Here is a 57,671-nt window from a genome sequence, read left to right as displayed (position 1 = left end):
CATCAGCAAATGGGCGGCTTGCGCTCAGCCATGGGCTTAACGGGCTGCGCAACGATTGAAGAGCTCAATACCAAGGCACAATTTGTGCGCGTAACTTCAGCCGGAATGGGCGAGAGCCACGTTCACGATGTAAGCATTACCAAAGAAGCGCCAAACTACCGTTTAGGTTAAGGCGACCGACGACTGCGAGGCTGGTACTACACCAGCCTTTGTTCTTTTATTTAACGGGTAAAAATAAAACATGACCACAAATATCCACGACCAACGCATACTTATTTTGGATTTTGGCTCGCAATACACGCAGTTGATAGCACGTCGTGTTCGCGAAATAGGCGTTTACTGTGAGCTTTGGGCTTGGGATGTGACCAAAGAGCAAATCCGCGAATTTAATCCTCAAGGGATTATTCTGTCAGGTGGCCCAGAGTCAGTAACCGAAGAAGGTTCACCACGCGCGCCCGAGTACGTATTTGAAGCCGGCGTGCCAGTGCTAGGCGTGTGCTATGGCATGCAAACCATGGCACAACAGCTAGGTGGTGGCGTACTGGGTTCAGACAAGCGTGAATTTGGTTATGCGCAAGTAGAAGTGATTAAGCCAAGCCCGCTGCTGGATAAAATTGAAGATGCGATAGGCGATAACGGCGCGGCGCTGCTTGATGTATGGATGAGCCACGGCGATAAAGTGGCAGCTATTCCCGAAGGTTTTGAAACTATCGCGCAAACCGCTTCATGCCCACATGCTGCAATGTATAACGCAGAGAAGCAATTCTATGGCGTGCAGTTCCACCCTGAAGTGACTCACACTCGCCAAGGCATGCGTCTATTAACTCACTTTGTGATGGACATCTGTAAGTGTGAAAAGCTCTGGACAGCTGGCGCAATTATTGACGATGCCATTGAGCGTATAAAAGAAAAGGTGGGCAATGAAGAAGTTATTCTTGGCCTTTCAGGCGGTGTAGATTCTTCAGTAACAGCCATGCTGCTTCACCGCGCGATAGGTGACAAACTTACTTGTGTGTTTGTAGATAATGGCCTGCTTCGCTTAAATGAAGCTGATCAGGTAATGGAAATGTTTGGTGACCATTTCGGCCTTAACATTATCCGTGTAGACGCTGAAGAGCGTTTCCTTGAACGCCTAAAAGGCATTGAAGATCCTGAGCTGAAACGTAAAGCTATTGGTAATGAGTTCGTTCGTGTATTTGACGAAGAAGCGGGCAAGCGTGAAAACGCGAAGTGGTTAGCGCAAGGTACCATTTACCCAGACGTTATCGAATCAGCGGGTTCTGCAACGGGTAAAGCGCACGTAATTAAATCGCACCACAATGTGGGTGGTCTTCCAGAAGATATGGAGCTAGGTCTTGTTGAGCCACTGCGTGAACTCTTTAAAGACGAAGTACGCAAAATTGGCCTTGAGCTAGGTTTACCGTACGACATGCTTTACCGTCACCCGTTCCCTGGTCCAGGTCTAGGTGTTCGTGTACTTGGTGAAATTAAGAAAGAATATTGTGACTTACTACGTCGTGCTGACGCTATCTTCATTGAAGAGCTATATGCAGCTGACCTATACCAAAAAGTAAGCCAAGCGTTTACCGTATTCCTTCCAGTGCGCTCAGTTGGCGTAATGGGTGATGCGCGTAAATACGACTGGGTAGTAAGCCTTCGTGCAGTAGAAACCATCGATTTCATGACAGCTCACTGGGCACATTTACCCTACGACTTCCTAGGTAAAGTGTCGAATCGTATTATCAATGAAATTGACGGCATTAGCCGCGTAGTATACGACATTTCTGGTAAGCCTCCTGCTACAATTGAGTGGGAATAAACGGGTGTAAATTTACCGAAATGAAAAGAGAGCCTTCGGGCTCTTTTTTTGTATCTACTTAAAAAAGAGCAAGTTAATAAGCCTGTTACTATAAGGGTGTATATTTTCGCATATATTGGTATGTTGATTCATACCAAATTTGTAACCATACCGTCATAAAAATATCATTTAATGGCGACGTCCTTCTTTAAATTTATACTAAAGGTTAAGCCGTGTTCAATTACACAAGCATCAGCCGTTTGGTGATGACGCCTGTTCTCGCCAGCTTTTTAATTCTTGTACTATTAAACGGTGCCTCAATTCTAAAGTCTTTCTCGTTACTTAATTCATTCGATGAGTTAGAAAACACCCTTGTTCAGTCAGAACGAGACGTCAATACCACGCTAAGTACTTTCAAAACTCAAGTGCAAGAGTGGAAGAACGTATTGTTGCGTGGCCACAAAAAAGACGACCGAGAAAAATACTGGGAGCGATTCAAGCAGAGAGAGGCCGACATCACTCGCCAGTTTGACCTGATGCTATCAAGTAGTGTGATAAGTGAAAGCGTGAAGTCAGATATCAGGCAATTTCAAAAAGCCCATGCAGTCATGGCCGAGAAATACCGTGAAGGATACGACGCATTTATTAACTCAGGGTTTGATCCAAAGGTTGGAGATAGCTTTGTTCGAGGTATTGATAGAGAGCCTGCTAAGCTCCTCTCAGGTATCGCGGCGGAAATTGCAGCCGATTCAGCGAATGCGATTGCTGAACTTAAAGCCAATACGCGCACTATGCTCTGGATAATTCTACTGGCAGCAATTGCGCTCTCTGTGCTTTCTGTTGCTTATGTGATTGCTCGTTTGCGCTCTCAGGTTATTAAACCAACGAAGCAGGTTGCGGCGTGTATATCCAACTTGGCTCATAGCCGTTACGACTACGCGTTAACGTATTCCAGCGACCATGAATTGGGCATGCTGGCAGAATCTGCCAGGGCATTACAAAACAAATTAAAAGATTCGGTTGCGCAGCTTCAACAGGCGGAGACAGAAATGGAGAAGGCGTTTGGCACCCTCGGTAACGTCAGTCAATCCATTATGGAAGGCGCCAATGGACAACGGGATGCGTCGCGCTCGCTTGATAGCAGTACGGATAAACTTAAAGAGATTGTGCAAAATTTAGTGGCAATCACCGACCAAGTTGCTGTGGCGACAAATAACTCAGAAAAGAACGTGGCAAGTTGTTATGCCACGTTTGAAAGCGCCAATGCAGGCTTTAAGCAACTAGCAAAAACGGTAACCGAATCAAGTAATATCGTGTCAGAACTGCAAAGCCGCAGTACCAATATTCTAAAAGTGGTAAATGTTATTAATGAAATTGCCGATCAGACTAACCTGCTGGCTCTAAACGCAGCAATTGAAGCTGCTAGGGCAGGTGAGCATGGCCGTGGTTTTGCTGTGGTAGCCGACGAGGTTCGAGCACTTGCAGCTAAAACACAGCAGTCGACCAAGGAAATTAACGACATTTTAAGTAGTTTTGAAGCTGAAGCAAAAGGCGCCGTTGCGGCGATGTCGTCAGGCAAGCAGCTGTCAGACACAAACGCAGCAGAAGCAGCGACAGCGCTTGAAACACTCAATAACGTGGTGAGAGATATTCAAGAAACGGCCAGCGTAGTTGTGGCGCTTAACGAAGCCGCAGATGAGCAAGAGGCTGTACTTCAGCAGGTGGAAACAATTATCAGTAATGTGGTCACATCATCTGAAAAATATCATCAACTTGCTCAGCGTGATGACATGTCACGCTCAATGAAAAGTATGTCAGAAAATGTTGAAAAGGTGGTGAACAGTTTGACCCGCTAACTGTGCTTTGTCAGTATAAACACGTTAAAAGGGAGTGTTTGAACAATGTTCACGCTCCTTTTCTTTTATCTGTTATAGATGCGCACGTCCTAAACCAGTATTGATAATAATGACAACACCACTCGTATTTCATCCTATTTATAGCCAGTTAGATCTTCCTGAGCGACACCGATTTCCCATCGAGAAGTACGTAGGTATTCGCGATGAATTGTTAAATCGTGGTGTGGAAGCATCGCGTTTTGTTACTCCATCACCGGTTGATCTTTCTTTTCTCACAGCCTATTACGATCCGGACTATGTTGATGCACTAAGTACTGGCGCATTAGATAGGAAAGCCATGCGCCGCATAGGCTTTCCCTGGTCGCAGCAGCTGATTGAGCGTACCCGTACTGCCGTCGCTGGGACCTGTTTAACAGCCAAGCTAGCTCTAGAGCATGGAAAAGCATTGAATTTAACGGGCGGGTATCATCACGCGTTTGCTGATTTTGGTTCAGGTTTTTGCTTGTTCAACGATTTATATTTGGCAGCGAAAACTATGCAGCAAACCCCGTCCGTTGAAAATGTGCTTATTGTCGATTTAGATGTGCATCAAGGCGATGGCACAGCAAAACTTGCCGAAAACGACCGTGATATTTTTACCTTATCTATTCATGGTGAAAAGAACTTCCCTCACAGAAAGCAGCGTTCCGATATTGATATAGGGCTCGATAAGGGCACCGAAGACGATGAGTATCTAACTACGCTAGAACAAGCGCTAACGATGGTAATGAGACAATTCCAGCCCGATGCCATCATCTATGACGCAGGCGTTGATGTGCATGTAAACGACGACCTTGGTCATTTGCATATTTCTACGCAAGGCGTGTACGAAAGAGATACGCAAGTTTTTGCGTTAGCCGAGCGTTTAGGCGTTCCGATTGCTGCGGTAATTGGTGGAGGCTACCAAAGAGATATTGCAGCACTGGTAGAGGTGCATATTCAGCTTTATCGCGCGGCAGGCGTGATTGATTAGCATACAGTGATGTCGAAATGAGAAGAGCACGCCATGCAAAAGCGGTTTGGCGTGCCCATCCTGTGTCTACGTGGTTATTTATTACAAAAAGTGCAGCTGAAAACCGATACCAATACGTTCTTGTGAGCGGTTATAGTCGATAAGCGAATCGCCATAGCCATTGAAGTATTGAAGCAAGACTTCATAGCGGTCAGAGATAGGGTAGGTGAAGTCTAGCTGGATGCTGCCTCGGTTCTCATCTACGTCGAGGTTATTTCGTAAAAGCGCCAGTACTTTAAACGCGCCAATTTTCCTTCCATAACCAAGTTCCATTCTACCGTAATAGTCTTGTATATCAGGGTTATCGTCGCCGGTAGGATCAAGCGGGTCTGTTTTCTCGTCTTCAGGAATACGGTACCACGTCTTTAGGTAGTAGATATCGTCATCGTCGCTAAAGACAATAGAGGCAAATATACGGTTCCAGCTTCGAGAGCGCAGCCCGCTTTGACCATTAGACATATGATTGAAACCAACTTGAAAGGTATTAAATTTGTAGCCAAGTACGGAATAATCGGCTGTTTCTTGCCAAAAGACTTCTGGTTCGTAATTGGTCTCGCGAAACGGCTTCGACGCTTCACTGTTATAAAGCTGCCAGAAAGAGGTAAGCGTAAAGCCAAAGTAAACACCGTCGAATCCTGTATCTTCCAAATAAAGCGGCAGCTTTGCGCTTACCTGAAATTTGGCTTCTTTATTGTCTATGTTCTCGTTTGTTAGTTCTTCACTGGCCACAGAGCTTGGGTTGGAAACGTAAGTGATTGGAAGTAGATAGTTTTGTCTATGCTGAGTGATAGCAAACACATTATCCAGTGCTTCTTTATCGCCTTCTAATCGGTTATCCAGTGCACTTTCCGTGATGGTGTCACGTTTGATGATATCGATAACTTCAATACCGCCTTCTTCCTGAGACGATTGATTTTCTTCATTTTCAACAGTGCGCTCTTGTTCACTATTTTCTAAAGATGACGCTTGTTCGCTTACCACTTCTTGTGATTGTTGAGCGCACACAGGCGTACAAGCAGCAAATGCTGCTAAAAATACAAAAGGCTTTAACACAGACACCTTTAATTCTCCGTAACGTGGGGTTGTTGTTATGCTTAACTGAAGTCCAGTGCTTGGCCTTCTGAAGATGCAAATACTTGTAGATTAGACTCTGCCACTGTGACGTATACATTACAATGGTTTACAACATCATCTATATCGTCATCAGTCCGTTCTGGATCATGACTATATAAAGCTAATTTTTTTGCGTTACATGCCATTGCTAGTTTCACCGCTTCTTCCGCGACCGAATGACCCCATCCGTTCTTAGCTGGCATGTCAGACAACATGTACTGTGCATCGTGTATTAGCAGATCGGCATTTTGTGCAAATTTTGCGAAATCGATAAAGTCTGTTTCTTTTTTGTAGGGGGGGTAAAGCTCATTATCTGTTATGTAAGCCACCTTTGCGTCATCGGCTTCAATACAATAAGCACTGCCACGACCGGGGTGGTTCATGGCTAAGCGAGTTATGGTTGCGCTTCCTACTGAAAATCGGCTTGTAGACTTGGGAATATCGACAATAGAAATGTTAGCTTTCAGCGCACTTCGGGGGACTGGAAATAACGACCCTTCCATTTGCTTTAAAATTTGATCAGGTTCATCAAGGAGGGTTTGACCCGGGTATATGTTGATTTCGCGTGAAGCCTGATAGATAGGCGCAAAAAAAGGGAAGCCTTGAATATGATCCCAATGGTTGTGGCTCAACAGCAGATTAATGGGTGTATCTTTTTGAATAAGGCGCTCGCCAAGCACGCGAATCCCTGTGCCAGAGTCGAGGATGATATCGGTACCATCCTCAAGCTCAATGTGAACGCATGCAGTATTACCACCATAGCGGACGTAAGCTGCTCCCGGGGTAGGGATTGACCCTCTTACGCCATAAAATGTTAACCGCATACGCCCTCTTTTCTAATCTAATCGGCGAGATCAGGCGCTAGAGTGCGGCTACAAAGTCCTTTGCTGCGCTAATATCTAACAACTGCTTTTCACCAGTACGTCTATTCTTATACTCAACCTGTTGATTATCTAGGTTTCTTTCACCAATAACAATGCTGTGAGGTATGCCAATTAATTCCATATCATTGAACATGACACCCGGACGCTCTTTTCTGTCGTCAAACAACACTTCTACGCCAAGGGCAACAAGCTCTTCATAAAGCGCTTCCGCTGCTTCTTTAATACGATGAGACTTGTGCATATTCATTGGTATTAATGCAATTTTAAACGGTGCAATAGGATCTGGCCACTTTATGCCAAATTTATCGTGGTTTTGCTCGATAGCTGCCGCAACAATTCGAGATACGCCTATACCGTAACAACCCATAGTTAAGGTTTGGTGCTTACCTGATTCGCTTAGTACGCCGCAGTTCATGGCCTCTGAATACTTGCTGCCAAGCTGGAAGATATGGCCCACTTCGATGCCGCGTTTAATATCTAGCGTGCCTTTCCCGTCAGGAGATGCATCGCCTGCTACAACGTTGCGAATATCAACGCCAGTAATATCTTCAGACCAGTTTACGTTAATATTTATCTTACCGCCTGCGCCTGCGCCTGTAGTGAAGTCAGCAAGGGCAGCTGCACTGGCGTCAATAAAAGCGGGTACAGGCAGGTTGGTTGCATCAGCAAACAATGGTGAAACGCCAAGAATATCTTTTGCTTGTTCAAATGATGCTTCAACAAGCGGGCTTGCAACGCCGTCTAACTTCTCTGCTTTTACATCATTAAGCTCATGATCAGCACGAAGTACAAGGGCTACCCATTTGTCAGAAACTACTTCTTCGCCTTTACTGTCTACTTCATTAGCGGCTTTCACTACTACGACTTTGACCGCGTTTGTCACTTCGGCTTCTACGCTTTTTAAGATGGCATAGAAATCTTTGCCTTTGGCATCTTTAGTCTCAACTGCAGCGCCCGATGCGACAGCTTTTTCAGGCGCAACAGCTTCAGCCATTTCAACATTGGCTGCGTAATCACTGTCGCTTGAGAAAGCGATATCGTCTTCACCTGATGCGGCAAGTACGTGGAATTCGTGAGAGTGATTACCACCAATAGAGCCAGAGTCGGCAATGACTGCTCTAAAGTCTAAGCCCATACGCGAGAATATATTGCAGTAAGCGTCGTACATTTTTTGATACGTTTCTTCTAAACAGCTGTCTTCTAAGTGGAAGCTGTACGCATCTTTCATGGTAAATTCACGACCACGCATAATGCCGAAACGGGGGCGCACTTCGTCGCGGAATTTAGTCTGAATCTGGTATAGATTGAGCGGAAGCTGCTTATAGCTGCTAATTTCATTACGCACAAGCGCGGTAATAACTTCTTCGTGCGTTGGACCTAATACGAAATCTCGCTGGTGGCGGTCTTTAATACGAAGTAACTCTGGGCCGTACTCTTCCCATCGTCCAGATTCTTCCCACAAATCTGCGGGCTGAACAACGGGCATTAGCACTTCAATCGCGCCTGCTTTGTTCATTTCTTCACGAACAATATTGGCTACTTTATTAAGTACACGAAGACCAGATGGCAACCATGTGTATAGACCCGAGGCAAGCTTTCTGATCATACCAGCTCTTAGCATAAGCTGGTGGCTGATAACCTCTGCATCTGCAGGTGTTTCTTTCTGCGTGGCAAGCAAATATTGACTAGTGCGCATGTAAAGCAGGTATCCTGTTATAAATGTATTTATGACGGTTAGTGTGACGCTCTTTCGCAAACGGCAATTCGCAAAACAAAACATTGCGAAATGCTTGAACCGAGATAAGGTTTCACACGTTTGGGCGTATTCTAATTAACTGTGAGCTATTTCGCCACAGACTGTTAACACTAATAGTGTAATTATCCTAAATGAACCAGTTCGGTCACCTTAACGGCGGCATCTCTTATTTCAAACTCTACATCAATATCGTATAGCGTCACGCGGTAGGTTTTCTCATCATTTTCAATATGCTGTTTATAGGCTGGGCGAGGGTCTTGGGACAGTACCGCAGTCACCAAGGCAGAAAAGCCACGGTGCTTTTTCTCTATTTCAGCAAGCGTGGGCTGGATTGTATCGGCGAATGATACGTCGCGATTGGGTATGGGGTTAATGTCATCAAGATTATCGCTGGCGCTAGGAACACTATCAGCGTACGCGATATAGGGCTTGATATCGACAAGTGGTGTGCCGTCGACTAAATCTACCCCTTCAACCACTAACTGTGTCTGTCCATTACTGCTAACCACACCTTTGTTTTTCACCACAGACATGCCAATCCCATTAGGTCGGTGGGTACTGCGACTTGCCAATACGCCCATAGTTGCATTACCACCTAGACGAGGGGCTTTTACCGTATTTTTCCAACCGCGTTCAATGTTTTGGTGAAAGATAAAAAGCAGCCACAGGTGACTGTAATTCTCTATCCCTTTAAGCATGTTGATATCGTTAAAGCCATCTTCAAAGGTGATAACACCTTTGGCGTTAGCCAAGTTGGGCTGCCTTGGAATAGCAAACTTTTGCTTGAAAGGCGTAGCGACGGTCGCTATCGCCTCGAGAGAAAATGAATTGTGGGTATTCACGTTTTAGCCCTAACGAAGTCAAAATGTGTAACGTTGTCATATTACTCACATAATTTGCAGGTAAAGTGACGTTTCAAGTGAAAGCTTGAGCCAAATAAACATCCTGCTTGTTATAAGGAGCTGCTTATTTGGGTTCCCTGGAGTAATCCAATACTTTAGGCCTGCTCGCATCACGAGCTTATTCTCTTTTTAGTGCGTGTTTTTTACATTGTACAAAAAAGGTAAGCTTCCCGTGTTTTATCGAGCGGGCTTATCTTTTTTCAGCGTGTCTAACACGCCCTCAAAATAAGGGCACCCAAGCGTCCGTGCTTTTTCAATGTTATGGCTGAATATCTTTTCGGCATCTTCTTCTTTCTTCATGTAGCGTGTGATATCAGCTTCACGAATCAAATGCAAAAGCGGGTAGGGTGAACGATTGGTATAGTTTTCAGCATCGTCTACGTCGCTACCGTCGAATACATAATTGGGGTGGAAGCTGGCAAGTTGGTAAGTGCCGCTGTATCCCCAGTCGTGCAGCATATTATCGCTAATAGCCAATACATCGAGATATTCGTTGAAATCAGCAAGGGTTGAATGCGTGAGTGCAATTAGTGTTGTAGCGGTGGTGTCATTCTCTTCTAAATGCCGCAACTCATTGTATAGCGATTGAACGACATTTCCCGCATCGCCCTCAATTACCACACACCGAATTTGGTGAGGTGTTCTTACATAGCGCGCAAAGGGACAAAAGTTGTGCATTATCACAATGTCGTCAACCCATTTAAGCGTTGCATCAATTACGTGCTGTTCCCATAAAGGAGATGTTGGTTCTGCCATAAAAGGTGTAGGTCAGTTTGAGTCTGTGTTCAACGTGAGGGGAGTATAAAACAAAAAGGCAGAAATTTGATTTCTGCCTAACATTTTGATTGAACTATTTGTGCTTTAAGAATGATATTTTACGTAAGCTTCCAGCGTATTCTCTATCAAACTGGCTACTGTCATCGGCCCAACTCCGCCTGGAACGGGGGTTATCCAGCCTGCGCGCTCTTTCGCTTTTTCGAAATCAACATCGCCAACAAGTGAACCATCATTAACGCGATTAATACCTACATCAATGACAATCGCGCCCTGTTTTACCCAGTCACCAGGAATAAAGTTCGGTTTACCTACCGCGACTACCAGTAGGTCTGCACGTTGAACGTGACTTTTAAGGTCTTGAGTAAACTTATGACAGGTAGTAACGGTGCAGCCTGCTAAAAGCAGTTCCAGGCTCATAGGGCGCCCCACAATGTTCGACGCACCCACAATGACCGCGTCTAAGCCTTTTACAGGGCGCTTGGTTGACTCTATCATGGTCATGATGCCTTTTGGCGTGCAGGGACGTAGTGCAGGAATACGCTGTGCAAGGCGGCCAATGTTGTATGGATGAAATCCGTCGACATCTTTATGAGGGTGAATACGTTCAAGTACCTTTTCTGCATTTAACCCTGCAGGTAAAGGAAGCTGTACCAGAATTCCGTCTATCTCTTTATCTTCGTTTAGCTCGTCCACTAAATTTAGCAAGGTCTCTTCTGTAGTATCAGAAGGAAGGTCGAAAGAGCGAGAAACGAACCCCACTTCTTCGCACGCTTTACGTTTATTGGAAACATAAACTTGAGAAGCTGCATCACTGCCAACAAGGACAACGGCTAGGCCTGGTTGTCTTTTACCTGCTTGCGTAAGCGATTCAACATAGGAGGTTACGTGTTGGCGAACTTGTTTGGCAATTAGTTTGCCGTCAATAAGATGGGCGGTCATAGTCTTGTACGATTCTTATATGGTTGGGTGGTCAACAAGTGCCCTATATTGTTTCATAAAATAGGACTAATACTCTAGTAGTTATTATTCTGCAATTATTCACCACAAATGTTCAACGTAAACAACCGTTAATGGAAAGCCTGATGCTTACCCTTAAAAGAAGCGCAAACCTAGGCTAAAAACAGGTAAATACAAGGGTAATTGTTCAAAAAAACGTGAGAATGGATGCTTTGTGAGCGGTTGATGATTTTATTTAAAAAAGTGTTTGACGAGGTGGGGGGATGTCAGTAATATTCGCACCCCGTAACGGCACAGAGGCTAACGCTTTAAGGTCGGTACGACAGTCGGTGAGTGGCGCAGCTTGGTAGCGCACTTGTTTTGGGTACAAGGGGTCGCAGGTTCAAATCCTGTCTCACCGACCACTTTTTGCAGCGAAGATTCGCCAAGCGCCCGTAGCTCAGCTGGATAGAGCAACGGCCTTCTAAGCCGTGGGTCGCAGGTTCGAATCCTGCCGGGCGCGCCATGCGAGTCAGGTAGGTCCTGATAGCAAGGCTGAATTTTCGTATTTACACTGCTAAAATAAAGCGTGTAAATTGCAAACACACCCTATGGTGGGCGTAGCTCAGTTGGTAGAGCCCCGGATTGTGATTCCGGTTGTCGTGGGTTCAAGTCCCATCGTCCACCCCACTTTTTTGCGGAAGTGGTGGAATTGGTAGACACGCTGGATTTAGGTTCCAGTGCTTCACGGCGTGAGAGTTCAAGTCTCTCCTTCCGCACCATATTTTCAAGCTTTATCAAAAGCTTAATGTAAGCATTCCAGTCGGTGAGTGGCGCAGCTTGGTAGCGCACTTGTTTTGGGTACAAGGGGTCGCAGGTTCAAATCCTGTCTCACCGACCATTTATGCTTTCTTCGGTTCAGTAAATACTTCTAGCCAAGAGTGATAAATCATCTATGTGCTAGGGTATGAGTCGACTTTAACTACCGAGTAGCTATGTAAGATCCTGACAGCTCGGTAGGCGCTTATGTGTTTATCAATTCACACATAAGACTGAACAGGATTACTGTGGTGGGCGTAGCTCAGTTGGTAGAGCCCCGGATTGTGATTCCGGTTGTCGTGGGTTCAAGTCCCATCGTCCACCCCACTTTTTCGCGGAAGTGGTGGAATTGGTAGACACGCTGGATTTAGGTTCCAGTGCTTCACGGCGTGAGAGTTCAAGTCTCTCCTTCCGCACCATATTTAAAGCTCTCGCAGGGCTTTTCAAAAAGATATATCTGTCGGTGAGTGGCGCAGCTTGGTAGCGCACTTGTTTTGGGTACAAGGGGTCGCAGGTTCAAATCCTGTCTCACCGACCATTATCTTTCTCTCCTCTTTAATCATTGCTCAATAAATTCGCATAAATTCCGTCTTTTTCGCTATTTAGGCTATTAGTTTCGCTATTTGGTCAAAATGCGTTCAAATGGTTGTTACAAACTTGTGTTTGCCTCTCGACTCTTGTGGTATGCGGCTGTATACTACCGCGTCTTTTTTTAACCAGTACGTTTGTTTCAGGTTGGCTTTTTGACACAATTTCGTGTCCTAACTTTGATTTTATAAACGTCGAATAACGACCTCTACCCCGGAGTGATATGCAACTCTTGCATGACGGGAGAGGGGATTGAGAACAAAACGCCTGTAAAGGCGTATAGTTGAGGTAACATAATGCAAGTTTCAGTCGAGACGACCCAGGGTTTAGAACGCCGTCTTACTATCACCGTTCCAGCTGACACGGTTGATTCAGCAGTTAAGTCACGTCTACAGCAATTGGCGAAAACACAACGCATCAACGGCTTCCGTCCAGGTAAAGTTCCTGTAAACGTAATCAAAAAGCGTTTCGGCCAAGCTGTTCGCCAAGAAGTTGCTGGCGATGTTATGCAGCAAAACTTCTACCAAGCAGTGATTCAAGAAAAAATTCAGCCTGCTGGTATGCCGAAGTTTGAACTGACTAAAGACGAAGACGGTCAAGACCTAGAATTCACAGCATCTTTCGAAGTTTACCCAGAAGTAGAAGTGAAAGGTGTTAGCGATATCGAAATCGAAAAGCCAGTAGTAGAAATTACTGACGAAGATCTAGATAACATGATGGAAACACTTCAGAAGCAGCACGCAACTTGGAAAGAAGTTAAGCGTAAAGCGAAGAAAGACGACAAAGTTATCATCGACTTCGTTGGTTCTATCGACGGTGAAGAGTTTGAAGGTGGTAAAGCAGAAGACTTCGCTCTTGAGCTAGGTAAAGATCGCATGATCCCTGGTTTCGAAAAGCCACTTGTTGGCGCGAAAGCGGGTGAAGAAGTGACTATCGAAGTAACTTTCCCTGAAGACTACCACGCAGAAAACCTAAAAGGTAAAGATGCAGTTTTCCAAACTACCGTTAAGAAAGTAGAAGGCCTAAACCTTCCAAAAGTTGACGAAGAGTTTGCTAAACTATTCGGTGTTGAAGAAGGCGGAGTAGACGCGCTTAAAGCAGAAGTTCGTAAGAACATGCAGCGTGAACTAAATCAAACGCTAAAAGCGCAAGTTAAAGAAGACGTTATTGCTAAGCTAGTTGAAGCTAACGAGATTGATATTCCTCAAGCGCTTATCGATCAAGAAGTGAATGCACTTCGCGAGCAAGCTAAGCAACGTTTCAGCCAGCAAGGCGGTGGTCAGAACCTTCCAGACCTACCAGCTGAATTGTTTACTGACAACGCTAAACGTCGCGTATCTATTGGTCTTCTTCTAGGTGAAGTGATCAAGCAGAACGAACTTAAAGCAGACGAAGCTAAAGTTAACGAGATGATCGAAACTGCTGCTTCAGCGTATGAAGATCCGCAAGAAGTTGTTGATTACTACAACAACAACCAAGAGCTTATGCAACAAATGCAGAACGTTGCACTAGAAGAACAAGCTATTGAGTGGGTTCTTGAGCAAGCAAAAGTTACCGAAGTAACTAAAGCTTTTGACGAGGTTATGAACAAACAGGCGTAATTTTTTACTGTCTGATTGACATTACTTGTCAGCAACTGCTTAAATGCTCGGAGCCTTCCGAGCATTTTTGTTTTTAACGCTAGATAATCAAGGTAGCTATGACTAATACCCCGTTTGACCCAATGAATGCACTTGTTCCTATGGTTGTTGAGCAAACCTCTAAAGGTGAGCGCTCATACGACATTTATTCTCGCCTATTGAAAGAAAACGTAATTTTCTTGGTAGGACAAGTTGAAGATCACATGGCCAACCTCATCGTTGCTCAAATGTTGTTCTTAGAAGCTGAAAACCCAGAGAAAGATATTTTCTTATACATTAACTCACCAGGCGGTTCGGTAACTGCTGGCATGGCAATTTACGATACGATGAAGTTTATCAAGCCAGACGTGAGTACAGTATGTATGGGCCAAGCTGCAAGCATGGGCGCATTTCTACTATCTGCAGGAGCAAAAGGTAAGCGCTACTGTCTACCTAACTCGCGCGTAATGATTCACCAACCGCTTGGTGGCTTCCAAGGTCAGGCATCTGATTTTGAAATACACGCGAAAGAAATTCTGTCTATTAAAGAGAAATTGAATCGCCTTATGGCGGACCATACTGGTCAAGACTATGAAAAAGTCGCGCGTGACACAGACCGTGATAACTTCTTGAGTGCAACTGAGGCAAAAGAATATGGCCTTGTTGACCAAGTTTTAGCAAATCGATCTGACGTAGCCGCAACTAAGTAGTATAGTTATAGTAGACCTGAGCCAGTGCATAGCACGTTTCGGTTTTCGGCTCAGGCAAGGCAGAGGCAAAAGTAATGAGTGATAAGCAAAGCGGTGACGGTGATAATAAGCTACTGTACTGTTCGTTTTGTGGCAAAAGCCAACACGAAGTAAGAAAGTTAATAGCAGGCCCGTCGGTATTCATTTGCGACGAGTGTGTTGAGTTATGTAACGATATCATTCGCGAAGAAATTAAGGAAATCGCGCCTAAGCAAAAGCAGGACGCTTTACCTAAACCAAGTGAAATTCATGCTCACCTAGACGATTACGTTATCGGGCAAGAACATGCAAAGAAGGTATTATCAGTAGCGGTTTATAACCACTACAAGCGCTTGCGCAATGGCGACGTTCACGAAGGCGTAGAACTTGGCAAAAGTAATATTTTGCTAATAGGACCTACCGGTAGTGGTAAAACGCTGCTAGCGGAAACCCTAGCGCGCCTGCTTGATGTTCCATTCACCATGGCTGACGCAACCACGCTAACAGAAGCGGGTTATGTAGGTGAAGATGTTGAAAACATCATTCAAAAACTACTGCAGAAGTGTGATTATGACGTTGAGAAAGCGCAGCGCGGTATCGTTTACATAGACGAAATCGATAAGATTTCTCGCAAATCAGACAACCCATCAATCACTCGTGATGTATCGGGTGAAGGTGTTCAGCAAGCACTGCTTAAGTTGATTGAAGGTACCGTTGCTTCTGTTCCTCCGCAAGGTGGGCGTAAGCACCCACAGCAGGAATTCCTGCAGGTTGACACGTCCAAGATATTGTTCATTTGTGGTGGTGCGTTCGCTGGTCTTGATAAAGTTATTGAGCAACGCGCACAAAAAGACACGGGTATTGGATTTGGTGCTACGGTTAAGTCGAAAGACAACAGCAAACAAATTAGTGAACTGTTTAAGCAAGTTGAGCCTGAAGACTTAGTGAAATATGGTCTGATTCCAGAGTTCATTGGACGTCTACCGGTAGTAACAAGCCTTGAAGAGTTGAATGAAGAAGCACTTATTCAAATTCTACGCGAGCCTAAGAATGCAATCACCAAGCAATATGGTGCATTGTTCTCGATGGAAGATGTAGAGCTAGAGTTCCGTGACGATGCACTTAACGCGATTGCTAAAAAGGCAATGGATCGCAAAACAGGCGCACGTGGTCTTCGCTCAATTGTTGAAGCTGTTCTGCTTGATACTATGTACGACCTTCCTTCAATGGAAGACGTGAGCAAAGTTGTTATTGATGAAACCGTTATTCGCGGTGAATCAAAACCTATCTTGATTTACGACAGCAACGAAAAGAAAGCCGCCTCTGAATAGATGCTGGTTTTGTGAAAAAAGGCCCTTCAGGGCCTTTTTTTGTTTTTAACAGCCAAAGTTTCAGACTTCGTTGTCTAATCTGATCTACGTTTAACCAAAGGGTATACCTTGAAAGTGGGTAATTTTTGAGCGGTTAAAGCAAATCTCGCTATCCTTTCTACTAGATTTTTGCGTTTAGTATTGCCAATCGAGGCAAAATCGATAATGGTTATACTAAGGTCAACAGGCCCTAGAGCAGGGAAGGTAAGGTTAAGGAATTAACGCACTTTAATAAGTTTCGATTGAACTTTGCTCTTGCATCCCCATATAAAAATGACATTTCAAACTAATTGAGAACAAGTATGACAGTTGAGCGTGAAAATCGCATTGAAATTCCTGTGCTTGCCTTGCGGGACGTGGTTGTTTACCCGCATATGGTCATACCCCTATTTGTTGGGCGTGAGAAATCAATTCGTTGTCTAGAAGCGGCAATGGATAATGACAAACAAATTTTTCTAGTAGCACAAAAAGACGCTGGCGTAGATGAGCCTGAAGCGGACGACATCTATACCGTCGGTACTATTGCTACTATCCTACAACTTCTAAAGCTACCCGACGGTACGGTTAAAGTGCTGGTAGAAGGTAGTGTACGCGGTGAAATTGAAAGCTATAAGCAATCAGAGCCGTTCTTTGTTGCTAATGTAGACAAACTAACTGATGAAGAGATTGATGAGAGCGAACAAGAAGTGCTTATTCGCTCTGCGGTTTCTCAGTTTGAAGGCTATGTAAAGCTAAACAAAAAAATTCCACCAGAAGTACTGACATCACTAAATGGCATTGAAGATGCGCCTCGTTTAGCCGACACCATGGCTGCACATATGCCTCTTAAGCTTACTGAAAAGCAAAAAGTGTTAGAGATGCAGGGCGTCAATGAGCGTCTTGAATATCTGATGGCGCTGATGGAAGGCGAAATTGATTTGCTGCAGGTCGAAAAGAAAATTCGTACCCGCGTTAAAAAGCAAATGGAAAAGAGCCAGCGCGAGTACTACTTGAATGAGCAGATGAAGGCTATTCAGAAAGAGTTGGGTGAACTGGATGACGCACCTGACGAATTTGAAGCGTTATCTAAAAAGATAGCCGACGCTAAAATGCCTAAAGAAGCGGAAGATAAAGCGAAAGCTGAACTTCAAAAGCTTAAGATGATGTCACCAATGTCTGCAGAAGCTACCGTGCTTCGAAGCTACATTGAATGGTTGACTAACGTGCCGTGGAACAAGCGCTCGCCGGTTAAGAAAGATCTTTCCCGCGCAGAAGGTGTGCTTAACGAAGACCACTACGGCCTTGAGAAAGTGAAAGAGCGCATTCTTGAGTATTTAGCCGTTCAGCAGCGTGTTAAGAAGCTAAAAGGCCCAATTCTGTGTCTTGTTGGTCCTCCAGGTGTAGGTAAAACTTCATTAGGCCAGTCGATAGCTAAAGCGACAGGTCGCAAATATGTGCGTATGGCACTAGGTGGCGTACGTGACGAAGCTGAAATCCGTGGTCACCGTCGTACTTACATTGGTTCATTGCCAGGTAAGCTAGTTCAAAAAATGGCGAAAGTAGGGGTTAAAAACCCGCTCTTCTTACTTGATGAAATCGATAAGATGTCATCAGATATGCGAGGCGACCCTGCGTCAGCGCTGCTTGAAGTACTAGATCCAGAGCAAAACAATAGCTTTAGTGATCATTATCTGGAAGTCGACTACGACCTGTCAGACGTTATGTTCGTAGCCACCTCTAACAGCATGAATATTCCAGGCCCATTACTTGACCGTATGGAAGTGATTCGTCTATCTGGCTACACAGAAGATGAAAAACTCAACATTGCAAAGAACCATTTAATTGGTAAGCAAATGGAACGCAATGGGCTTAAAGCGAAGGAGTTGGAAATTACCGATTCTGCCGTTATCGGTATGATTCGATACTATACCCGTGAAGCCGGGGTCCGTAGCTTAGAGCGCGAAGTGTCGAAAGTATGCCGTAAAGCCGTGAAAGATATTTTGCTTAAGAAAAGCAAAGACAAAGTAGTCGTAACACAGGATAACCTTAAGGACTATCTTGGCGTTCAACGCTTTGACTACGGTAAAGCGGACAAAGACAATCAAATTGGCCAAGTTACAGGACTTGCTTGGACGCAGGTAGGTGGTGACTTACTGACCATTGAAACAACGTCGGTTCCGGGCAAAGGCAAAATGACATCAACGGGTTCTTTAGGTGATGTCATGCAAGAGTCTATTAAGGCTGCTATGACGGTGGTAAGAAGTCGTGCAGAAAAGCTTCGCATAAACGATGACTTCTACGAGAAACGTGATATTCACGTGCACGTACCTGAAGGTGCTACGCCGAAAGATGGCCCTAGCGCAGGTATTGCTATGTGCACTGCACTTGTCTCGTCACTTACGGGTAACCCTGTGAAGTGCGATGTAGCCATGACCGGTGAAATCACCCTACGTGGTGAGGTGCTTGCTATTGGTGGACTTAAAGAAAAACTATTAGCTGCGCATCGAGGCGGTATTAAAACTGTCGTTATTCCAAAAGATAACGAGCGTGATTTGGAAGAAATTCCAGACAACGTGAAGAAAGATTTATCAATCCATCCGGTTAAGTGGATTGATGAAGTTCTTGATATTGCACTGCAGGAACCTGTAGAAAGCGTCAAGGTGGTTAAAAAATAACTTAATCGACGGGCTACAATCCTTTGTTTTTAAAGGCGTGTAGCCGTTTTTTTGCTATAAAATTGCAATAATTGAACAAAAAATGCGCATTGAGCGAAAGAAAACCTGATTTTTTTAAAATTAGGGCTTTCAAGTCGCAAAAGTTGTGTTACCTTTAAGTGGTATTCGCTTGAAGCCTTGCCACAAAAGGGATTGCAGCGATTCATTAATAAAGTTAATTATTTGTGACTGAAGCTTGATGTTAACAATCAAGCTTGCTATAACGTTCAAGCAAAATCGTTTTGGACAAACAGTATAATAACAATCGAAGGGGATCATAATTGTGAACAAGTCTCAACTTATCGACCAAATCGCTGCTGGTGCAGACATTTCTAAAGCAGCTGCTGGCCGCGCTCTTGACGCATTCACTGACTCAGTAACTGCGGCGCTTAAAGACGGCGACCAAGTTGCACTAGTAGGCTTTGGTACTTTCTCAGTTCGCGAACGTTCAGCTCGCAGTGGCCGCAACCCACAAACTGGTGAGACTATTCAGATTTCAGCAGCGAAAGTTCCATCTTTCAAAGCTGGTAAAGCACTGAAAGACGCTTGTAACTAAGCACAAAAATTATAGAAAAAGGCGATGGCTAGTCCATCGCCTTTTTTATTTCTAAAACAAAGAATTCAATATTGGGGTCAGAGTAATGACTCTGACCCCAATATTTTAAGAGTAGAAATAACCCTTCGAGGCTTGATGAGTTTTATACATGTCCTCGCAACGTTCGAACTTAACGAAAGACAGTACAAATAGTGTGTTTTGGTCGTTTATATTCGGCAGCATTGGGTTATAATCAGCGCTTATTTTATCTCGCACTCACGGATTTGTGATGGTTTGAGGTAACTGTAGTAAGCAACGGAGTTGAAGAACAATCATGCTAGAAAGAATCAGAGAAGGTTCTCAAGGCCCATGGGCGATGGCGATTATCGCGCTTATCGTTTTAAGTTTCGTATTCGCAGGTGTAGGTAGCTACCTAACATCATCAGGTACTACTGCAGTAGCTACTGTTAATGGCGAAGAAATTTCGGCACAAGAACTAGAGCGTGCATATCAGAATCAGCGTGCACAAATGGAGTCACAATACGGCGAAAGCATCGCACAGCTTTTCTCTAGTGAGCAATACCTCGCAGATTTCAGAAGAAATGTACTGGACAGACTTATTGCTGAAAAATTAATTCAGCAACAAGCGACGGACATGGGATTGCGCGTAAGTGATAAACAAATTCGCGAAACCATAACACAAATGCCTGAATTCCAGTTTGGAGGTCAGTTCGATAACGAACGTTTCCAAGCCATTCTTCGTCAAAACGGTTTTCAAGTAGCCGATTTCCGCGATTATCTGCGCGTTCAAATGACACAAAACCAGTTGGCTGCAGCGCTAACGAATTCTTCATTTGCGTTGGACGGTGAAGTACAGCAAGCGAATGCGCTACAGCGCCAAACTCGTGATGCGAAATACGTGCTAGTGAGCTCTGATGAGTTTGCCGGCTCAATCGAAGTGACAGATGCGGATGTTGAAGCTTTTTATAATAACAACATCGCCTCTTTCGATACTGACGAGCAGGTTAAACTTGCTTACGTTAAGTTAAGTGTTGATGACTTGAAAGATCGCGTTTCGGTTGATGAAGAAGCGGTTCGCACGTACTACGAAAATAACCTGGGAAGCTACGGCAAAGAAGAAGAGCGCCGTGTTTCTCATATTCTTATCGAAGCGGGCGATGATGCCGATGCAGCGAAAGCAAAAGCAGAATCATTAAAAGCAGAACTCGACAACGGTGCAGACTTTGCGGCTCTTGCAGAAGCAAACTCTGATGACACATTCTCTGCCGAAAACGGTGGTGACCTAGACTTCATTACGCCAGAAATGATGGACCCAGCGTTTGATGAAGCAGCTTTTGCTTTACAAAATGTTGGCGATGTATCCGACGTAGTTGAAACCGAGTTTGGTTTTCACATCATCAAGTTAACAGACTTAAAAGAAGCACAAGTTAAATCTTTCGATGAAGTAGCGGGTGAGATTCGCGATACGCTTCTTTATGACGCGGCTATGGAAAAGTACTTTGAGCTTCAAAATACGTTAGCTGAAATTGCGTTTGAAGTACCTGATACGCTAGAAGATGCAGCGAACGCGGTTGATTTGCCTGTGCAAGAGTCAGTGGTATTTAGTCGCAACACCGCACCTGCTGATCTAAGCTTCCCTGGTTTACTAGACGTTGCTTTCTCTTCTGAACTTATTGATGAAGGGCTTAATAGCGATATTATAGAACTAGACGACGAAACCGTTGTTGTTGCGCGTGTTATTGAGCATCAGCCTCAGCGTACTCAATCTCTTGAAGAAGTACGCGAAGGCATCGAAGCCTCTGTTAAGGCTGAAAAGTCAAAAGAAGCTGCAGAAGCTTGGGCGTTTGATATCGCACAAAAAGTGCGTGCTGGAGAAAGCGTTGAAAGCGAGCTAGCTGAAAAGTCTGTGTCTTGGGAGACAGCAGCTGCTGTTCCGAGAGCGGGCGGTACACTTGCACGTGCACTCGTTGACACGCTTTTCTCTCTTGCCCTTGAAGGCGAAGATAAAGTTGATGTTGCAACAACGGTAAACGGTGACGTTGCTGTTGTTATGCTTGAAAACGTTAACGCAGCACCAGAGCTTGAGAATGAGTTGGGTGAAAGCCTGAAGCAGCGCCTTGCTCAGGTACAAGGCCAGCGCGTTTATCAACAATATATTGATGCGCTTCGCGCAAATGCAGAAGTGACTATCTCACAGACGCTATAAGCACTGCTGCGTAAAAGCTGTCGCTGCGACTAACAGTGACACCGGTAAATACTAAAAAGCCAGCCTCTTTCATAGATGCTGGCTTTTTTTTACAACACAGTGATTGGCTATTTATTTGAAGTGCGTTAGTTCGTTAAGAACAGCATCAGTGTATAAAATGCCGCAATAACACCAGATAACACGAATATGTACAGAAACCCTTGCTTGCCTTGCTCCAGAGTGTATTTGTTGGCTTGTAAATAGCCAAACCAGAGTAGTGACAAAATAAGGGGTATTAAAACAATGATTTTTAACACAGTAATGCCTTTCTTTAAGTTATGTTCTAGTTATAACAACGCGCGTTGATTTAGACAAATCTTAACGAGCCAGTCCTAGTCGCCAACTCACCCATTGTCGCCTTCCTTGTTATCACCCTTTATTATTTTTAGCTTCAGGTTACTTTGTCCGCTGTCATGGCATTGTCGTAAATCTGTTATTGCCGTGTCACTTTACATTTGTGTAATAGACTCACGTTTCATAAAGGTTTCTTATGCATGTCAATTCAGCCTTTACCTTCCATAGCGCCAGCTCGCAGTATTTATTTTGCCGAAGTGCTTATGGCAAGAGCGTCGATTACCCCGCAGGACGCTGGTTGCCAAAGTTACCTGATATACAAGCTCGAAAAACTCGGTTTCTTTTGTGAGAAATACACAATTAATGGAGTGAGCAACCTCATCGCGAGGTGGGGGCAGGGCCCGAATCACTTTGCATTTAGCGGCCATACTGATGTTGTGCCCCCAGGTCCTCTTGATAAGTGGAAGTCACCGCCTTTTAGTCCCGTAATTAGCAAAAATAAATTATATGGACGTGGTGCTGCCGATATGAAAACAGGCATCGCAGCCATGCTAGCGGCAACAGAGCGAACCATTGCCTCGTTAGATAAGGAAAAGGTCTCTTTCTGGTGGCTAATCACCAGTGATGAAGAAGGGGAGGCGGAGTGGGGCTCTAAATGGATAGCTGAGTATTTGGCATCTAAAAATGTCCAGCTTGATATGTGCCTAGTAGGTGAACCTTCTGCATCTGCATCAACCGGCGATACGATTAAGATTGGACGCAGAGGCTCACTTTCCGGCACTATCCATATTGCAGGAAAGCAAGGTCACGTGGCTTATCCAAAGACAGCGGTAAATGCTATCCACAAAGCGAGTAACGTGATTAATGCGCTAACACAGTACCCATTTGACGAGGGGAGTGATGATTTCCCTGGTACTTCGCTTCAAATAACACATATGGACACGGGAAGCTTCACTGATAACATAGTGCCTAGTGCTGTTCGTATAGAGTTTAATGTCAGATATTCGTGGCAGTTTAATCAAAACAGTTTATCGGTATTGCTGCGCAGTATTATCAATAGCATTGATACAGAAGCTGAAGTTAGCTTTTCAAGACCCTGTGAAGCTTACTTGAGTAAGCCCAAAAGTAATGCGGAACACTGCTTAATTGCCTGCGTAGAAAAAGCGATAAAGAGCGCTACAGGGCGCTACCCTGTCATCAGTACATCTGGTGGTACCTCTGACGGGCGTTTCTTTGCTAGTGAGCACACACAAGTAGTTGAAGTGGGTGTGCCAAACACCACCATTCATCAAATAAACGAACACATTCATGTGTCTGATTTGCTCACTCTTGAAGATATTTATACCGACATTCTTAAGTATGTTGGCGAGCGATAACGACTTCTGAAATTTTCAGTAAAGCGGAAGGCCGTAGAATGAGAAAGGGAGCGTTTGTCAGGCGCTCCCTCTTGCTTAGGCTGTGGCTTTAAGCTGAATGTCGGTTAGATAGCGTTTGCGCTTTTTCTCAGTAAGTGTTTGCATGTCAACTACCACCAGTCCGTCGATACAGTCGTTAAAATCTGGGTCAACATTAAAGCCTAAAAATGCCACCCCGCCGTCTTTAGCCACTTCAGAATACTGCTTATACAGTGTTGGTACGTTTACGCCCATGTTAGCCAGTAAGTGTTTTAGCTGGGTAAATTCAGCCTTGTAGTCGTTACCGGTGAATTGGTGTAGCGCGTCGTTCGCCATTTGATAAGGTCGCTTGCAGGTCGCTTCGCCAAACTTGGCAGGGAAGTACGTGGAATAGAATTGTACCAATAAATCTTTAGCGGGTTCAGGGTAGGCATTACTGAGTGACACCGCACCAAACAGATAGCGATACTTTGGGTAGCGGCTTAAAAATGCCCCGATACCAAACCACAAATAATCTAAACTACGCTTTCCCCAATAGCGAGGCTGGACAAAGCTTCGCCCTAGCTCTAAGCCTTCTTTGAAGAGTTTATCGTTGTCCTTACCGTAATTAAATAAGGTGGCAGAGTAGAGTCCGGTAGGGTGGTCTGGAGCTGTCAAAAGCTCAGCATCGCCAAAGCGGTAGGCCCCCACAATTTCTAAATCATTGTCATCCCAAAGTACAAGGTGATAATAGTGGGAGTCGTACTGATCGATGTCTCTACGCTTGTTGGTACCTTCGCCCACGGCTCGAAACGCCACTTCGCGCAGGCGGCCAATCTCTCGCATAATCGGTGAACAGCTTTTGTGTTGGTATAGGTAAATAGATTTTCCGTCGCCAGTTTCACCTAAATGTTCGCAGTCTCGCATAGCGCGGGCAAGTTCTTTTCTGTCTTCTGGCATGGCAATAGAAGCCTGGGTTTCAAATACGCCTTTCTTGTTACTGCCAATGCGATACAAGTGGCGCTTAAACAGCTTTACCTGCTCTTTTAGCGGTATATTGGTTTGCTGGTACGCTTCAAATGGAATAAGTTCGCCAATGCGCATAGGTAAATGCTTCTTACGCTGTTTGAACATCTCTTTAACGAGCAGCGCGGTGGCTAATGGCTTGTATACCATGGAAACGCCGTAAAAAAGCGGGCTATTTTTCGCGTCTATATAAACCGGCAATATTGGTGCTTTTGCTTGCTTTGCAATGCGTAAAAAACCTGTGTGCCATCTGGTGTCGCGAACACCTTGCGGGCGTAATCGAGACACTTCACCAGCAGGAAAAATCAATATGGCGCCGTCGCTGTTAAGGTGTTTTTGAATTGCCGATAAATGCTGTTTTGGTGTGCCTCCCTGCATATTGTTTACAGGTAACAGCATATCGTGAAGCGGTTCAATGGCCATAAGCATTTCATTGGCGACCACTTTCAAGTCGTGACGTACTTCACTAACCAGCTTTATAAGCGCAAGTGCGTCGAGTGAGCCAATCGGATGGTTAGCAATAATCACCACTCTACCTTCACTTGGAATGCGTTCTTTTTCTACATCGCGGGTGGAGTAGCTGATATTAAAATATTCAAGCACTTGCTCTACGAAATCGATATCTTCGTAATGCGGATAGGTTTCACCAAATTCGGTAATTTCACGTTCGTGAAGAAGGTGCCTTAATACGAAAGACAGCGACTTAAATAGAATGGGGTTATTTGCTACTTGAGGGTAATGCTTGTTCAGTACGTCGTTTACAGTAAACATAGAACCTGTTTCTCTTCCGGTTTTGGCGAACAATAGCAGGGCAATGTGACGCTTTTCACACAGTTTCATGGCAGTTATTTGACAGTGTTAAAAAGTTGTAACTATGACCTGTTAACCTATGATATGAGGCACAGGTCAGCAGGCCCTAACCTTGATGGGTGGGGTTGGAATTCACCTGTTGCTTGGTGAATTGCAAGAGTCAGGGGCCGTTACAGCCCCATTTGTGTAATGCCAGCTATGCCGCTTCTGAGCGAGAGGTTTTGGTTGTAATTGGTGTTACGGTGGCTGACTCTAGTGAATCAAGGTAATGAATAAGAGATAAGTTACCGTTCACGTCTTCTGACAGTGCACTGCAGTTTTCTATCCAGTCCCCATCATTAATGTAGTGAATGCCGTTTTCAAAGCTGCTTTCAGGGTGATGAATATGGCCACACACAACACCGTCGAGCCCCATTTCATCGGCGCGCCTGCAGCATGCTTCTCGATAACGGGCGATGGCTTCATTCGCTCCCTTAATGTGTTTTTTAATATAGCCCGCAAGTGACCAATATTCTCGCTTGCGCCACGCGCGTAGGCGATTAAACTCTCTATTTAGAAAAAGCAAAAGGTCGTAACCTTTATCGCCAATCCACGCATGGAATTTGCCCATAGTTACATCGCCATCGAACTGATCGCCATGTAAGACTAAATAACGCTTCCCTTGTGCTGTGTTGTGAACCAACTCTCGCTCTATTTCTATATCACCGAAGGTCATACCCGAATAAGACTGAATTGGCTCATCGTGGTTTCCGGGCAGGTACACCACACGGGTGCCTTCCTGACTCATTTGCATGAATTTGTGCATGACTTGATTGTGCGCCTGTGGCCAGCGAAATTGCTTGGTCATTTGCCACATGTCAACGATATCTCCCACCAAATAGAGGGTGTCTACAGTGATGCTATTAAGAAAGGAAAGTAAGTATTCAGCTTTGCAGTCGCGATTTCCTAAATGGATATCAGAAAGCCAAATTGTTCGATAGTGTGTCTTTTTCATAGCGGTTTCCCAAAGCGATGCCTTGGATCGTCACTATAGGTTTGCAAATTGACACTACCGTGACGCTTGCTTGACCATTGTGTTACAGCAACACAAATACGCGCTATAACCCCAACTTACTCGCCACGTCTAAAAGCCTATCTCGCATCCATACATTCACTAAGTCTTCATCGGCGTGTTTGTGCCAGTACATGTGTACGGGGAGTGGGGGGACGTCAAATGGAAGGGGCAGAATTTCGATATCGAATTTATTACTGAATTGTTGGGCGAATCGCGTTGGCATGGTCAGCAAAAGATCGCATTGCCTAACTACGTTAACGGCGGCAAAGTAGTGTTCACACTGCAATGCGATGTTGCGATGTAAATTGTGCTGAGCAAGGGCTAGATCTACCGTATCTAATTTAGAGTCTTTTAAAGATACAAGCGCATGCTGTGCAACTGAGTAGCTCTTGATACTCGGATTATCTACGTAGCTATTGCTAGGCGCGCATACCACGACAAACGTTTCTTCGCAGATAAACTGTGAACGAATGTCACGGCTGGTGGGAACTAATGCGTCAATTACGATATCAAGATCTTTAGCGGCTAACGCGGGAGCAAGCTCGGGCCAGGTAACCTGTCTACTATTCACCGTGATATTGGGAGTATGTTTAACAAGCTGAGGAATAAGCACGGGAAAAAATATAGATTCTAAAATATCTCTCAAGCCAAGGTTCACCTGACGGGGTTTATCACTTATATCAAAGCCCACTTTACCTTTTAACGTACTTTCAAGGGTTTCTATTGATTTCACAACCGATGCAATAATGCCTTGGCAAAATGGGGTAGGCACGACTTGTCGTCCATGACGAATAAACAGCGGATCATCAAATTTCTCTCGCAGACGACCTAAGGCGTGACTCACCGCAGGCTGAGTGATATGCAGTGCGTTGGCGGCTTTCGTAATGCTGCCCTGATCGTAGACCGCGCGCAGCACAACAAACAAATTTAGGTCTAATTTTCCATGCATATCATTTATGGGTTTCCATAATAAGGCATCATTTTTATTTATTATTAAACAGAGTACACTGCCTTAAATGTTAATAAAAGGTTTCTTTTATAGAGGCTTCTTTTGTAAGGGGCGTGTGCATGCAGGCATCTGTACTTACCGAGGTGTTGTTACCTCTAGCGTTGGCATTTGTTATGTTTGGTATGGGGCTAACGCTAACCCTTGCAGACTTTGCCCGACTACTTAAAGCACCTAAAGCAGTAATAACGGGTTTTATAGGGCAAATTATATTGCTGCCTATGTTGGCGCTAGGACTGTGCTTTGTTTTTGGTCTACCCGATTATATTGCGGTTGGTGTCATGGTTTTAGCGGCATGCCCAGGCGGAACGACCAGTAATTTAATCAGCCACATTGCAAAAGCAAATCTGGCCCTTTCAGTAAGCTTAACCGCTATTTCTACCATCGCTTGCGTTTTCTCAACGCCCTTTATCATTCAATTTGCTCTTGATTACTTTGTAAAAGAAAACGCGCCAGACTTTTCTATTATTCAAACAGTGATCGGGCTGGTTGGTATATCAATTGTACCGGTCATTTTAGGCATGACCATTCGTCGCTTTAACAGCAGGTTTGCCACTAAAACTGAAAGCTTCTTCCGGCAGTTTTCTATGTACTTCATGTTGCTTATGATTGTGGGCGTGCTGGTTTCAGAAAGAAACAATTTAGCCGCGTCCTTTGAAAGCGCGTTTTTGGTTTGCTTAACGTTAAATTTATCATCGGTATTGTTAGGACTCGGGCTTGCTAAACTTTCAAACCTAGCATTTAAAGACTCGCTCACGCTGGCCATTGAAATAGGCGTGCAAAACGCGGCGCTTGCAATGCTGATATGTATTACCTTTTTAGATGCGCCTGATTACGCGATTGCACCTGGTGTATATGGCGTAGCAATGTACATCGGGCCCGCACTATTGGCCCTGTGGGCAAAACGAAAAATGCGTAACGAACAGCCATCAGTGTCACTGCAAAAGACGGAATCAGTTTGATTGGATTGATAAGGCGGTCAATTCGAGAGAATAGTGAAGTACTGATTAGCGCTTAACACAATAAAGCGCAACTAAACATAAACGCCGATACAAGAATAATGAAACAAGAACAGTTAGGAAACACATCATGCGCGTATTGATTACCGGTGGCGCTACCGGCTTAGGTCAGGCCATTGCCCTTAAGTGGGCGGAAAAGTGGGCAGGCAAAGACGAGGGGTTAGATATTTGCATTGCCGATATTAACCAAGAAAGAGGCGATGAAACAGTAAATACGCTATCCGCCCAAGGTGCCAATGCGTTTTACATCCATTGCGATATAACCTCTGAAAATGATGTTCAAACGTTAGCGAACACCTTGGAAACTCGCTGGGGCGGTGTTGACACTGTGTTTAACAATGCGGGTGTTGCTTCTGGTGGCAGCCTTTTAGATGAGAGCATTGAGCAGTGGCAGTGGGTGTTTGATATTAATGTGTTAGGCATGGTGAGAGTCAGTCGTGCACTCTTACCGTTAATGCGAGAGCAAGGCGGTGGCTATTTCATTAATATTGCATCGCAAGCGGGGCTAACGCCTATTCCTTATATGGGAAGTTATAACGCGGTTAAAGCTGCAGTCGTGTCGTTTTCTGAAACCATGAAGTTGGAATTAGCACCTGACAATATTGACGTTAGTGTAGTTTGTCCAAGCTTCTTCAAAACGAATTTAGATGAGTCGATGCGAAGCAGCAACCCAGCGTCGCACAAAATGCTCAATAAGTTCTTTGCCAAAGCAGACATGACGAAAGAAGGCGTGGCTGAGTCCATATTTCAGCAAGTCGGTAAAAAGCAGTTTCTTATTCTTACCCATAAACTGGGTAAACGCGCTTTCCTGCTAAAGAAGCTGCTGCCAACCCAGCGTTATATCAAAACTATGCTCAATCAAACGAAGATGATGAAGCGTGCAATGGAAAAGCAAATTTAAAGCAAATTTAAAGCAAAATTAGGTAAAACGGAAACGCGCTCACCTGTGTTTGTCGCCAAGCTATCTGAAGATAATTGTCGAGCTGCTCTTGTACAGGCACAAACAGAAGTATCTTCTAGCCAAAGATTGTGAGTTAGCACTTTGAATAGACCCTTTGAAACAGAATTACAAGAAGATTGAGATATGCAACAACAGGTCGTAGATAAAGCTGACAGCGTACGTGCAGGCGAAGAGCTAGACGTGAGCGCTGTACACAATTGGCTTAAGGAAAATATTAGTGCCTCCAGTCCATCATTGAAGGCCACGATACAAAGTAGCGATAGCTTGCCTCAAGTCACCCAGTATTCTGGGGGCGCTTCTAATTGGACGTACTGCTTGGACTATCAAGGCAGTAAACAAAACCAGAGCGAACAAACGTCGTTAATTTTGCGTCGGGCACCGGCAGGTACTAAAGCCAAAGGGGCTCACGATATGGGGCGGGAGTTTCGATTACAGCATGCGTTAAAGCCTGTTTACCGCTATGTTCCAGAAATGCTTGGACTTTGTGAAGACGAGAGCGTTATAGGCACAGAGTTTTACGTAATGGAGAAGTTTACCGGCGTGATACCACGTAAGAACTTACCCAAAGGCTTAAACACGTCTGAGCAGCAAACCAAACAGCTCTGCACTAATGTACTTGATAGCTTAATCGAGCTTCATAAAGTGGATTATAAGAAAGCGGGGCTTGAGCACTTAGGTAAAGGTGCTGGCTACATAGAACGCCAAATAAGCGGGTGGAGTGAACGCTATAGTAAAGCAAAAACCTGGAATGTCCCCTCGGGTAAAAAAATAATGCGCTGGCTAGAAAACCACATGCCCGCTAATGAACGCATTTGTATTACCCACAATGACTTCCGATTCGACAACGTGGTGTTAAAGCCAGATAACTATACACAAATTATCGGTGTGTTGGACTGGGAACTGGCGACCTTAGGCGACCCGCTTATGGACTTGGGTAATACCTTGGCGTATTGGGTACAACCGGATGATGACTTTTTGGCCCAATCAACGCGCCGCCAGCCTACTCACTTACCTGGTATGCTAACTCGAAAGCAGGTGGTTGCGTACTACTGCAAAGAGATGGAAATAGATGTAGATGATTTTACCTTTTACGAGGTATACGGGCTTTTCCGTTTAGCCGGTATTGCCCAGCAAATTTACTATCGATACCACCACAAGCAAACCAATAATCCAGCGTTTAAAAACTTTTGGATCTTCATTCATTACTTAATGTGGCGTTGTAATAAGGCCATAAAATCATCAGGAAAACGATAATGACAACAAGACGCAATATTCTGATCACAGGCGCGAGTTCAGGCCTAGGCAAGGGAATGGCGATTGAGTTTGCCAAACAGGGTTGTAACCTAGCCCTATGCGCAAGACGCTTTGAGAATTTAGAAAAATTGAAAGACGAATTGCATTCAATTAACCCAAACATTGACGTGTATATTCGCTCGCTGGATGTCAATGATCACGATGCGGTGTTTGAAGTGTTCGACGCATTCAAAGCCGACATGGGAACCCTTGATAGAGTCATTGTGAACGCAGGCATGGGCAAGGGCGCATCTATTGGCACTGGGTATTTCCACGCTAACAAGCAAACGGCGGTGACTAACTTTGTGTCGGCGCTAGCACAATGTGAAGCGGCAATGGCTATCTTTAGGGCGCAAAATAGTGGTCATCTTGTAACGATTTCATCTATAAGCGCGGTGCGCGGGTTTAGACGCGCCATGACAGTATACGCGGCAACGAAAGCGGGCCTTACATCTATGACTGAAGGCATTCGAATGGATGTAATGAATACGCCAATTAACGTCACCTGTATTCACCCCGGTTTTATTCGCAGCGAAATAAACGAAAAGGTGGAAAAAGTACCGTTTATTGTTGATACAGATGTGGGCTGTCGCGCGATGGTCAATGCAATCAACAAGGAAAAAGCGAATGCGTTTGTACCAAGCTGGCCGTGGGCCATCCTTCACTGGATCATGCGTATTGCACCGGCAAGCTCAATAAGGAAGATGAGCTGATAAGCGGATAGCTGGGATATGAACACACCGCAAAGACTGTAGCAGAGCTTGCCTAGTGGTGGGCTTTATGCCTTTAAGTCTAAATTTAAAATCAGTAACCCATGCTAATTAGCGTCGATTACAGATACAAAAAAAGCGCCGAAGGGCGCTTTTTTAACTACTAATCGTAAAGATTAACCTAGTGCTTTGATTTGTGCAGCTAGACGGCTCTTATGACGAGCAGCTTTGTTCTTGTGAATCAAGCCTTTAGTAGCCATTCTGTCAAGTACTGGAGTAGCAGCAGTAAGTGCAGCTTGTGCCGCTTCTTTGTCACCGCTTGCAATTGCAGCGATAACTTTCTTGATGCTTGTACGAGTCATTGAACGACGGCTAGCGTTGTGCTGACGACGCTTTTCGGCTTGGATTGCACGCTTCTTAGCAGACTTAATGTTAGCCAAGGTGTAACTCCCAAAATAAATTCATGTCAAAAACGAGGGTGCGGATTGTGCCTACCAAACGCCCAAATGTCAAACGATTTAAAACTTAAATCGTTCCGCGTTAAAACGCGCAAGCTATTGAACACAAAGTATGCTCAACACGTTGCACATTCTTTGCGACATTTCTCTGCGACATTTTTTGAAAGAGATTCGTAGTGATATTCTTTCAAGACATTTTAGCGATAGACATGCATAAACGACAGCACCCCATACCGGGCGCGGATTATAACAAGAAAGTTGTTAAAGATGCACAACTATTTTGAAGAAATCGTTTCGCCTGCGATAGCCTTTAGTTATTATGGCTCGCTTGCAACCAAGCGTTGCCGCTTTGCGGTTAGCAGATGCCTTTGACTATCTTTCAAATGGCTGATGCTATTCAGCCTATTCTTTACCTCTTATTGGAAGTGTGACGTGTCACGGAAGTTAATAAAATCTGGTCTTATCGTCAGTATTATGACCTTGGTCTCGCGAGTATTAGGCTTGGTACGTGATGTTGTTGTTGCCAAGCTTATGGGCGATGGAGCAGCCGCTGATGTATTTTTCTTTGCTAACAAAATTCCTAATTTTCTTCGTCGTCTATTCGCTGAAGGTGCATTTGCACAAGCGTTTATTCCGGTATTAACCGAAGTCCACGAGAACGACGATAAAAAGCAGCTTAGAGAGTTCGTTGCAAAAGTCAGCGGTACATTAGGCGCTATTGTTTTTGTAGTTTCTATTATAGGGGTAATAGCATCTCCTGTTTTGGCGGCTTTATTTGGTACAGGCTGGTTTGTGGCGTGGCTCGAAGGGGACGAGGCCGGAGATAAGTTTGTGCTCGCGTCGACCATGTTAAAAATTACCTTTCCTTATTTGGCGTTTATCTCTCTGACTGGGTTGGCAGGGGCGATACTCAATACGCTCAATAAGTTTGCGGTTGCTGCCTTCACCCCCGTTTTACTTAACGTATGCATTATTGCATGCGCAATATACTTAGCACCTACGCTTAATCAACCCGCATACGCGCTAGCGTGGGGTGTGTTTATCGGCGGTATTGTACAGTTCTTGTTTCAACTACCGTTTTTGTTCAGGGCAGGGCTCTTGGTAAAGCCAAAGTGGGGCTGGCATGACGAAAACGTGGTAAAAGTACGCACTCTGATGATCCCAGCCTTATTCGGTGTGTCAGTAGGGCAAATCAATTTGTTGTTTGATACCTTCATCGCCAGCTTTTTAGTTACCGGTTCTATTAGCTGGTTATACTATTCAGACAGGCTGCTTGAATTTCCCCTAGGGTTGTTTGGTATTGCCATCGCAACAGTCATTTTACCTACGCTATCCCGAAACCACGTTAGTAATAACCCCAAAGCGTTTGCTGCGAATATCGATTGGGCGTTTCGCATGGTGTGTTTATTAGGCATACCTGCTGCAGTGGGGCTTGGCGTGATGGCAAGGCCTATTTTGACCGTTATTTTTCAGCGGGGCGCGTTTACTGCAGAAACCGCCATTATGGCGTCTTACTCGCTTACCGCGTACTCGTTTGGCTTGCTCAGCTTTATGCTGGTAAAAATTCTTGCACCAGGGTTTTATTCCCGCCAAGACACCAAGACGCCAGTGAAATTTGGTATTTGGTGTATGGTCGCAAACATGGTGTTTAACCTTATTTTAGCGATTCCGTTTGGTTATGTAGGGCTTGCTGTCGCTACCAGTATGTCAGCTACGCTTAACGCCGCTTTGCTTTATATTACGCTGCATAAACAAGGTGTATTTGCGTTAAGCCGCACATCGGTTTTGTTTATTGCCCGTGTGGTTATTGCAAGTGCTGCCATGGGCGGGCTTATTTATTATCGCGATCAAGGCTTAGCTTTCTTTGAATTGTCTCTTTCCGCCCAAATGTTAGAGGTAGGAATAACCATTTCGCTGTCGGTTATATTGTTTGTGACCACCATGGTGGTGCTGGGCATGCGACCCAGGCATTTCAGAAGCGGCGGCGATTAGTATTCAATAGATGCGAAATAGCGCATGGAGCCAGAATGGCCCGTGTGCTTGGTATTGTGCTCGCGGTCGGCTATAATCGCGAGCTTTGATTTTCTAGCAGTTAAAAGGTAGTGGCTAACAGTGGAATTTATCCGCGGGCTAAACAATGTAAAACCGCACCATAAAGGGTGTGTGCTCACTATTGGCAAGTTCGACGGCGTACACCGTGGTCATCAAGCTGTGTTGGCTAACGTGCTTGAAAAAGCGAAATCGCTATCACTTCCTGCCACCGTAATGGTGTTCGAACCTCAGCCTGAAGAAGTCTTTATGCCTGATAAAGCACCAGCGCGTATAAGCCCTCTTCGCGAAAAGTACGAGTTGCTGCGCCAACAAGGTGTCGACAGACTGCTTGCTGTGCGATTTAACGCGGAGTTTGCTAAGCAAAGTGCCGATACCTTCGTTCACGATTTATTGGTGGACAAACTGGGTGTTAAATTTCTTGTTGTTGGCGACGATTTCCGTTTTGGCAATGGCCGCAAAGGGGATTTCGAAATGCTTGAGGCGGCAGGTCGCCAATACGGTTTCGAAGTAGTAAGCACCCACAGTTTTACCATGCATGCCCATCGAATAAGCTCTACCGCGGTGCGAGAAGCGTTGGCTGACAGCGACTTTGGTCTGTCTACCGAAATGCTAGGGCGCCCGTTTGCTATTCACGGTAGGGTGGTTCACGGCGAGAAAAAAGGTCGCACCATTGGTTTTCCCACCGCGAATGTCATGCTAAAACGCCAAAAAACGCCAATTCACGGCGTGTTCGCAGTTCGTGTCGACGTAGATGGTAAACACTATAACGGCGTTGCGAACATTGGTACCCGTCCTACTGTTAACGGGGTAAGAAACCAGTTAGAAGTCCATATTTTTGATTTGTCATCTGACCTTTACGGCAAGCCCATTACGGTGTTTCCGATGGCAAAAATAAGAGATGAAATTAAATTTGATTCTTTTGAGGCGTTGAAAGATCAAATTCAAGCAGATGCAGCACAAGCGCGTCTGTTATTAGCATAGTTAAACGTGATAAAGTCACGAAAAGTTTTTGCGCGTATCAGTTTTATTGAGCTCGATTTTTTTAAACGTGGATCCTTGTTCGCGAAACGCGTAAGTAAGTCACTGTGCTAGAACATATAATGTCAGCCTTGCGCTAGCAAGAACGACACACAGTTTTACGTTGAACCTTTTACATTCAGCGTTTTAATTTGAACATCGCAAAATGAATATCGCCTTCACAATGTGTTAGTGCATTGGGTGAAAATTAAGGTAACCGGATAATACAATTTTATGAGTGATTACAAAGCCACACTGAACCTTCCAGAAACTGCGTTTCCTATGCGCGGTAACCTTGCTCAGCGCGAGCCGAAAATGCTTAAAGACTGGCAGGAAAAAGGGGTATACAGCAAAATTCGTGAAGCGAAAAAAGGCAAAAAGCCATTTATTCTTCACGATGGCCCTCCTTATGCAAATGGCGATATTCACATTGGTCACGCGGTTAACAAAATTCTCAAAGACATTATTGTAAAGTCGAAAAACCTTTCTGACTTCGATTCTCCGTACGTTCCTGGATGGGACTGTCACGGTTTGCCAATTGAATTGATGGTAGAAAAGAAAGTTGGTAAGCCAGGTAAGAAAGTTACTGCGGCTGAATTTCGCCAGAAGTGTCGCGAATACGCACAAAAGCAAATTGACGGCCAAATGGCTGACTTTAAACGCTTAGGTGTGTTTGGTGAATGGGATAACCCATACAAAACCATGGACTTCAAATCTGAAGCCGACATCATTCGTGCATTAAGTAAAATTGTAGACTCTGGTCACTTAGAAAAGGGCTTCAAACCTGTTCATTGGTGTACAGATTGTGGTTCAGCACTTGCTGAAGCAGAAGTTGAATACAAAGACAAAGTATCACCTGCTATCGACGTTAAGTTCCCAGTAGCTGATGTGGCTGCAATTGCAGAAGCGTTTGGTGTGTCTGAAGGTGATTTAACCACACACAAAGCAGGTGTAGTTATTTGGACTACCACACCGTGGACACTGCCAGCCAACCGTGCAATCAGCTTACACCCAGAGCTTACTTATGCGATTGTTGAAGTTCAGCCTTCAAATGAATGGCTAGTGGTAGCGCAGGACCTGCTTGAAAGCTGCATGAACCGTTACGGCGTTGAAGATTTCCGCGAAGTGGCAACCTGTACTGGTGCCGCGCTTGATAAGCTTAACGTTAATCACCCATTCTTAGACCTTGAAGTACCGTTAATTCTAGGCGACCACGTTACGACTGAGTCTGGTACAGGTTGTGTACACACAGCGCCAGCCCATGGTGTTGACGACTTTAACGTGGGCAAGCAATACGATATCGAAGTGTACAATCCGGTAGGCAACAATGGCGTGTACCTTGAAAACACACCGCTGTTTGCAGGTCAGTTTGTATTTAAGGCCAACGATGAAATTATAGAAACGGTTAAAGAGAAGGGTAACCTTGTCCTAAACGTAAAATACGAGCACAGCTACCCGCATTGCTGGCGCCACAAAACGCCAATCATCTTCCGCGCTACGCCTCAGTGGTTTGTAAGCATGGATAAAAAAGGCCTTCGCGCTGAATCACTTGAACAAATTAAGCAAACCAAATGGATCCCAGACTGGGGCCAAAACCGCATTGAGAAAATGGTTGAAGGTCGTCCAGATTGGTGTATCTCTCGTCAACGTACGTGGGGCGTGCCTATTCCTTTGTATGTGCACAAACTTACCGGTGAAATCCACCCAGATTCTGCGGCGTTAATGGAAAAGGTGGCACTGGAAGTTGAAGCGAAAGGCATTCAAGCGTGGTGGGATCTCGACGATGCAGCCCTGCTTGGTAGCGAATTAGACAACTATGAAAAAGTGACCGATACCCTAGACGTTTGGTTTGACTCAGGCGTGACGCATTACTTTGTTGTAGACCGTCGCGATGACATTCCGGCCTCTGCCGATTTATATCTTGAAGGTTCTGACCAACACCGCGGTTGGTTTATGTCTTCGCTTATGTCATCAACTGCCATGCACGGTCACGCGCCTTATAAAGAAGTGCTAACACACGGCTTTACGGTAGATGCCCACGGCAGAAAAATGTCGAAGTCGGTAGGTAACGTTGTGGCACCTCAGGAAGTGACTAACAAATTAGGCGCAGACATCCTTCGTCTATGGGTAGCGTCTACTGATTATCGCGGCGAGATTGCGGTATCGGATGAAATTTTAAAGCGTGCAGCAGATGGCTATCGCCGCGTACGTAACACTGCACGCTTCTTGCTAGCGAACCTGAACGGTTTCTCGGTTGAAGATGCGGTTGCAGAAGAAGATATGGTCGCGCTTGACCGCTGGATTGTTGCTCGTGCTAAGTCACTTCAAGAAGAGCTTATCGAAGCGTATGACAACTACGACTTGCTGGTAGTGTCACAGAAGCTTACGCACTTCTGCTCAATTGAGCTGGGCTCATTCTATTTAGACGTGATTAAAGACCGCCAGTACACAGCTAAAGCAGATGGGCTAGCCCGTCGTTCATGCCAAACGGCCATGTATCATATCATTGAAGCATTGGTTCGCTGGATGGCGCCGATTACCAGCTTTACTGCACAAGAAATCTGGGAAACGTTACCAGGTGAGCGCAGCGAGTTTGTATTTACTGAAACCTGGTACGAAGGGTTTAACAACTTCACGCAAAGCGATACGTTTAACGATGCCCTATGGCATCAAGTGTTAAGCGTAAAAGATGCCGCAAACCAGGCGATGGAACAGGCGCGTAAAGATGGCGAGCTAGGTGGCTCACTAGAAGCGAGTATTTCGCTTTATGCTACCGAGTCGTTGTACAACGTACTCGCAAAACTTGAAGACGAGCTACGCTTCGTACTTATTACTTCGGGCGTTACGCTAACTAAAGTTGACGGTGCACCGTCTGATGCGAAAGCCACAGACGTAGAAGGTTTATGGTTGAGCGTTAATAAAGCAAGCGGTGAAAAGTGTGTTCGCTGCTGGCATCACCGTGAAGATGTGGGCTCACATGAAGGTCACGAAGAGCTTTGTGGTCGCTGTGTGACAAACATTGACGGTGATGGAGAAGAACGCCACTATGCTTAAGCTTTTTCGCGAAACAGGCTTGCGTTTTTTGTGGATAAGCGCAATTGCGTTTATCCTCGACCAATGGAGTAAGTACACGGTTATCGACAGTATGTCGTTGTATCAGTCGATACAGGTATTGCCGTTTTTTAACTTTACTTACGTACATAATTACGGCGCCGCATTTAGTTTTTTAGAGAATGCAGGTGGTTGGCAGCGCTGGTTCTTCACTGCCATTGCTGTCGTGGTAAGTGTAGTGATTTTGTGGTGGCTGAAGCAGTCACCCCGTTCGCAAAAAATGCTGCCCGTTGCGTTTGCCTTTATTCTAGGTGGTGCACTAGGTAACGTTTACGACCGTTTAGTCCATGGTTATGTCATCGACTTCTTAGATTTTTACGTAAACAATTACCACTGGCCAGCGTTTAACATTGCTGACAGCGCAATATTTATAGGCGCAGCTTTACTTATTATCGACATGTTTAAAAATGGCGACAAAAAAAGTGAAGGGAACGGTGCAGACGCGCGAGCCAGTGCCGCGGACAATAGCGAAACCATTAAGTAGTATTCGGAAAGGTTATGACAGACTCATTGATAATTGGTGCTGATAACGAAGTTATTCTTCACTTTGATTTAAAGCTAGAAGATGGCTCTGCCGCTGACAGTACTCGTGTAAACAACAAACCTGCCAAAATGGTGATGGGTGACGGTAGCCTTACGCCGAATTTTGAAGCGTGTTTACTTGGGCTTAAAAAAGGTGACAAAAAGTCATTTAAATTAGGCCCTGAAGATGCATTCGGCCAGTCTGATCCGAATAATATTCACTATATGGATAGAAGCCGCTTTGGTGCAGATTTGCAAGTTGAGGAAGGCATGATTTTAGCGTTTGCTCAGCCTGACGGTTCAGAGATTCCGGGGATTATTCGAAGTGCTGCTGGAGACTCTGTTACGGTAGACTTCAATCACCCGCTAGCAGGGCAAACGGTTATCTTTGACGTTGAAATTATTGATGTTAAACCTGGCGTGTCAGCACAAGGTGGAAACTAGTTATGCAAATTCATTTAGCTAACCCTCGTGGTTTCTGCGCGGGCGTTGATAGAGCTATCACCATCGTTGAACGCGCGCTTGAAATGTTCGAGCCGCCCATCTATGTACGCCACGAAGTGGTACACAATAAATTTGTGGTAGATGGGCTACGTGAGCGTGGTGCGCTATTTGTTGATGAGCTTCACGAAGTACCAGACGACAGCATAGTAATATTTTCTGCCCATGGCGTATCGCAAGCGGTAAGAAAAGAAGCGGAAAATCGCGGTTTAAAGGTCTTTGATGCCACGTGCCCCTTAGTGACGAAAGTACATATGGAAGTTACCCGCGCTAGCAAAACGGGTACTGAATGTATCTTGATTGGTCATGCTGGTCACCCTGAAGTAGAGGGCACCATGGGTCAGTACAGCAACGAAGATGGCGGTATTTATTTAGTTGAATCTGAAGCTGATGTGGCAACGCTTGAAGTTAAAGATCCGACCAATCTTTATTATTGCAGCCAAACTACGCTGTCTGTTGATGATACAGCCGATGTTATTGACGCACTTCGCGCTAAGTTCCCCAAAATCAATGGTCCGAGAAAAGACGACATTTGCTATGCCACGCAGAATCGCCAAGACGCGGTGCGTGACCTAGCCCAAGATTGTCAGGTTTTACTGGTTGTTGGGGCACAGAATAGCTCAAACTCGAACCGTCTTCGCGAGTTGGCTGAAAAAATTGGCGCAAAAGCGTATTTGATTGCTGATGCTAATTGCATTCAAGAGGAATGGCTAGAAGGTGTAGAGCATATTGGCGTTACTGCAGGCGCGTCTGCACCGGAAGTGTTAGTGCAAGGTGTGGTAAACAAGCTCAAAGCGTGGGGTGCTGTTTCAGCTTCTGAGCGTGCTGGACGCGAAGAAAATGTGGAATTTGCAGTACCTAAAGAGCTGCGTGTTAAACAGGTCGTTTAATTTATCCGCACTATCAAAATAAAAAAACACCGCACTTAGTTGCGGTGTTTTTTTATGCTTTTGTCTACTGGAAATTCAACAAGTTGCGAATGGATAATAATACCTTTAGAACTGGGTATTTTAACATGAACAGGCTACACGGTTCGGCTTTAAGGTAGCACCTTTTATGCCGTAAACGTACATTGTAAAGCGGTGTTATTGCACGCTAACCATTTAGAGCCTGTTACTTTAAAGATAAAATGGTTGAACAGTCTGCCTTGTACTTGCTTGCTAGAACAGGTCACAGAAAATTATACGTTTTAATAACCATTGATACCCAGTGTTATACGCTTTTGTCTTACTATACTACATTGGTGATAGCACCAATTTGAATGTTAGGTATATGGCAAAAAAAGATGATTGCTGAAAAGGTGATAATGAAGCGAGTGAAGGGAAGTCATATTCGCGCACAACGCGGTGCAGGTCTTATAGAGATCCTAATCACCTTATTTATATTAGCTGTGGGCTTACTGGGTGTTGCTGCGCTCCAGTTTACGGGCTCTTTTGCCAATAAAGACGCAATAAGCCGAACTCAGGCCGAAATGGTGGCAGCACAAGTTGCAGAACGATTGAGAGCCGCCGCTCGCCCAGCAACAGTGGGAGACGGCATGGTAGTCAACAATGCGTACTTCTCTAGCGATACCTATAATTTTGCCACGTTAAGTTGTTCTGGCTCGTCTCATCCTTATCACTGTTACTGTCTGGCAAGGCCTGCAGGGATCCCAAATTGCGAAGGCCAGGCTTGTACTGAAGCACAGATGGCTGAGTACGATGGTTGGGCGCTATCGTGTTCAGCGGTACAAACCAATCCTCAAACTAAAGTGTCGGTATCGTGTGACGACAACAATACGGCAGATATTTACAGCTGTAGTGCAGGTTCTCGTGTAGAAGTGTTGTTGACGTGGCCTGTCGCTTCTTCGGGAAATCAGACCTATACCCTTAATGCGCGATGTAACGAATCTGAAGGTGACAGTAACGCATGTGTGTTTAAGGACATTACATTATGAATGCACGTCGCCACCGCCCACAGCAGGGTTTCTCCCTTGTCGAGTTAATGATTACGTTAACGTTGGGGTTAGTGATATCAGGCGCGATTATTCAAGTGCTCGTCAGTAGTAGCGTGACGAATAAGCTCAATCAAGCCGTGGCTCAAGTACAAGAGTCAGGCCGTTTTATCATGGCTCGCCTCTCTGCAGAATTCTATGAAGTCGGCCGTTATGATCAGATAGTCGCGGATGTGGATACATCCGTTGATATCGTTGCCGAAGCGGCCTATGTGGAAAATCACCCCATCGCTGTAGCAGGGGATTTCGCTACCAACGCTACACTAGGCAGCATACAAACCTCTAGTGGCGGCAGTGATAAGCTGGTTGTAAGCCTACTAAGTGACGAAGATTGTACTGGAAACCAGCACGGTTATGGCGGTCTCGAGTTTCACGTTGTTAATCACTACTTTGTAAGCGGCAGTACACTTAAGTGCACAGGATATGATGGTCGTGTACTTCGTGGCCTAAAGGTGCAGACAGTGTCGCCCCTTACCGTAACATTGCTCGATAACGTCGAAAGTTTCCAAGTGCAGTTCGGCGTTTCAAGCAGCATTACCAATTCTCAAGGGCAAGCTGTTTCGTATGTAACCGCAGATGAAATTGAAGATTTAAGGGCGCTTAATCAACAAGTTGTGTCACTGCGCTGGGCGCTAATGCTTAAAAGCTATCAAAATGAAGTGAGACAAACACAGTCTCAGAAATATGCGCTGTTAAACGAAGCATCTAAAACGATGGACACGGCCCATTATTATCAAGTGTTCTCAAAAACGTTGGCACTTCGAAATATGAAAAATTTTGTCAGGAGTTCGCGATGAAACAACAAGGCTTAGTGATGGTATTCGCACTTCTTGTGTTGCTTTCAATCACTGTTTTAGGGGTAAGCGCGGTAACCAGTAGCTTGTCTCAGTCTAAAATGGCAGTGTCTATGCAGCAAAGTGGTTTGGCTTTTGATGCTGCTGAAGCAGCGATCGCGGGCGTTTTCTTTGAATCTGAAGATGAAACTTTACTTACCGACCCGAATAAGACAGACCCGCTCTCGGAAGCTCGGCAGGGTAACGTGTTTGACCCTGAAGCAGATTCAATGAGCTGTTTCGATGACGGGGAGTGGACTGACAGATATATGACTGAAGGCGGCCTTGCTGTTGGTGACAGACATGTTGTGGATGGCACGTATCAAAGTGAGGCCTCGTCAAAGAGTTGGTCGCGCACTGCGTTTATCAGAGAGCAGGCTTGTCGAGGCTCGAGTAACGTGATTGGTGGAAGCAACGTCAATTGCCATGTATTCATTATCAGAGGATGTGGGAAAGTGGCGGGTAAATCTTCTGTTGTGGCGAACAGCTTGGCTGCCTCTGTATTTGGCCCTGCGTCTCAATAGGTATTAATATGAAGAAACTCTCGACTTACCTTGCCTCAATTACACTATTTAGCTGTATCGGTTTCTCTGCGTTTGGTGACGACCTTGATATTTACCTAGGCAACGCAAATAACGCCGTAACCTATAACCCGAATGTGCTGTTTATCATGGACTCATCGGGAAGTATGGGATCTTACGATAACACCAGCCAAACTCGAATGTTGCGCGTACAGAATGCACTAAAAGAAGCGCTCGGTTCGGCGACCAATATTAACGCAGGTTTGATGCGTTTTTCGGATTACGGTGGCCCAATCCTCTATCCGGTTCGCAATATAGATGAAGCGGTAAGACCTGAAATTATCATTTCAACCAACGACGACGATCACGACGCACATGAAATAGACGGTAGCGTTACCACTGACAGCAATGACCTTGTATTAAGCAGCGGTACCCAAACCGTAACCTCTGGTCTTCGTTTTACCGAGTTAAACATACCTCAAGGCGCGACAATCGTTAATGCCAGTATTAGGTTTACTTCAGAAAAATTCAATGTGGCGGGTACATCCCTTGTCATATCAGCTGAAGCATCGGCATCAAGTACAGCCTTTGCTTCGTCTTCGAACAATTTGAGTGCGCGAACGAAGACCGCGGCTAACGTTGAGTGGGTAACCGATAATAGCTTTCCCGCCTCAGGCGAGGTGATAACTACACCTGACATAAGCGCAGTCATTCAAGAAGTCGTCGATTTATCGGCATGGTGTGGCGGCAAGAACCTTAACATTTTAATAGAAGGCTCTAGCACCGATTCAGCAAGCTCTCGTGAGGTAAGAGCCAGCGACGTAGGCCAAAGTGGTGCGCCACAGTTGGTGGTAACTTATGATGACTCTACCGCTACGGGCTGTGTTCAAGGCGAAGCAATTTATCAAGTAGCCAGTTCACGAGATAACTTGGAAGAGAACGTAAACGGCTACCCGAATACCGGCAGTGAACTGACCTTCCACCCATCTTACAATGATTACATAGGCGTTCGATTTCGCAATGTGAACATTCCTCAAGGGGCGGTAGTAACAGAAGCGTATCTTGAGTTTACTGCTTACAGTACGGTGACCTATGGTAACCCGAGCATGCGCATTAGGGGCGTAGCTGATGATGATGCGTCTGATTTTCATCCAGACCGTCGTAACCGCTTACGAAATTTGCCTAAAACATCGGGTATTACTTGGTCCATGCCTGATTTTTACAACAATTATACCTACCGTACGCCTGACGTGAGCAACATTGTTAAGCAAATTGTTGATCGTTCAGGGTGGCAGTCAGGTAACGATATGGCATTTGTTCTTGATGATTTTGTGTCGTACCGCGGTGCGCATACGTATAACAACTCGCCATCTAAAGCACCGAAGCTTATTGTGAAGTTTAACGGCTCGGCGACACCTGGCGCTTCAGCAACGGTCCGTGAACATTTAATCAGTAAAATAGATGAGCTTAGCGCCAACGGTCTAACCCCTATAGTAGACACATTGTTGGAAGCGGCTAACTATTATGGCGGTAGAGACGTAGATTATGGGCGAAAACGTGGGGAAAGTGACGTTAGCAGCTCTGTGCGAAGAAGTACTCGTGTGAGCCACAGAAGCTCTTACATAGGTGCAGATTCAATTTTGCCTTCGGGCTGCTCGGAAGACAACTTGTCAGACAGCGACTGTATCACTGAGCAGATCCCAACGCCGGCAAGTTACATTTCGCCAGTGTCTGACCTACAGTGCCAAACGAACAACCACATTGTTTTATTGTCCGACGGTGAAGCGAACAACAACCACAGTGTTTCGAAAATTCAGACGTTACTTGGTAAAAGCTGTACCGGAAGTAGCGGTGAGAAGTGCGGCCTAGATTTAGTGAGAAATATCAGTGAAGCGTCAACGTCAGTAATAGGCCCAAGGGTTATTACACACACCATCGGGTTTGCGGCGAACAATAACGCCAACAACTTCCTTAATCAGCTTGCTTTGCAAAGTGGTGGTGGTTTCTATCAGGCTGATAACAGTACGGATTTGCTCGAGGCGTTTAATACTATTTTGCGTTCTGTAAAAGATATTAATGCAACCTTTGTGTCGCCTGGTGTGGCGGTTAACCAGCTAAACCGTCTAACCCATAGAGATGAATTATACTTCGCATTGTTTAAGCCGAGCGAGGGGGCGATTTGGCCTGGGAACCTTAAACGTTATCGCTTAAGTGGTGATGAAATTCTCGATAAAAACAGCCTAAATGCGGTGGATAGCGTTACGGGATTCTTCGCTGAAAATGCACACAGCTATTGGTCAACCCTTGCTGACGGCAGCGAGGTGAGTGAAGGTGGAGCAGCCAGTCGCTTGGGCGGGAACCGAAATATATACGTGTTCAATGATACGGGCAGCATTGTAAGAAGTGCCAATGAATTACACGAAAACAATACGAATATAACGAATGCTGACCTTGCCATTCAGGATGAAACTGACGCGAATGCACTAAGAGATGCCATCTTAAAGTGGACTCGAGGCGTGGACGTAAAAGACAGTAACGGCGATGGAAGTACAACTGACTATCGCTCTCAAATGGGCGATCCCATTCACTCTCAGCCTATAATTGTTAACTACGGTACTGACGACTCGGCCATTTTTGTCGCCACCAACCAAGGAATGTTGCATTCATTCGACACTTCAACAGGCGAAGAGAACTTTGCCATCATGCCTAAAACATTGCTGCAGAATCTACATCATTTTTATAAAGACACATCATCGCTAGAGCACAAATATGGCTTAGATGGTGACATGATTCTAAGAACAGTTGGAGACAACAAGTACCTTTATGTTGGTATGCGCAGGGGGGGACGTAATTATTATGTCTTTGATGTGACGCAAAAGGCCTCACCCACGCTTAAATTCAAAATTGAAGGCGGGGCGGGGACGCTGGCAAAGTTGGGCCAGACGTGGTCGAGACCAACAATCACTAAAGTGAACATGGGCGGACAAGTTAAAAATGTCATGATTGTTGGCGGTGGCTACGATGACGCACAAGATGATCGTGCTATTCGAGCAAATGATGTCGTTGGCAATGCTGTGTTTATGTTCGACGCTGATACTGGCAGCCTCTTGTGGCATGCAAGTAATGAAGATGCGGATTTAAACTTAACGAATATGACATACAGCGTTCCAGGGCGAATTTCAGTTATTGATAGGGATAACGATGGGTTTGCGGACCATATGTATGTGGCCGATATGGGCGGCCAGTTATTCAGGTTAGACATCTATAATGGAAATTCAGGTACGAATTTTATAAAAGGCGCGCGCATTGCCGACTTCGGTGGCGACACAGCAGAAACCAACCGACATTTCTACTATGGGCCAGACGTAACAGAGATAGCGCTAGGCGATGAGTTGTATTATGGCATAGCCCTTGGCAGTGGGTGGCGTGCATCTCCGCTAGATACCGTAGTTGAAGACAACTTTTATATGCTTAAAGACAGCGGCGTATTTAACCGTGATGTAAATGGGAATTACACATTTATGCAAACGGTTTATGAGAGTGGAATGTACAACGCCACGAGTCATGCCTTAAATAGTAGTGACGAGGGGGAGCGCGAGTTGGCTTCACAGGACTTTGCTAACAAGGCTGGGTGGTATTTGAATTTAACCACTAACGGTGAAAAGGTACTGTCTTCTCCGCTAATTATCGATTACAAGGTGTTCTTTACGACCTATGTTCCGGCGGTGAGTAGTACCAGTGCATGTGCTCCGCCCACGGGTAATAGTCGCGCTTATTTAGTCAGCATGTTTAATGGCAACGCCGTCACAGATGTAAATAATGACGGAGAAGTTAACGACGCTGACCGCTCAGCAGAATTAAAACAAACTGGCATCGCACCAGAGACCAAAATTCTTATAGAAGATATTGTGAGTCCAGTGGTTTGCTTGGGTACTGAATGTGTCTCAGCAGTGATTGACGTTGATGAAGATGGCAACGACGAGGCATGTACTAACGCATTTGAGTGTTTAGCTGAAAATATTTACGGAAGATTCGAGCGAATTCAGCGTGGTAGTTGGCACTCAGAAACAGAGAGGGAATAATTGTGAAGCATAAAAAAACAGAGAGCGGATTTTCATTAATTGAGCTTATGATAGTTGTGGCGATAGTGGGCATTATTGCCGCCATTGCATACCCTTCTTACCAAGGTGTTATTGCCGATGGATACCGCGGCACAGGGCAGGCTGACTTGTTGGGGTTCGCATCTGCAATGGAACGTCATCACAGTGGTTCTTTCAGTTATGAAGGTGCGGCAAGTGGTGGCGCAAACACCGGCGCGCCAGCCGTTTTTTCTACTTATTCTCCGTCTTCTGAGCCCCAAGCAAATCGCCGTTATAATTTAACTATACAAGCGGCCAGCGCAACAGCTTATGAGTTGAGGGCAACGCCAGTCAGCGGCACAGGTCAAGCATCAGATGGCACGTTGTTTTACTTCAGTGATGGGAGAAAGGGTTGGGATAAAAATAACAATGGATCCCTTGAGTCCGATGAATATTGCTGGTCATGCTAATTATTAATACTGGTAGATATTCGTTAAGCGATTAATGCCACAGGTCGTTTTGATGCCTTAAAAAACGTGGCGTTGATGTGCTATTGGGCTGAAATTACCAGTAATGACGGTTCACCAAATATTGCGATGTCATCCCAACGTTGGTCAACCGGGTCGTTAACTAGAGCGAGTCGATCCGAATTCAATGAGGCATTGTGCTCAGCGTTTTCATCCAAAGTCACTTGAAAGAGAAGCCTAGAATCAATGCGAGTGGCAAGTAGATAGGTGGTAGTGCTTGTTAAAATAAGCAGTGCCAGCAACACTTCAATTAAAATACTTCCTGTATTTTTCAATTTAGGCATCTTTGAGGATCCTCTATTTCTGGTTTTTCGTTTACCTAATATTCAGCTCAATCGTTTGTTGAGTTATTCCTATACCATGAACCCGGGATAGGGATAATTTTAGCGAGTGTAGTGTGCGATTGAAGGTTTTTTAGCACCGCGGTGGACGGTGTTAATGGCCCATCAAGATTCGTGTTCAAGGGGTGGTTGGAAACGTAAGCGCCTTTTATAGATGCCTCAGGTGAAACATGCAAAGTGTGCGTATATGGCGTGGTGGAAAGCATAACTATCAAACCATGGAATTGCGTATCGGCGTGAAGTGAAAGGTCGCCATCCACTATCAGTAGCATTAATGGCTGGTTTTCGTCTGAGTGTGCTATATCTTCGTTATCCAATTGGCAATCTCCCTCTATCCAGAAAATACTGGCAGGCGGAAGGTTCACACAATCCTGTTTAGCAACGCTTTGAGGAAAATACGTCGCACTCAGGTGCTCTATGCTTCGATTAAACAGCCATTCGGTAAGCTGATTGTCCCATGATAATTGTTGAGTTGAAGTAGGTAGCCTTAACAGTGACGGATAGCGCAGAAACTTAGCTGTAAAAATCGTATTACTTTCGTCTTGGGAAACCCGCACGTCAAAGTGTTGCAAAGACTGCTGTTCTTCACCAACTAAATCGGTCTGCTCAATAAGTATCGTTGCATTGGATGTGTCTATCCTATTCAACGTTTGCGAGACCGAATGACTTCGTAACAACGTGGCGATTTCTTTGACTTGCTGCATGTGTGTAACATGCGCCTTCTCGGTATCCCGCTTTGTCTTTTCAATCGTATAAAATTGTTGAACCTGCTGTGATGTACTTATAGCTGAGAAGGTAATAGCGCTTAATAATATGGCCACAATTCCCAACACGGCGATGCCTTGCTGAAAACGAAGCGGTGCAGTATGGCGTGTAGGTACAACCCCTCCATGGCTTGTTCTAAACTCAGTTTTTCTGTTGCCTCTTTGAGGGCACTGCATTTCGGAATTAGTAGTAGGCATTGACAGCCTCAACTATGAACGTTCTGGCGCTTTTGACGGTAGGATCAACTTTACTGTGCAACTCTATTTCAATTTCATAGGCACTTCCCCAGCTACTGCTGTGCCTTCGGTTAACCGTGAATTTGGTGGCAACGGTAGTTTGCGTATCGGTTAAGTCGTACCAACCGCTTTGTATACAGGAATGTCCCGCTACTCGGTACTCGATGGCATTGTCGTGCAATCGGTATCCAAAAAACTCCCCCTGAGCCTGCGATACCACGCCGTCCTTGTTCTTATCATAAGAAAAGGTAACACAGCTATTTTCAGGTTCATTTGCGCGGTGGCCAGTGGTTACTTCGAATACCGTATTTTCGATTGTGGTCGCACCGAAAGGTGATAGGGTGTTAGGGGAGTAAACAAAACCCGCTTTGCTTAGGTGTTGTGTAATTGTACTTTGTAGCGCACGTATGTCGTCTTCTACGCTGGTAGCGTGTTGAATTGACGAGTGTGCAATGTGCGACCGCGCCGCTTGAGTTGCAACGGCTGAAATCACTATACTTGCCAAGCCACAGGCCACCAGTAGTTCGGTGAGACTATATCCACAATACGGCTTGATTGCGCCACGACGCATTACATGTATTAGCATGGCGCTATTCCAGAAATAGACTGAACGCTACATAGCTTTATTCGCCCTAATGCATTAATAACTAACTTTGCCCTGAAGCGCTGGCTTGAAAGCGTTAGCGTCGTATTACTCGCAAAATTGAGGGTACCGTTTTTATTGAACGCGACAATCTTGTCCTCATTATTGGTTGTGCTCAATTCTGTATTCCACCGCGAAGGCAGTGACAAGAAACTCGACTCAGTCAAGGCACAGCTTGGGCGGGTGGCGCAAGAGCACGAGTCTTCTTCGCTCACGAGTACACAGCTATTGTGTTCAATTTGCGCAATCAGGAACATGTTCTTTTTGTTTATTAGTGCTTTCATTCTCGCCTGTTTTGCGAGTGAGGCTATTCCGGTGGCAGCATGTTTAAAGGCATTTCGCTCATTCCATGCATCAAATGAAGGAATAGCAATTAACGATAGGAGACTGATTACTGCCAGTACAACTAGCATTTCTAAAAGCGTAAACCCATTCAATCTCCGTTGTGGAATGCTTAGCTTGTTGTTGGATGTGTAAGCGTGAAAAGCCATGCGTAAGTCCAGTTACCCTGCTTAATTCATATTGGTAATCTCAATGTACTGAAATTCAATTAGAGAGATAGCTGTACCATGGAAGGGAATTATAAAGCGTACATACAACATCATCTGACTGAAGGGTTTTCGCTTGTAGAAATACTGGTTGCAACGGCTATAGCAGGCATATTGTGCGTTGCGACTACATCGGCAATTACCGCTAGCAAACAACTAAGTCAGCTCAATAAGGTCAAAGCGTACCTTCTGTCTGCCCAAGCAATTCAGTCGCGAAGTTGGCTACTCACAGGCGAGTACGTAACGCACGATGCGTTGCCACCCTTTGGAATAGCCAGCGTACGCATCTCACAAACCATCAGCGACACGGGAATGTATGAAATTAGTGCTACACTGACATCTAGAGCATCTACGGACAGCTGTAGAGTAATAAAAATACGTGAAGACGCACTGACGCCCACAGAATGTTGGTAAGAAAATGCTCGAAACTTAACGATACGAAAAGTGAACGGTTAGCTACAGCTTAACTCATTACCTTCTAAGTCTTCTTTTTTGCCGTTGTCATCACTGTCTACGGCAACAGATATTCTTCCGTAAAGCGATAATAAAAGTGCTGATGCATAGTTTGCATCGTTGTTATTGGGACATAAGGTGATGGTTGCGGCGCGGTCTATTCCGCCTTGCTCGTCGAAGATAAGGCTGCCGGTTATACCGGAGATGGTATTGGCATTACTAAGTGGATCGCTTGCTACAATTAAGACCTCATTGTTATCCCGGCCGCCGTTTCCATTTGCATCTATAAACACCATTTTTGCATTGCGCCAACTCGACGTGCAGGCTGTATAGTTTTGCGTAGGGCACAGCACTACGTTGGTTTGTTCGTCTACCGCAGAAAAGCGAGCGCGTTGAACCACTGCACTTAAATTGTTTAAGTCAGAGGTAATTCTATTTTTGATTACGATATTTTGAATGCCAGGCGCAACAGTGGTGAGAATAATGGCAAGAATAGCGACGGCAACAAGCATTTCTAGAAGGGTTAATCCTTGCTGTCTCGACATTATGGATAGTCGTGCTGTAAGCCTAGTGTTTGTCATAAACGGTATTCGATTCCACGCGTTGCTATAAAGAGAAACAGGCGGGTTTGCTTTTGCGCCGCCTTTCTCCAATGTAATGTTGTAGCGCCATAATTTTACGCTACTTACTCATATTTTAGGGTAAACTAATTTGAGTTGGCAAAGGTATGTTTTACCGCGCAACCGCATATTTGGCCATACGCCTTACGTTTAATGGCTTGTCGTTCTGCTGTGCTTGAATCTCAACTTAATAATAAATAAATTGCTGACCTTAAGTGCTGCACAACTGCAATACCAGAAGAGTAAATCCAAATAGATGCGCGGATACCACTAACATCTGCGGTCAGATTGTCGTAGAATCAAGTTCCAGGACGCCCCAAAAATACGTGGATATAATGATGCAAAAACAAGCAGTTATTGATGAAATGAAAGTGCTGCCTGAAATTGACGTAGAGTACGAAGTCGCACGTCGAGTCTCGTTCATAAAAAAGCAGTTACTTACTTCTGGTTTAAATTCGCTGGTACTGGGTATTAGTGGCGGCATTGATTCATGCACATTGGGTCGGTTAGCTCAATTAGCAGTAAATGAATTAAACGATGAGCACCACGAAAAATACCAATTTATCGCGGTTCGTTTACCTTATGATACCCAAGCCGATGAAGACGATGCACAGAAATCTATCGACTTTATCCAGCCCTCTCATTCTCTTGCAGTGAATGTAAAACCTGGCGCAGATGCTATTCATGCGTCTACTTCACAAGCGCTTGCCAGTGCTAACCTTCTTCCCGACAATGAAGCGAAACAAGACTTTGTGAAAGGAAATGTTAAAGCACGTACCCGTATGGTTATCCAGTATGAAATTGCTGGGATGGTTGATGGCCTCGTTTTAGGTACCGATCATTCGGCTGAAAATATTACAGGGTTTTATACCAAGTATGGTGATGGTGCCTGTGACCTTGCGCCGTTGTTTGGTCTCAGTAAACGCCAAGTACGTGCAGTGGCAGCCCATTTGGGTGCACCACATAACGTCATCACTAAAGCGCCAACTGCTGACTTGGAAAGCCTGTCTCCGCAAAAAGCCGATGAGCAAGCATTGGGCATGTCTTACGACCAAATTGATGACTTTTTGGAAGGAAAGCCAGTTTCTGCGGAAGTGGAAGAGAAATTGCTCTATATTTATGAGCGTACACAGCATAAACGTGTGCCAATTCCAACAATTTACGATGAGTTGTAGTCATGAAAAAAATTGAAGCTATCATTAAACCGTTCAAAATGGACGATGTTAGGGAAGCGCTAGCTGAAGTCGGTATCGCAGGGATGACAGTGTCAGAAGTGAAAGGGTTTGGTCGTCAAAAAGGCCATACTGAACTTTATCGCGGTGCTGAGTACCAAGTTGACTTCCTACCCAAGATCAAAATTGAGCTTGTATTGGACGATGACCGCGTTGAGCAAGCGGTTGAAGCTATTCAAACGTCAGCTAAGACAGGCAAAATTGGCGACGGGAAAATCTTCGTTTACAACGTTGAGACCGCCGTACGAATTCGTACCGGTGAACAAAACGAAGACGCGATTTAACTAATCGGTGTTTATCAAGCATAAAAAAGGGAGCCGCTGGCTCCCTTTTTTGGATGATTATCACACGTTAGTGTTTATCGTCAGAGCATTCACCTGTTTTAGGATCACAGCAGCTGCTTTCTGCTTGGTGCACATGACCGTGCTCAAGCTCTTCTTTCGTTGCTTCTCGTACGTCAACAACAGTTACGTCAAAAGTTAGCGGAATACCGGCAAGAGGGTGGTTACCGTCAACAACAACCTCTTCGTCAGTTGTTTCAATGATAATGACCGATTGCTCACCTTGTGGCGTAGTTGCGCGGAAAGACATACCCACTTCAACATCCATACCGTCAAACATTGAGCGTGGTACAGTTTGTACAAGTTCGTCAGCACGTTCACCGTAAGCTTTTTCAGGGTTTACTGAAACGTTGAAGCTATCTTCCTTCGATTTACCAATAAGTGCATCTTCTAGTCCTTCAATTAAGAAGCGACGGCCTAGTAGTACTACTAGTGGCGATTTCCCTTCTGAAGAGTCTAGCGTTGTGCCGTCTTCGGTAGATACGGTGTAGTGTAGCGTTACAACGCTGTCAGAAGTAATTGTCATAACAAATCCTATCTTGGCCCTTTAATAAAGGGCAATAAATGTAATGCAGTAAAAACTGCTTATCGACGTTTTTTCACAATATTGCTAGCTTTCTGCTCAATACTGTACGGCAAAGTATTAGGGTAACAGGTAATGGCGTTATTATCAGCCAATCTGTGTAAATCTTCGCTGGTGGTATCGTTGTTGAGCACTGCAATAAACCAAGTTTCATTATCAAGCGATGCAACATTGAGTATTTTGCCCGCTATACGCCAATTTTCGCCCAACTGCTTTTCTAATGCATCGCCAGGTTTAATATTTACGTTACCTTCAAGCTTAAAGCTGTAGGCGGCGCGTTTGTTTTTACCTAAGAAGCGGGTTCGCGCAACCACTTCTTGCCCCATATAGCAGCCTTTATCAAAGTCGATACCGTTGAGCGCCTGCACATTAATCATCTGGGGCACGTATTCCGCCACTGCGTCGCCTTGCACTAAAGCGTGTACGCTTTGAATTTGTATAGCGTCAAACACGGTTTGGGGATAGCAAGAAAGGGTTTGCGCCTCTATTAACGAATTTATTTGCTTTGCGCCATTATCATCTAAAAGAACAATAATTCCTTTGCAGCTAGTATTGGCAAAATAGGCGACGCCGTGTTCGCTCTCGACCTTTTCAAGAGAGCCATTGTCAGGAGTATCGCTCTCTAGAAGGCGTTCCACTTCGTTTTCGGAGAAAAGCTGGCTTAACGCTGCCTTTACTTCGTTAGTTTTCACTGCATCAAGCGAAATAAAATAAGCGCTGTATGTTTGTGTGTCGTCGAGAATATCAACCTTAGAGAACACACCATACTTATTAAGCTGTGCTAATGAATGACTACCCGCATCTTCATTGGTAACCAACAATAATTTGTTTTGGTGGCGAGTTACGTACCCGGTAGACCACGTTTTGCCTTTATTATCACAATGGGCGAAATGCCTGGCAGCATTTTCGGTTAGCTTATTAATGTTGACCGTAATTTGCCCTTGTAGGTAACTGTCGGCCTGTTCTCCTTCCAAAGAAATTATCATGGCATTTGAAAGCTTGACCACAAATTCACTTGGAAGACTTTGTAATGATGCGATAGATGTCATATTCACCACTGTAAAATTCGCTGTATGTACTCAAGGTATGGTAAAACCACCAATATTCAAGGGCAATACATGGGAATGTGCGCAGATTAAGTTCTATTTAGTTTGCCTATCTGACCAAAAGAGCAGTGATCCCCATGCGTAGGGCATGGTATTATTGTTAGCGAATAAAAAACGGTATGAAAGACATATGTTTGAACCAAAAAGATTAGCGCGATTAAAGTGGGCGTGTCGCAGAGGCATGCTAGAATTAGACGTACTTTTACTTCCTTTTGTGGAAGAAGCCTTCGATTCTTTAAGTTATGAAGATCAAGAAACATTTGAACGTTTACTTACCAGTGATGACCCTGATTTGTTTGCATGGATCATGGGACACCAGAAGTGCGAAGACCCTGAACTAGCCGCCATGGTGGCGACTATCGTCAACCGTGTCAAAGTATAGAATTTGCATTACGCACAATAGGTTTAGAAGGTTATTTGGGGAAGTATGCGTTGCTGTTTGTCTTTTCGCAGCATTGTGCAGCCTTCCTCAATACTTGTGGTCTTGGCTGAGCTTCTCAAAATTGATAGCGCTTGTTGCTGTTGCAACCACGTTAGTTATTTTCTGGCGTCTTTATGACGCGTTTAGTAACAAAATTTCTGCTACTCAATACGCTCTCTCTTTGACCAGCGATGGTATTATCCGGGTTGTTGACGACAGCACGCTCCCACTGGATTTGCAAAGCATGCCAAAAGGTAGCTTGTTAGTTGATGCTCAGGTCGACGGCACATCAATGAACATTCATCATTCTTCCCAGCTCTTTACTTGGGGGCTGTGTATCAATGTGCTGCGCCAAAAACGTAGATGGTTTGAAAAAGATCATAGCCATCTCGCTTGGATCTTAAAAGGTGAGTGCTGCGAAGCAGACTATCGCCGGTTGGCTAGAGCCATTATCTTGGCCCGAAAAGCAACGCCTTAAAGGAATTAAAAAGATGTTTCGTGAGTATACCAAAGCGTTATTTAAACGCGTTGACGCCAGGCAGCTTATGCAGTTTAAACCGCCTACGTTGCCTCAGCGCATCTATACCAAAACGCTCAATGTCGACAATGTGCACTACGCTTCTTTTTGTCAGGAAGTTGACTGGCCGGCAAATGAGCATGTCCATCCACTTTATTTGCAGATGCTTTCCTTACCATTGCAAATGCAGTGTTTGCTGGACAAACAAAGCCCATTTCCATTGCTTGGCCTTATCCACGCCGCTAACAAAGTATCGGTAATAGACCATTGCGATTTAAGCGAACCCTTTGAATGTCGCGTGCGCTTTCACGATGTGAGACCGCATAACCGAGGTTGGGAAGTAGATGTAATGTTAGAGGCGCTGCAGGCAGGGAACCTGGTTTACAGGGCGATAAGTAGTTACTTAGTGAAGGTGAAAGCCGTTCATGTAGCTCCACTTGGTGCAAAAAATGACTTACATGACGATTGTGAATTAGAGAATAGGGCGCTCATCGGCGAAATTAGTGCTTCGGCTAATACAGGTCGCCGCTATGCAAAGCTTTCTGGCGATTATAACCCAATCCACTTGTCTACAATATCTGCCAAAGCATTTGGGTTTAAACAGCCTATAGCGCACGGCATGTGGACATTGTCACGCGCTGTGTCGGCGTTTGTAAGTCATCAAGACTTCAGACAATCTATGAGCGTAAAAGAAGTAAATTGCCGCTTTAGAAAACCCGTGTTTTTGCCCTGTGACATTCATATTCAACAACACTGTAAAACAGATAATAGTGTGCTAATAGACGTTACCGATAGTAATGACAGCCTTGTGCACTTATCGGCTAGTTTAGTGTTTAATCAGGCCTGAATTAACGTTTAATCATGTGTAGATCTGCAAAAGATAAGCGGGAGATAACCTAAGGTTAATACCAATCTGCATAGATCATTGCTCACTCAGAAGGCGCTGGCAAGTTTCCTAGCAAAGCGTGGGAATCTGAAAGGGAACAGACTGGTATGATACTGTGGACGGTGAAAAGAGAGCATGCTGTGATGCTCTCTTTTTGTTTGAGGTGTTTTATTGAGCGCTAAATGATGCTGTGTGAATGTATTGTCCAGTTATTAAAAAAAAGCGCATTAACATTAGCGCCTTCTTTAGACTGATACAGATCTTACTTTATGCACTAGTCGGCATCGGCGAAGCTGTCTTGAGTAATTAGCGAGCCAACGTCAGCGCCTGACAGCTGTTTTCTGGGAATAAGTATTGTAGGAACGGGGTTGTCTAACTGTTCAGGGTAGTCCAAATTAAAGTGTAACCCTCTGCTTTCCTTTCGCTCCATCGCACATCGCACAATGAGTTCTGCAACCGTAACAAGGTTTCGAAGCTCTAGCAGGTTATTACTTACCCTGAAGTGTGAGTAATACTCAGTAATCTCTTGCTCTAATAGCTTAATGCGGCGCATGGCCCGTTCAAGGCGCTTATCAGTGCGTACAATACCTACGTAATCCCACATAAACAGCCTAAGTTCGTGCCAGTTATGTTGAATGATGACTTCTTCGTCAGAGTTAGACACTTGGCTCTCATCCCAAGGCGCAATAGACTCTTCACAGTCTGCACTGGGAAGATTTTTAATAATATCTTCCGCTGCAGCGCTGGCAAAAACCACACACTCAAGTAAAGAGTTAGATGCCATGCGGTTGGCGCCATGCAGACCTGTGTAGGCCACTTCACCGATTGCGTATACATTATTCAAGTCGGTTTTGGCATTAAAGTCGGTTATCACTCCGCCGCAGCTGTAGTGCGCAGCGGGCACGACTGGGATAGGTTCACGGGTTATATCGATACCAAGCGAGCGGCACTTTCGATAAATATTAGGGAAGTGCTTAACGATAAAGTCAGCAGGCTTATGACTGATATCCAAGTACATGCAGTCAGCGCCCAATCGCTTCATTTCATAGTCGATTGCGCGAGCGACTACGTCGCGCGGCGCAAGATCGCCACGCTCATCAAATTTGTGCATAAAGCGGGTACCGTCGGCGTGGCAGAGGTTTGCGCCTTCGCCGCGCAGCGCTTCTGTAATCAAGAAGTTACGTGCCTGCGGGTGGAATAAGCAAGTCGGATGAAATTGATTGAATTCCATATTGGCCACGCGACAACCCGCTCGCCATGCCATGGCAATGCCGTCACCGCTCGACACATCGGGGTTCGATGTATACTGGTATACCTTACTACCACCGCCAGTCGCTAGCGCAACGAAAGGGGCGCGAATTACTTCAACGTGCTCTTGTTGTCTATTCCAAACATAAGCACCCACCACGCTGTTCTTTTCTTCCTTTGAAGGAATGAGATCAATGGCGTTATAGCGCTCAAATATGTGAATGTTTGGATGGGTCGATACCGCGTCGTTTAATGTAATTTGAAGCGCTTCGCCTGTGGCATCTGCAGCGTGAAGAATTCGCCGGTGGCTGTGTCCGCCCTCACGAGTAAGGTGAAAGCGCTCCTCACCAGATTCACTTTTTTCTGTATCAAACGGTACACCGTAGCTGATAAGCCACTCAAGTGACGCCTTTGCTCGTTCTGCAGTAAATCTTACGGCTGGCTCTTCGCAAAGCCCAGCACCTGCAGCAAGCGTGTCTTTTACGTGTGCGTCTATGGAGTCTTGTTCATCGAATACTGCGGCAATACCACCTTGTGCATAGCGGGTAGAGCCTTCATTGCGGTCACTTTTACTAAGTACAATAACCTGACAATGGTCGGCAAGCTTAAGCGCTAAGCTCAATCCTGCCGCGCCACTCCCAATAATCAATACGTCACAACGGTGTTCTATTGCATTTGATGTGGAAGTTAGTGAAGACGATACAGATTTCATGTATTTTTATATCAATTCAAACGAGCAAAGGTTCGGCAAGTCTAAAGGATGAGTAGCAAAACACAATCATTCTTGCCCCCTGGCCTAAGCATTTTTTAAAATATTTAATGCTTTTACAGAACTTTTGTAAAAAGAACGCGTCTATACACATGCTTGTTAGAGCTATTG

50 protein-coding genes and 8 tRNA genes (1 of these 58 only partly in view) are annotated in these 57,671 nt (G+C 45.0%); 40 read left to right on the top strand and 18 right to left on the bottom strand.

The genetic code is table 11. The features are described from left to right. The 4 genes from guaB to BZA03_RS15440 form a co-directional block, all read left to right on the top strand. Window positions 1-171, top strand: partial view of an IMP dehydrogenase gene (guaB, locus tag BZA03_RS15455; protein ID WP_014950158.1) — the final stretch only. It extends 1,299 nt beyond the left edge of the window; only the last 171 of its 1,470 coding nucleotides appear in the window; the start codon falls outside the window, past its left edge; the stop codon is at window positions 169-171. Window positions 172-241: 70 nt separating this feature from the next. Continuing rightward, window positions 242-1,819, top strand: coding sequence for a glutamine-hydrolyzing GMP synthase (gene guaA, locus BZA03_RS15450; RefSeq protein ID WP_110289232.1), 1,578 nt, complete (start codon window positions 242-244; stop codon window positions 1,817-1,819). A 212-nt stretch (window positions 1,820-2,031) separates the two neighbouring features. Continuing rightward, window positions 2,032-3,654, top strand: a complete 1,623-nt coding sequence (locus BZA03_RS15445) for a methyl-accepting chemotaxis protein (RefSeq protein WP_014950156.1) — start codon at window positions 2,032-2,034, stop codon at window positions 3,652-3,654. Between the two features lie 109 nt (window positions 3,655-3,763). Further along, window positions 3,764-4,666: a histone deacetylase gene (locus BZA03_RS15440; RefSeq protein WP_110289231.1), complete on the top strand. Its 903-nt coding sequence runs from the start codon at window positions 3,764-3,766 to the stop codon at window positions 4,664-4,666. A gap of 81 nt (window positions 4,667-4,747) precedes the next feature. Here the strand turns inward: BZA03_RS15440 and BZA03_RS15435 are convergent, their stop codons facing one another. From BZA03_RS15435 to folD, 6 genes are all read right to left on the bottom strand, one after another. Further along, window positions 4,748-5,764 carry a phospholipase A gene (locus BZA03_RS15435; protein WP_110289230.1) on the bottom strand — a complete coding sequence of 339 codons (1,017 nt, stop codon included), beginning with the start codon at window positions 5,762-5,764 and terminating at the stop codon, window positions 4,748-4,750. A 35-nt stretch (window positions 5,765-5,799) separates the two neighbouring features. Beyond that, window positions 5,800-6,642 carry an MBL fold metallo-hydrolase gene (locus BZA03_RS15430; RefSeq protein WP_014950153.1) on the bottom strand — a complete coding sequence of 281 codons (843 nt, stop codon included), beginning with the start codon at window positions 6,640-6,642 and terminating at the stop codon, window positions 5,800-5,802. A 37-nt stretch (window positions 6,643-6,679) separates the two neighbouring features. After that, the gene (locus BZA03_RS15425) at window positions 6,680-8,398 is read right to left on the bottom strand and encodes a proline--tRNA ligase (RefSeq protein WP_110289229.1); all 1,719 of its coding nucleotides are present in this window, start codon (window positions 8,396-8,398) and stop codon (window positions 6,680-6,682) included. A 182-nt stretch (window positions 8,399-8,580) separates the two neighbouring features. After that, on the bottom strand, window positions 8,581-9,300 hold the full coding sequence (gene tsaA, locus BZA03_RS15420) for a tRNA (N6-threonylcarbamoyladenosine(37)-N6)-methyltransferase TrmO (protein ID WP_110289228.1): 720 nt from the start codon (window positions 9,298-9,300) through the stop codon (window positions 8,581-8,583). Window positions 9,301-9,537: 237 nt separating this feature from the next. After that, window positions 9,538-10,116 carry a DUF1415 domain-containing protein gene (locus BZA03_RS15415; RefSeq protein WP_110289227.1) on the bottom strand — a complete coding sequence of 193 codons (579 nt, stop codon included), beginning with the start codon at window positions 10,114-10,116 and terminating at the stop codon, window positions 9,538-9,540. A 105-nt stretch (window positions 10,117-10,221) separates the two neighbouring features. Continuing rightward, on the bottom strand, window positions 10,222-11,076 hold the full coding sequence (gene folD, locus BZA03_RS15410; RefSeq protein ID WP_014950149.1) for a bifunctional methylenetetrahydrofolate dehydrogenase/methenyltetrahydrofolate cyclohydrolase FolD: 855 nt from the start codon (window positions 11,074-11,076) through the stop codon (window positions 10,222-10,224). 345 nt (window positions 11,077-11,421) lie between these two features. Between folD and BZA03_RS15405 the strand changes: the two genes are divergently transcribed. From BZA03_RS15405 to dapE, 15 genes are all read left to right on the top strand, one after another. Beyond that, window positions 11,422-11,498: transfer RNA gene (locus tag BZA03_RS15405), tRNA-Pro, on the top strand. Between the two features lie 24 nt (window positions 11,499-11,522). After that, window positions 11,523-11,599 (top strand) — tRNA-Arg (locus BZA03_RS15400). 88 nt (window positions 11,600-11,687) lie between these two features. Further along, a tRNA-His gene (locus BZA03_RS15395) sits at window positions 11,688-11,763 on the top strand. A 7-nt stretch (window positions 11,764-11,770) separates the two neighbouring features. After that, window positions 11,771-11,855 (top strand) — tRNA-Leu (locus tag BZA03_RS15390). A 42-nt stretch (window positions 11,856-11,897) separates the two neighbouring features. Then, a tRNA-Pro gene (locus BZA03_RS15385) sits at window positions 11,898-11,974 on the top strand. 169 nt (window positions 11,975-12,143) lie between these two features. Next, window positions 12,144-12,219, top strand: a tRNA-His gene (locus tag BZA03_RS15380). Window positions 12,220-12,226: 7 nt separating this feature from the next. After that, window positions 12,227-12,311: transfer RNA gene (locus tag BZA03_RS15375), tRNA-Leu, on the top strand. A gap of 42 nt (window positions 12,312-12,353) precedes the next feature. Further along, a tRNA-Pro gene (locus BZA03_RS15370) sits at window positions 12,354-12,430 on the top strand. Between the two features lie 346 nt (window positions 12,431-12,776). Beyond that, window positions 12,777-14,081 carry a trigger factor gene (tig, locus tag BZA03_RS15365; protein WP_014950148.1) on the top strand — a complete coding sequence of 435 codons (1,305 nt, stop codon included), beginning with the start codon at window positions 12,777-12,779 and terminating at the stop codon, window positions 14,079-14,081. A gap of 98 nt (window positions 14,082-14,179) precedes the next feature. Further along, window positions 14,180-14,809 carry an ATP-dependent Clp endopeptidase proteolytic subunit ClpP gene (gene clpP, locus BZA03_RS15360; protein ID WP_014950147.1) on the top strand — a complete coding sequence of 210 codons (630 nt, stop codon included), beginning with the start codon at window positions 14,180-14,182 and terminating at the stop codon, window positions 14,807-14,809. Between the two features lie 74 nt (window positions 14,810-14,883). After that, on the top strand, window positions 14,884-16,158 hold the full coding sequence (clpX, locus tag BZA03_RS15355; protein WP_014950146.1) for an ATP-dependent protease ATP-binding subunit ClpX: 1,275 nt from the start codon (window positions 14,884-14,886) through the stop codon (window positions 16,156-16,158). A gap of 341 nt (window positions 16,159-16,499) precedes the next feature. Next, entirely contained in the window at window positions 16,500-18,851 is a 2,352-nt protein-coding gene (gene lon / locus BZA03_RS15350) for an endopeptidase La (protein WP_039228334.1), read from the top strand. Between the two features lie 322 nt (window positions 18,852-19,173). Continuing rightward, window positions 19,174-19,446, top strand: a complete 273-nt coding sequence (gene hupB, locus BZA03_RS15345) for a nucleoid-associated protein HU-beta (protein WP_012518978.1) — start codon at window positions 19,174-19,176, stop codon at window positions 19,444-19,446. 313 nt (window positions 19,447-19,759) lie between these two features. After that, the gene (locus tag BZA03_RS15340; RefSeq protein WP_049586561.1) at window positions 19,760-21,652 is read left to right on the top strand and encodes a SurA N-terminal domain-containing protein; all 1,893 of its coding nucleotides are present in this window, start codon (window positions 19,760-19,762) and stop codon (window positions 21,650-21,652) included. A 533-nt stretch (window positions 21,653-22,185) separates the two neighbouring features. Next, window positions 22,186-23,361 carry a succinyl-diaminopimelate desuccinylase gene (gene dapE, locus BZA03_RS15335; RefSeq protein WP_110289226.1) on the top strand — a complete coding sequence of 392 codons (1,176 nt, stop codon included), beginning with the start codon at window positions 22,186-22,188 and terminating at the stop codon, window positions 23,359-23,361. 75 nt (window positions 23,362-23,436) lie between these two features. On the opposite strand, the gene BZA03_RS15330 is transcribed toward dapE, so the two are convergent. The 3 genes from BZA03_RS15330 to BZA03_RS15320 all read right to left on the bottom strand — a co-directional run bounded on the left by BZA03_RS15330 (window position 23,437) and on the right by BZA03_RS15320 (window position 27,197). Then, a complete protein-coding gene (locus BZA03_RS15330) occupies window positions 23,437-25,224 on the bottom strand; it encodes a lysophospholipid acyltransferase family protein (protein ID WP_014977021.1) in 1,788 nt (595 codons plus the stop codon). Between the two features lie 166 nt (window positions 25,225-25,390). Further along, window positions 25,391-26,188 (bottom strand): UDP-2,3-diacylglucosamine diphosphatase, encoded by a 798-nt coding sequence (locus BZA03_RS15325; RefSeq protein ID WP_110289225.1) that lies wholly within the window; start codon window positions 26,186-26,188, stop codon window positions 25,391-25,393. A gap of 103 nt (window positions 26,189-26,291) precedes the next feature. After that, window positions 26,292-27,197 (bottom strand): LysR family transcriptional regulator, encoded by a 906-nt coding sequence (locus BZA03_RS15320; protein WP_110289224.1) that lies wholly within the window; start codon window positions 27,195-27,197, stop codon window positions 26,292-26,294. Window positions 27,198-27,316: 119 nt separating this feature from the next. On the opposite strand from BZA03_RS15320, the gene BZA03_RS15315 reads away from it, so the two are divergent. The 4 genes from BZA03_RS15315 to BZA03_RS15300 all read left to right on the top strand — a co-directional run bounded on the left by BZA03_RS15315 (window position 27,317) and on the right by BZA03_RS15300 (window position 31,240). Continuing rightward, window positions 27,317-28,216 carry a bile acid:sodium symporter family protein gene (locus tag BZA03_RS15315; protein ID WP_110289223.1) on the top strand — a complete coding sequence of 300 codons (900 nt, stop codon included), beginning with the start codon at window positions 27,317-27,319 and terminating at the stop codon, window positions 28,214-28,216. A 127-nt stretch (window positions 28,217-28,343) separates the two neighbouring features. After that, complete coding sequence (locus BZA03_RS15310; RefSeq protein WP_110289222.1) at window positions 28,344-29,174, top strand: SDR family oxidoreductase; 831 nt, start codon at window positions 28,344-28,346, stop codon at window positions 29,172-29,174. 183 nt (window positions 29,175-29,357) lie between these two features. Then, window positions 29,358-30,488, top strand: coding sequence for a phosphotransferase family protein (locus tag BZA03_RS15305; RefSeq protein WP_110289221.1), 1,131 nt, complete (start codon window positions 29,358-29,360; stop codon window positions 30,486-30,488). After that, entirely contained in the window at window positions 30,488-31,240 is a 753-nt protein-coding gene (locus tag BZA03_RS15300) for an SDR family oxidoreductase (RefSeq protein WP_039216949.1), read from the top strand. Before BZA03_RS15305 ends, BZA03_RS15300 begins: the two co-directional genes overlap by 1 nt. Window positions 31,241-31,413: 173 nt before the next feature. Here the strand turns inward: BZA03_RS15300 and rpsT are convergent, their stop codons facing one another. Continuing rightward, a complete protein-coding gene (gene rpsT / locus BZA03_RS15295) occupies window positions 31,414-31,677 on the bottom strand; it encodes a 30S ribosomal protein S20 (protein WP_014950134.1) in 264 nt (87 codons plus the stop codon). Window positions 31,678-32,127: 450 nt separating this feature from the next. Here rpsT and murJ point away from each other — a divergent pair, with 450 nt between their 5' ends. From murJ to BZA03_RS15240, 11 genes are all read left to right on the top strand, one after another. Further along, window positions 32,128-33,687, top strand: a complete 1,560-nt coding sequence (gene murJ / locus BZA03_RS15290) for a murein biosynthesis integral membrane protein MurJ (RefSeq protein WP_110289220.1) — start codon at window positions 32,128-32,130, stop codon at window positions 33,685-33,687. 120 nt (window positions 33,688-33,807) lie between these two features. Then, window positions 33,808-34,728, top strand: coding sequence for a bifunctional riboflavin kinase/FAD synthetase (ribF, locus tag BZA03_RS15285; protein ID WP_014950132.1), 921 nt, complete (start codon window positions 33,808-33,810; stop codon window positions 34,726-34,728). A 270-nt stretch (window positions 34,729-34,998) separates the two neighbouring features. Beyond that, window positions 34,999-37,818 carry an isoleucine--tRNA ligase gene (ileS, locus tag BZA03_RS15280; RefSeq protein WP_110289219.1) on the top strand — a complete coding sequence of 940 codons (2,820 nt, stop codon included), beginning with the start codon at window positions 34,999-35,001 and terminating at the stop codon, window positions 37,816-37,818. Then, window positions 37,811-38,359 carry a signal peptidase II gene (gene lspA, locus BZA03_RS15275; RefSeq protein ID WP_014977012.1) on the top strand — a complete coding sequence of 183 codons (549 nt, stop codon included), beginning with the start codon at window positions 37,811-37,813 and terminating at the stop codon, window positions 38,357-38,359. Before ileS ends, lspA begins: the two co-directional genes overlap by 8 nt. A gap of 14 nt (window positions 38,360-38,373) precedes the next feature. After that, on the top strand, window positions 38,374-38,841 hold the full coding sequence (fkpB, locus tag BZA03_RS15270) for an FKBP-type peptidyl-prolyl cis-trans isomerase (protein WP_014950129.1): 468 nt from the start codon (window positions 38,374-38,376) through the stop codon (window positions 38,839-38,841). A 2-nt stretch (window positions 38,842-38,843) separates the two neighbouring features. Next, window positions 38,844-39,788, top strand: coding sequence for a 4-hydroxy-3-methylbut-2-enyl diphosphate reductase (gene ispH / locus BZA03_RS15265; protein WP_014977011.1), 945 nt, complete (start codon window positions 38,844-38,846; stop codon window positions 39,786-39,788). A gap of 395 nt (window positions 39,789-40,183) precedes the next feature. Then, the gene (locus tag BZA03_RS15260; protein ID WP_080590400.1) at window positions 40,184-40,834 is read left to right on the top strand and encodes a pilus assembly protein PilV; all 651 of its coding nucleotides are present in this window, start codon (window positions 40,184-40,186) and stop codon (window positions 40,832-40,834) included. Continuing rightward, window positions 40,831-41,688, top strand: a complete 858-nt coding sequence (locus BZA03_RS15255) for a PilW family protein (protein ID WP_014950126.1) — start codon at window positions 40,831-40,833, stop codon at window positions 41,686-41,688. The genes BZA03_RS15260 and BZA03_RS15255 overlap by 4 nt, the downstream gene beginning before the upstream one ends. After that, entirely contained in the window at window positions 41,685-42,248 is a 564-nt protein-coding gene (locus BZA03_RS15250) for a PilX N-terminal domain-containing pilus assembly protein (protein WP_014950125.1), read from the top strand. Before BZA03_RS15255 ends, BZA03_RS15250 begins: the two co-directional genes overlap by 4 nt. Window positions 42,249-42,256: 8 nt before the next feature. Further along, a complete protein-coding gene (locus BZA03_RS15245; RefSeq protein ID WP_110289218.1) occupies window positions 42,257-46,327 on the top strand; it encodes a PilC/PilY family type IV pilus protein in 4,071 nt (1,356 codons plus the stop codon). Window positions 46,328-46,329: 2 nt separating this feature from the next. Continuing rightward, window positions 46,330-46,794, top strand: coding sequence for a type IV pilin protein (locus BZA03_RS15240; protein ID WP_014950123.1), 465 nt, complete (start codon window positions 46,330-46,332; stop codon window positions 46,792-46,794). An 80-nt stretch (window positions 46,795-46,874) separates the two neighbouring features. On the opposite strand, the gene BZA03_RS15235 is transcribed toward BZA03_RS15240, so the two are convergent. From BZA03_RS15235 to BZA03_RS15220, 4 genes are read right to left on the bottom strand one after another with little or no spacing between them, the layout of a single operon-like run. Continuing rightward, on the bottom strand, window positions 46,875-47,135 hold the full coding sequence (locus BZA03_RS15235) for a hypothetical protein (protein ID WP_110289217.1): 261 nt from the start codon (window positions 47,133-47,135) through the stop codon (window positions 46,875-46,877). Window positions 47,136-47,182: 47 nt separating this feature from the next. Continuing rightward, complete coding sequence (locus tag BZA03_RS15230) at window positions 47,183-48,154, bottom strand: hypothetical protein (protein ID WP_110289216.1); 972 nt, start codon at window positions 48,152-48,154, stop codon at window positions 47,183-47,185. Beyond that, window positions 48,141-48,779: a potassium:proton antiporter gene (locus tag BZA03_RS15225; protein WP_110289215.1), complete on the bottom strand. Its 639-nt coding sequence runs from the start codon at window positions 48,777-48,779 to the stop codon at window positions 48,141-48,143. Before BZA03_RS15225 ends, BZA03_RS15230 begins: the two co-directional genes overlap by 14 nt. Then, window positions 48,773-49,327 carry a prepilin-type N-terminal cleavage/methylation domain-containing protein gene (locus BZA03_RS15220; RefSeq protein ID WP_110289214.1) on the bottom strand — a complete coding sequence of 185 codons (555 nt, stop codon included), beginning with the start codon at window positions 49,325-49,327 and terminating at the stop codon, window positions 48,773-48,775. Before BZA03_RS15220 ends, BZA03_RS15225 begins: the two co-directional genes overlap by 7 nt. Window positions 49,328-49,405: 78 nt before the next feature. Here BZA03_RS15220 and BZA03_RS15215 point away from each other — a divergent pair, with 78 nt between their 5' ends. Further along, window positions 49,406-49,798: a type IV pilin protein gene (locus tag BZA03_RS15215; protein WP_110289213.1), complete on the top strand. Its 393-nt coding sequence runs from the start codon at window positions 49,406-49,408 to the stop codon at window positions 49,796-49,798. Window positions 49,799-49,836: 38 nt separating this feature from the next. Here BZA03_RS15215 and BZA03_RS15210 read toward each other — a convergent pair whose 3' ends face one another. Beyond that, window positions 49,837-50,382, bottom strand: coding sequence for a GspH/FimT family pseudopilin (locus BZA03_RS15210; protein WP_039228301.1), 546 nt, complete (start codon window positions 50,380-50,382; stop codon window positions 49,837-49,839). 413 nt (window positions 50,383-50,795) lie between these two features. On the opposite strand from BZA03_RS15210, the gene nadE reads away from it, so the two are divergent. Both nadE and BZA03_RS15200 read left to right on the top strand, forming a co-directional pair. Beyond that, the gene (gene nadE, locus BZA03_RS15205; protein ID WP_014950116.1) at window positions 50,796-51,632 is read left to right on the top strand and encodes an ammonia-dependent NAD(+) synthetase; all 837 of its coding nucleotides are present in this window, start codon (window positions 50,796-50,798) and stop codon (window positions 51,630-51,632) included. A gap of 2 nt (window positions 51,633-51,634) precedes the next feature. Continuing rightward, window positions 51,635-51,973 (top strand): P-II family nitrogen regulator, encoded by a 339-nt coding sequence (locus BZA03_RS15200; protein ID WP_014950115.1) that lies wholly within the window; start codon window positions 51,635-51,637, stop codon window positions 51,971-51,973. A 67-nt stretch (window positions 51,974-52,040) separates the two neighbouring features. Here BZA03_RS15200 and BZA03_RS15195 read toward each other — a convergent pair whose 3' ends face one another. Together BZA03_RS15195 and BZA03_RS15190 are read right to left on the bottom strand one after the other, a co-directional pair. Next, window positions 52,041-52,556, bottom strand: coding sequence for a peptidylprolyl isomerase (locus tag BZA03_RS15195; protein ID WP_014979789.1), 516 nt, complete (start codon window positions 52,554-52,556; stop codon window positions 52,041-52,043). Window positions 52,557-52,615: 59 nt separating this feature from the next. Further along, the gene (locus BZA03_RS15190) at window positions 52,616-53,662 is read right to left on the bottom strand and encodes a folate-binding protein YgfZ (protein WP_110289212.1); all 1,047 of its coding nucleotides are present in this window, start codon (window positions 53,660-53,662) and stop codon (window positions 52,616-52,618) included. Between the two features lie 187 nt (window positions 53,663-53,849). Here BZA03_RS15190 and BZA03_RS15185 point away from each other — a divergent pair, with 187 nt between their 5' ends. From BZA03_RS15185 to BZA03_RS15175, 3 genes are all read left to right on the top strand, one after another. Continuing rightward, window positions 53,850-54,101 carry a succinate dehydrogenase assembly factor 2 gene (locus BZA03_RS15185; RefSeq protein ID WP_014950112.1) on the top strand — a complete coding sequence of 84 codons (252 nt, stop codon included), beginning with the start codon at window positions 53,850-53,852 and terminating at the stop codon, window positions 54,099-54,101. Window positions 54,102-54,222: 121 nt separating this feature from the next. Beyond that, entirely contained in the window at window positions 54,223-54,618 is a 396-nt protein-coding gene (locus BZA03_RS15180; protein ID WP_014950111.1) for a hypothetical protein, read from the top strand. A gap of 13 nt (window positions 54,619-54,631) precedes the next feature. After that, on the top strand, window positions 54,632-55,504 hold the full coding sequence (locus tag BZA03_RS15175) for a MaoC/PaaZ C-terminal domain-containing protein (protein ID WP_110289211.1): 873 nt from the start codon (window positions 54,632-54,634) through the stop codon (window positions 55,502-55,504). 313 nt (window positions 55,505-55,817) lie between these two features. Here BZA03_RS15175 and nadB read toward each other — a convergent pair whose 3' ends face one another. Next, a complete protein-coding gene (gene nadB / locus BZA03_RS15170; protein WP_110289210.1) occupies window positions 55,818-57,503 on the bottom strand; it encodes an L-aspartate oxidase in 1,686 nt (561 codons plus the stop codon). Window positions 57,504-57,671: the final 168 nt, after the last annotated feature.

The sequence above is a fragment of the Alteromonas sp. I10 genome, from assembly GCF_003201515.1.
GTDB classification, from domain to species: Bacteria; Pseudomonadota; Gammaproteobacteria; order Enterobacterales; family Alteromonadaceae; genus Alteromonas; species Alteromonas macleodii.
This window is presented reverse-complemented; position numbering and strand designations above follow the sequence as displayed.

Coding starts and splice junctions, on each gene's coding strand:
- BZA03_RS15215 (WP_110289213.1), top strand. CDS start 49,406: ATGGAAGGGAATTATAAAGCGTACATACAACATCATCTGACTGAAGGG.
- BZA03_RS15305 (WP_110289221.1), top strand. CDS start 29,358: ATGCAACAACAGGTCGTAGATAAAGCTGACAGCGTACGTGCAGGCGAA.
- BZA03_RS15225 (WP_110289215.1), bottom strand. CDS start 48,779: ATGCTAATACATGTAATGCGTCGTGGCGCAATCAAGCCGTATTGTGGA.
- fkpB (WP_014950129.1), top strand. CDS start 38,374: ATGACAGACTCATTGATAATTGGTGCTGATAACGAAGTTATTCTTCAC.
- guaA (WP_110289232.1), top strand. CDS start 242: ATGACCACAAATATCCACGACCAACGCATACTTATTTTGGATTTTGGC.
- BZA03_RS15310 (WP_110289222.1), top strand. CDS start 28,344: ATGCGCGTATTGATTACCGGTGGCGCTACCGGCTTAGGTCAGGCCATT.
- BZA03_RS15200 (WP_014950115.1), top strand. CDS start 51,635: ATGAAAAAAATTGAAGCTATCATTAAACCGTTCAAAATGGACGATGTT.
- BZA03_RS15250 (WP_014950125.1), top strand. CDS start 41,685: ATGAAACAACAAGGCTTAGTGATGGTATTCGCACTTCTTGTGTTGCTT.
- ispH (WP_014977011.1), top strand. CDS start 38,844: ATGCAAATTCATTTAGCTAACCCTCGTGGTTTCTGCGCGGGCGTTGAT.
- clpX (WP_014950146.1), top strand. CDS start 14,884: ATGAGTGATAAGCAAAGCGGTGACGGTGATAATAAGCTACTGTACTGT.
- tig (WP_014950148.1), top strand. CDS start 12,777: ATGCAAGTTTCAGTCGAGACGACCCAGGGTTTAGAACGCCGTCTTACT.
- BZA03_RS15185 (WP_014950112.1), top strand. CDS start 53,850: ATGTTTGAACCAAAAAGATTAGCGCGATTAAAGTGGGCGTGTCGCAGA.
- folD (WP_014950149.1), bottom strand. CDS start 11,076: ATGACCGCCCATCTTATTGACGGCAAACTAATTGCCAAACAAGTTCGC.
- clpP (WP_014950147.1), top strand. CDS start 14,180: ATGACTAATACCCCGTTTGACCCAATGAATGCACTTGTTCCTATGGTT.
- BZA03_RS15300 (WP_039216949.1), top strand. CDS start 30,488: ATGACAACAAGACGCAATATTCTGATCACAGGCGCGAGTTCAGGCCTA.
- BZA03_RS15255 (WP_014950126.1), top strand. CDS start 40,831: ATGAATGCACGTCGCCACCGCCCACAGCAGGGTTTCTCCCTTGTCGAG.
- nadB (WP_110289210.1), bottom strand. CDS start 57,503: ATGAAATCTGTATCGTCTTCACTAACTTCCACATCAAATGCAATAGAA.
- BZA03_RS15430 (WP_014950153.1), bottom strand. CDS start 6,642: ATGCGGTTAACATTTTATGGCGTAAGAGGGTCAATCCCTACCCCGGGA.
- ileS (WP_110289219.1), top strand. CDS start 34,999: ATGAGTGATTACAAAGCCACACTGAACCTTCCAGAAACTGCGTTTCCT.
- lspA (WP_014977012.1), top strand. CDS start 37,811: ATGCTTAAGCTTTTTCGCGAAACAGGCTTGCGTTTTTTGTGGATAAGC.
- nadE (WP_014950116.1), top strand. CDS start 50,796: ATGCAAAAACAAGCAGTTATTGATGAAATGAAAGTGCTGCCTGAAATT.
- BZA03_RS15325 (WP_110289225.1), bottom strand. CDS start 26,188: ATGAAAAAGACACACTATCGAACAATTTGGCTTTCTGATATCCATTTA.
- BZA03_RS15230 (WP_110289216.1), bottom strand. CDS start 48,154: ATGCCTACTACTAATTCCGAAATGCAGTGCCCTCAAAGAGGCAACAGA.
- BZA03_RS15415 (WP_110289227.1), bottom strand. CDS start 10,116: ATGGCAGAACCAACATCTCCTTTATGGGAACAGCACGTAATTGATGCA.
- BZA03_RS15330 (WP_014977021.1), bottom strand. CDS start 25,224: ATGAAACTGTGTGAAAAGCGTCACATTGCCCTGCTATTGTTCGCCAAA.
- BZA03_RS15440 (WP_110289231.1), top strand. CDS start 3,764: ATGACAACACCACTCGTATTTCATCCTATTTATAGCCAGTTAGATCTT.
- BZA03_RS15340 (WP_049586561.1), top strand. CDS start 19,760: ATGCTAGAAAGAATCAGAGAAGGTTCTCAAGGCCCATGGGCGATGGCG.
- BZA03_RS15425 (WP_110289229.1), bottom strand. CDS start 8,398: ATGCGCACTAGTCAATATTTGCTTGCCACGCAGAAAGAAACACCTGCA.
- BZA03_RS15245 (WP_110289218.1), top strand. CDS start 42,257: ATGAAGAAACTCTCGACTTACCTTGCCTCAATTACACTATTTAGCTGT.
- BZA03_RS15235 (WP_110289217.1), bottom strand. CDS start 47,135: ATGCCTAAATTGAAAAATACAGGAAGTATTTTAATTGAAGTGTTGCTG.
- BZA03_RS15320 (WP_110289224.1), bottom strand. CDS start 27,197: ATGCATGGAAAATTAGACCTAAATTTGTTTGTTGTGCTGCGCGCGGTC.
- BZA03_RS15210 (WP_039228301.1), bottom strand. CDS start 50,382: ATGTCGAGACAGCAAGGATTAACCCTTCTAGAAATGCTTGTTGCCGTC.
- BZA03_RS15175 (WP_110289211.1), top strand. CDS start 54,632: ATGTTTCGTGAGTATACCAAAGCGTTATTTAAACGCGTTGACGCCAGG.
- lon (WP_039228334.1), top strand. CDS start 16,500: ATGACAGTTGAGCGTGAAAATCGCATTGAAATTCCTGTGCTTGCCTTG.
- BZA03_RS15315 (WP_110289223.1), top strand. CDS start 27,317: ATGCAGGCATCTGTACTTACCGAGGTGTTGTTACCTCTAGCGTTGGCA.
- BZA03_RS15190 (WP_110289212.1), bottom strand. CDS start 53,662: ATGACATCTATCGCATCATTACAAAGTCTTCCAAGTGAATTTGTGGTC.
- BZA03_RS15260 (WP_080590400.1), top strand. CDS start 40,184: ATGATTGCTGAAAAGGTGATAATGAAGCGAGTGAAGGGAAGTCATATT.
- dapE (WP_110289226.1), top strand. CDS start 22,186: ATGTCAATTCAGCCTTTACCTTCCATAGCGCCAGCTCGCAGTATTTAT.
- BZA03_RS15195 (WP_014979789.1), bottom strand. CDS start 52,556: ATGACAATTACTTCTGACAGCGTTGTAACGCTACACTACACCGTATCT.
- BZA03_RS15220 (WP_110289214.1), bottom strand. CDS start 49,327: ATGGCTTTTCACGCTTACACATCCAACAACAAGCTAAGCATTCCACAA.